Source organism: Mycobacterium heidelbergense, assembly GCF_050205645.1.
Classification (GTDB): Bacteria; Actinomycetota; Actinomycetes; order Mycobacteriales; family Mycobacteriaceae; genus Mycobacterium; species Mycobacterium heidelbergense_A.
This window is the reverse complement of sequence record NZ_JBNMQT010000009.1, coordinates 1-56,271: the sequence shown is the minus strand read 5'-3', so window position 1 is coordinate 56,271 and position 56,271 is coordinate 1. Positions and strand designations below refer to the sequence as shown.

General features: G+C 66.6%; 55 protein-coding genes, 1 tRNA gene and 2 pseudogenes (1 of these 58 only partly in view). 27 read left to right on the top strand and 31 right to left on the bottom strand.

Annotated elements, in window-relative coordinates; all coding sequences use genetic code 11:
- The 6 genes from rho to argS all read right to left on the bottom strand — a co-directional run.
- A protein-coding gene (gene rho / locus ACQI5H_RS12310) for a transcription termination factor Rho (RefSeq protein WP_427079649.1) crosses the window boundary here: on the bottom strand, positions 1-536 show its start. The gene continues 1,330 nt to the left of window position 1, outside the view; 536 of the gene's 1,866 nt are visible here — the first part of the coding sequence; it begins with the start codon at positions 534-536; its stop codon lies beyond the left edge, outside the window.
- Between the two features lie 267 nt (positions 537-803).
- Positions 804-1,751 (bottom strand): homoserine kinase, encoded by a 948-nt coding sequence (gene thrB / locus ACQI5H_RS12305; RefSeq protein WP_427079648.1) that lies wholly within the window; start codon positions 1,749-1,751, stop codon positions 804-806.
- A 13-nt stretch (positions 1,752-1,764) separates the two neighbouring features.
- The gene (gene thrC / locus ACQI5H_RS12300) at positions 1,765-2,856 is read right to left on the bottom strand and encodes a threonine synthase (protein ID WP_427079647.1); all 1,092 of its coding nucleotides are present in this window, start codon (positions 2,854-2,856) and stop codon (positions 1,765-1,767) included.
- Positions 2,853-4,178, bottom strand: coding sequence for a homoserine dehydrogenase (locus tag ACQI5H_RS12295; RefSeq protein ID WP_427079646.1), 1,326 nt, complete (start codon positions 4,176-4,178; stop codon positions 2,853-2,855). Before ACQI5H_RS12295 ends, thrC begins: the two co-directional genes overlap by 4 nt.
- 3 nt (positions 4,179-4,181) lie before the next feature.
- Positions 4,182-5,600 carry a diaminopimelate decarboxylase gene (lysA, locus tag ACQI5H_RS12290; protein WP_427079645.1) on the bottom strand — a complete coding sequence of 473 codons (1,419 nt, stop codon included), beginning with the start codon at positions 5,598-5,600 and terminating at the stop codon, positions 4,182-4,184.
- Positions 5,597-7,249 carry an arginine--tRNA ligase gene (argS, locus tag ACQI5H_RS12285; RefSeq protein WP_427079644.1) on the bottom strand — a complete coding sequence of 551 codons (1,653 nt, stop codon included), beginning with the start codon at positions 7,247-7,249 and terminating at the stop codon, positions 5,597-5,599. Before argS ends, lysA begins: the two co-directional genes overlap by 4 nt.
- Positions 7,250-7,363: 114 nt before the next feature.
- Here argS and ACQI5H_RS12280 point away from each other — a divergent pair.
- Both ACQI5H_RS12280 and ACQI5H_RS12275 read left to right on the top strand, forming a co-directional pair.
- A tRNA-Arg gene (locus ACQI5H_RS12280) sits at positions 7,364-7,436 on the top strand.
- A gap of 263 nt (positions 7,437-7,699) precedes the next feature.
- The gene (locus ACQI5H_RS12275) at positions 7,700-8,083 is read left to right on the top strand and encodes a hypothetical protein (protein WP_427079643.1); all 384 of its coding nucleotides are present in this window, start codon (positions 7,700-7,702) and stop codon (positions 8,081-8,083) included.
- A gap of 74 nt (positions 8,084-8,157) precedes the next feature.
- On the opposite strand, the gene ACQI5H_RS12270 is transcribed toward ACQI5H_RS12275, so the two are convergent.
- Positions 8,158-8,658, bottom strand: coding sequence for a hypothetical protein (locus ACQI5H_RS12270; RefSeq protein ID WP_427079642.1), 501 nt, complete (start codon positions 8,656-8,658; stop codon positions 8,158-8,160).
- Positions 8,659-8,744: 86 nt separating this feature from the next.
- On the opposite strand from ACQI5H_RS12270, the gene ACQI5H_RS12265 reads away from it, so the two are divergent.
- The 4 genes and pseudogenes from ACQI5H_RS12265 (at position 8,745) to ACQI5H_RS12250 (ending at position 10,819) form a co-directional block, all read left to right on the top strand.
- Positions 8,745-9,302, top strand: coding sequence for an aminotransferase class I/II-fold pyridoxal phosphate-dependent enzyme (locus ACQI5H_RS12265; protein WP_427079641.1), 558 nt, complete (start codon positions 8,745-8,747; stop codon positions 9,300-9,302).
- A 26-nt stretch (positions 9,303-9,328) separates the two neighbouring features.
- Complete coding sequence (locus ACQI5H_RS12260) at positions 9,329-10,009, top strand: thioesterase II family protein (protein WP_427079640.1); 681 nt, start codon at positions 9,329-9,331, stop codon at positions 10,007-10,009.
- A 90-nt stretch (positions 10,010-10,099) separates the two neighbouring features.
- Positions 10,100-10,488 (top strand): annotated as a pseudogene (locus tag ACQI5H_RS12255) (heme-binding protein).
- 28 nt (positions 10,489-10,516) lie between these two features.
- Positions 10,517-10,819 carry a hypothetical protein gene (locus ACQI5H_RS12250; protein WP_427079639.1) on the top strand — a complete coding sequence of 101 codons (303 nt, stop codon included), beginning with the start codon at positions 10,517-10,519 and terminating at the stop codon, positions 10,817-10,819.
- Here ACQI5H_RS12250 and ACQI5H_RS12245 read toward each other — a convergent pair.
- The 4 genes from ACQI5H_RS12245 to ACQI5H_RS12230 form a co-directional block, all read right to left on the bottom strand.
- Entirely contained in the window at positions 10,816-11,205 is a 390-nt protein-coding gene (locus tag ACQI5H_RS12245) for a DUF4189 domain-containing protein (RefSeq protein ID WP_427079804.1), read from the bottom strand. The genes ACQI5H_RS12250 and ACQI5H_RS12245 overlap by 4 nt on opposite strands.
- Before the next feature lie 49 nt (positions 11,206-11,254).
- Entirely contained in the window at positions 11,255-12,754 is a 1,500-nt protein-coding gene (locus ACQI5H_RS12240; RefSeq protein WP_427079638.1) for a DUF4185 domain-containing protein, read from the bottom strand.
- 179 nt (positions 12,755-12,933) lie between these two features.
- Positions 12,934-13,356: a hypothetical protein gene (locus tag ACQI5H_RS12235; protein ID WP_427079803.1), complete on the bottom strand. Its 423-nt coding sequence runs from the start codon at positions 13,354-13,356 to the stop codon at positions 12,934-12,936.
- A gap of 178 nt (positions 13,357-13,534) precedes the next feature.
- The gene (locus ACQI5H_RS12230) at positions 13,535-14,101 is read right to left on the bottom strand and encodes a carboxymuconolactone decarboxylase family protein (RefSeq protein ID WP_427079637.1); all 567 of its coding nucleotides are present in this window, start codon (positions 14,099-14,101) and stop codon (positions 13,535-13,537) included.
- A gap of 57 nt (positions 14,102-14,158) precedes the next feature.
- On the opposite strand from ACQI5H_RS12230, the gene ACQI5H_RS12225 reads away from it, so the two are divergent.
- Positions 14,159-14,947: an SDR family NAD(P)-dependent oxidoreductase gene (locus ACQI5H_RS12225; protein ID WP_427079636.1), complete on the top strand. Its 789-nt coding sequence runs from the start codon at positions 14,159-14,161 to the stop codon at positions 14,945-14,947.
- Here ACQI5H_RS12225 and ACQI5H_RS12220 read toward each other — a convergent pair.
- Positions 14,920-15,756 (bottom strand): SDR family NAD(P)-dependent oxidoreductase, encoded by an 837-nt coding sequence (locus ACQI5H_RS12220; protein WP_427079635.1) that lies wholly within the window; start codon positions 15,754-15,756, stop codon positions 14,920-14,922. The two genes, ACQI5H_RS12225 and ACQI5H_RS12220, sit on opposite strands and share 28 nt — an antisense overlap.
- A gap of 83 nt (positions 15,757-15,839) precedes the next feature.
- On the opposite strand from ACQI5H_RS12220, the gene ACQI5H_RS12215 reads away from it, so the two are divergent.
- Positions 15,840-16,829 carry an NAD-dependent epimerase/dehydratase family protein gene (locus ACQI5H_RS12215; RefSeq protein ID WP_427079634.1) on the top strand — a complete coding sequence of 330 codons (990 nt, stop codon included), beginning with the start codon at positions 15,840-15,842 and terminating at the stop codon, positions 16,827-16,829.
- A complete protein-coding gene (locus tag ACQI5H_RS12210; RefSeq protein ID WP_427079633.1) occupies positions 16,802-17,380 on the top strand; it encodes a TetR/AcrR family transcriptional regulator in 579 nt (192 codons plus the stop codon). The genes ACQI5H_RS12215 and ACQI5H_RS12210 overlap by 28 nt, the downstream gene beginning before the upstream one ends.
- Here ACQI5H_RS12210 and ACQI5H_RS12205 read toward each other — a convergent pair.
- The 3 genes from ACQI5H_RS12205 to ACQI5H_RS12195 form a co-directional block, all read right to left on the bottom strand.
- Complete coding sequence (locus ACQI5H_RS12205; RefSeq protein ID WP_427079632.1) at positions 17,368-17,898, bottom strand: pyridoxamine 5'-phosphate oxidase family protein; 531 nt, start codon at positions 17,896-17,898, stop codon at positions 17,368-17,370. The genes ACQI5H_RS12210 and ACQI5H_RS12205 overlap by 13 nt on opposite strands.
- A gap of 30 nt (positions 17,899-17,928) precedes the next feature.
- Positions 17,929-18,414, bottom strand: a complete 486-nt coding sequence (locus ACQI5H_RS12200; RefSeq protein ID WP_427079802.1) for an NUDIX domain-containing protein — start codon at positions 18,412-18,414, stop codon at positions 17,929-17,931.
- An 85-nt stretch (positions 18,415-18,499) separates the two neighbouring features.
- The gene (locus tag ACQI5H_RS12195; RefSeq protein WP_427079631.1) at positions 18,500-18,970 is read right to left on the bottom strand and encodes an SRPBCC family protein; all 471 of its coding nucleotides are present in this window, start codon (positions 18,968-18,970) and stop codon (positions 18,500-18,502) included.
- An 83-nt stretch (positions 18,971-19,053) separates the two neighbouring features.
- Here ACQI5H_RS12195 and ACQI5H_RS12190 point away from each other — a divergent pair, with 83 nt between their 5' ends.
- A complete protein-coding gene (locus ACQI5H_RS12190; protein ID WP_427079630.1) occupies positions 19,054-20,781 on the top strand; it encodes an NAD-binding protein in 1,728 nt (575 codons plus the stop codon).
- Here the strand turns inward: ACQI5H_RS12190 and ACQI5H_RS12185 are convergent.
- Entirely contained in the window at positions 20,778-21,656 is an 879-nt protein-coding gene (locus tag ACQI5H_RS12185) for an LLM class flavin-dependent oxidoreductase (RefSeq protein WP_427079801.1), read from the bottom strand. The two genes, ACQI5H_RS12190 and ACQI5H_RS12185, sit on opposite strands and share 4 nt — an antisense overlap.
- A gap of 38 nt (positions 21,657-21,694) precedes the next feature.
- Here ACQI5H_RS12185 and ACQI5H_RS12180 point away from each other — a divergent pair, with 38 nt between their 5' ends.
- The 3 genes from ACQI5H_RS12180 to ACQI5H_RS12170 are packed head-to-tail and all read left to right on the top strand — an operon-like array spanning position 21,695 to position 23,743.
- The gene (locus tag ACQI5H_RS12180) at positions 21,695-22,138 is read left to right on the top strand and encodes a VOC family protein (RefSeq protein ID WP_427079629.1); all 444 of its coding nucleotides are present in this window, start codon (positions 21,695-21,697) and stop codon (positions 22,136-22,138) included.
- A 2-nt stretch (positions 22,139-22,140) separates the two neighbouring features.
- Complete coding sequence (locus ACQI5H_RS12175) at positions 22,141-23,328, top strand: class I SAM-dependent methyltransferase (protein WP_427079628.1); 1,188 nt, start codon at positions 22,141-22,143, stop codon at positions 23,326-23,328.
- 25 nt (positions 23,329-23,353) lie between these two features.
- Complete coding sequence (locus tag ACQI5H_RS12170) at positions 23,354-23,743, top strand: VOC family protein (RefSeq protein WP_427079627.1); 390 nt, start codon at positions 23,354-23,356, stop codon at positions 23,741-23,743.
- Here ACQI5H_RS12170 and ACQI5H_RS12165 read toward each other — a convergent pair.
- The 3 genes and pseudogenes from ACQI5H_RS12165 to cysD form a co-directional block, all read right to left on the bottom strand.
- Positions 23,740-24,225 (bottom strand): Rrf2 family transcriptional regulator, encoded by a 486-nt coding sequence (locus ACQI5H_RS12165; protein ID WP_427079626.1) that lies wholly within the window; start codon positions 24,223-24,225, stop codon positions 23,740-23,742. The genes ACQI5H_RS12170 and ACQI5H_RS12165 overlap by 4 nt on opposite strands.
- A gap of 154 nt (positions 24,226-24,379) precedes the next feature.
- On the bottom strand, positions 24,380-26,233 hold the full coding sequence (gene cysC / locus ACQI5H_RS12160; RefSeq protein ID WP_427079625.1) for an adenylyl-sulfate kinase: 1,854 nt from the start codon (positions 26,231-26,233) through the stop codon (positions 24,380-24,382).
- Positions 26,233-27,217 (bottom strand): annotated as a pseudogene (cysD, locus tag ACQI5H_RS12155) (sulfate adenylyltransferase subunit CysD). Before cysD ends, cysC begins: the two are co-directional and overlap by 1 nt.
- A gap of 111 nt (positions 27,218-27,328) precedes the next feature.
- Between cysD and kasB the strand changes: the two are divergent.
- Positions 27,329-28,585 carry a 3-oxoacyl-ACP synthase KasB gene (gene kasB, locus ACQI5H_RS12150; RefSeq protein WP_427079624.1) on the top strand — a complete coding sequence of 419 codons (1,257 nt, stop codon included), beginning with the start codon at positions 27,329-27,331 and terminating at the stop codon, positions 28,583-28,585.
- 22 nt (positions 28,586-28,607) lie between these two features.
- Positions 28,608-29,030, top strand: coding sequence for a PaaI family thioesterase (locus ACQI5H_RS12145; RefSeq protein ID WP_427079623.1), 423 nt, complete (start codon positions 28,608-28,610; stop codon positions 29,028-29,030).
- A gap of 23 nt (positions 29,031-29,053) precedes the next feature.
- Here ACQI5H_RS12145 and ACQI5H_RS12140 read toward each other — a convergent pair whose 3' ends face one another.
- Entirely contained in the window at positions 29,054-29,545 is a 492-nt protein-coding gene (locus tag ACQI5H_RS12140; protein WP_427079622.1) for a beta-class carbonic anhydrase, read from the bottom strand.
- Positions 29,546-29,756: 211 nt separating this feature from the next.
- On the opposite strand from ACQI5H_RS12140, the gene ACQI5H_RS12135 reads away from it, so the two are divergent.
- Genes ACQI5H_RS12135 through ACQI5H_RS12120 form a run of 4 tightly spaced genes read left to right on the top strand, consistent with a single transcriptional unit; the run spans position 29,757 to position 35,143 of the window.
- A complete protein-coding gene (locus ACQI5H_RS12135; protein WP_427079621.1) occupies positions 29,757-30,731 on the top strand; it encodes an ABC transporter permease in 975 nt (324 codons plus the stop codon).
- Positions 30,732-30,778: 47 nt separating this feature from the next.
- The gene (locus ACQI5H_RS12130) at positions 30,779-31,654 is read left to right on the top strand and encodes an ABC transporter permease (RefSeq protein ID WP_427079800.1); all 876 of its coding nucleotides are present in this window, start codon (positions 30,779-30,781) and stop codon (positions 31,652-31,654) included.
- The gene (locus ACQI5H_RS12125) at positions 31,651-33,486 is read left to right on the top strand and encodes a dipeptide ABC transporter ATP-binding protein (protein WP_427079620.1); all 1,836 of its coding nucleotides are present in this window, start codon (positions 31,651-31,653) and stop codon (positions 33,484-33,486) included. The genes ACQI5H_RS12130 and ACQI5H_RS12125 overlap by 4 nt, the downstream gene beginning before the upstream one ends.
- The gene (locus ACQI5H_RS12120; RefSeq protein ID WP_427079619.1) at positions 33,479-35,143 is read left to right on the top strand and encodes an ABC transporter family substrate-binding protein; all 1,665 of its coding nucleotides are present in this window, start codon (positions 33,479-33,481) and stop codon (positions 35,141-35,143) included. The genes ACQI5H_RS12125 and ACQI5H_RS12120 overlap by 8 nt, the downstream gene beginning before the upstream one ends.
- On the opposite strand, the gene ACQI5H_RS12115 is transcribed toward ACQI5H_RS12120, so the two are convergent.
- From ACQI5H_RS12115 to ACQI5H_RS12100, 4 genes are read right to left on the bottom strand one after another with little or no spacing between them, the layout of a single operon-like run.
- Entirely contained in the window at positions 35,130-36,374 is a 1,245-nt protein-coding gene (locus ACQI5H_RS12115; RefSeq protein ID WP_427079618.1) for an alpha/beta hydrolase, read from the bottom strand. The genes ACQI5H_RS12120 and ACQI5H_RS12115 overlap by 14 nt on opposite strands.
- A gap of 55 nt (positions 36,375-36,429) precedes the next feature.
- Positions 36,430-38,031, bottom strand: coding sequence for a GMC family oxidoreductase (locus tag ACQI5H_RS12110; RefSeq protein WP_427079617.1), 1,602 nt, complete (start codon positions 38,029-38,031; stop codon positions 36,430-36,432).
- A 52-nt stretch (positions 38,032-38,083) separates the two neighbouring features.
- Positions 38,084-40,702, bottom strand: a complete 2,619-nt coding sequence (locus tag ACQI5H_RS12105; RefSeq protein ID WP_427079616.1) for an AAA family ATPase — start codon at positions 40,700-40,702, stop codon at positions 38,084-38,086.
- A complete protein-coding gene (locus ACQI5H_RS12100) occupies positions 40,699-41,841 on the bottom strand; it encodes a metallophosphoesterase family protein (protein ID WP_427079615.1) in 1,143 nt (380 codons plus the stop codon). The genes ACQI5H_RS12105 and ACQI5H_RS12100 overlap by 4 nt, the downstream gene beginning before the upstream one ends.
- Before the next feature lie 135 nt (positions 41,842-41,976).
- Here ACQI5H_RS12100 and ACQI5H_RS12095 point away from each other — a divergent pair, with 135 nt between their 5' ends.
- The gene (locus tag ACQI5H_RS12095; RefSeq protein ID WP_427079614.1) at positions 41,977-42,753 is read left to right on the top strand and encodes an AraC family transcriptional regulator; all 777 of its coding nucleotides are present in this window, start codon (positions 41,977-41,979) and stop codon (positions 42,751-42,753) included.
- A 10-nt stretch (positions 42,754-42,763) separates the two neighbouring features.
- On the top strand, positions 42,764-43,198 hold the full coding sequence (locus ACQI5H_RS12090) for an ester cyclase (RefSeq protein WP_427079613.1): 435 nt from the start codon (positions 42,764-42,766) through the stop codon (positions 43,196-43,198).
- Between the two features lie 69 nt (positions 43,199-43,267).
- Here the strand turns inward: ACQI5H_RS12090 and ACQI5H_RS12085 are convergent, their stop codons facing one another.
- From ACQI5H_RS12085 to ACQI5H_RS12065, 5 genes are all read right to left on the bottom strand, one after another.
- Entirely contained in the window at positions 43,268-43,609 is a 342-nt protein-coding gene (locus tag ACQI5H_RS12085; RefSeq protein ID WP_427079612.1) for a hypothetical protein, read from the bottom strand.
- 59 nt (positions 43,610-43,668) lie between these two features.
- Positions 43,669-44,139 (bottom strand): GreA/GreB family elongation factor, encoded by a 471-nt coding sequence (locus ACQI5H_RS12080; protein WP_427079611.1) that lies wholly within the window; start codon positions 44,137-44,139, stop codon positions 43,669-43,671.
- Positions 44,140-44,192: 53 nt separating this feature from the next.
- Positions 44,193-44,717: a GreA/GreB family elongation factor gene (locus ACQI5H_RS12075; protein ID WP_427079610.1), complete on the bottom strand. Its 525-nt coding sequence runs from the start codon at positions 44,715-44,717 to the stop codon at positions 44,193-44,195.
- Positions 44,718-44,993: 276 nt separating this feature from the next.
- Entirely contained in the window at positions 44,994-45,623 is a 630-nt protein-coding gene (locus ACQI5H_RS12070; protein ID WP_427079609.1) for an Rv1733c family protein, read from the bottom strand.
- A 172-nt stretch (positions 45,624-45,795) separates the two neighbouring features.
- A complete protein-coding gene (locus ACQI5H_RS12065; RefSeq protein ID WP_427079608.1) occupies positions 45,796-47,319 on the bottom strand; it encodes a PucR family transcriptional regulator in 1,524 nt (507 codons plus the stop codon).
- Between the two features lie 118 nt (positions 47,320-47,437).
- Here ACQI5H_RS12065 and ACQI5H_RS12060 point away from each other — a divergent pair, with 118 nt between their 5' ends.
- On the top strand, positions 47,438-47,941 hold the full coding sequence (locus tag ACQI5H_RS12060) for a SixA phosphatase family protein (RefSeq protein WP_427079607.1): 504 nt from the start codon (positions 47,438-47,440) through the stop codon (positions 47,939-47,941).
- A gap of 1 nt (position 47,942) precedes the next feature.
- Here ACQI5H_RS12060 and ACQI5H_RS12055 read toward each other — a convergent pair whose 3' ends face one another.
- The gene (locus ACQI5H_RS12055; RefSeq protein WP_427079606.1) at positions 47,943-48,485 is read right to left on the bottom strand and encodes a DUF3558 domain-containing protein; all 543 of its coding nucleotides are present in this window, start codon (positions 48,483-48,485) and stop codon (positions 47,943-47,945) included.
- Positions 48,482-49,030, bottom strand: a complete 549-nt coding sequence (locus ACQI5H_RS12050) for a DUF3558 domain-containing protein (protein ID WP_076059710.1) — start codon at positions 49,028-49,030, stop codon at positions 48,482-48,484. The genes ACQI5H_RS12055 and ACQI5H_RS12050 overlap by 4 nt, the downstream gene beginning before the upstream one ends.
- Positions 49,031-49,227: 197 nt before the next feature.
- On the opposite strand from ACQI5H_RS12050, the gene ACQI5H_RS12045 reads away from it, so the two are divergent.
- The 5 genes from ACQI5H_RS12045 to ACQI5H_RS12025 form a co-directional block, all read left to right on the top strand.
- A complete protein-coding gene (locus ACQI5H_RS12045) occupies positions 49,228-50,973 on the top strand; it encodes an ABC transporter ATP-binding protein (protein WP_427079605.1) in 1,746 nt (581 codons plus the stop codon).
- Entirely contained in the window at positions 50,970-52,919 is a 1,950-nt protein-coding gene (locus ACQI5H_RS12040; RefSeq protein WP_427079604.1) for an ABC transporter ATP-binding protein, read from the top strand. Before ACQI5H_RS12045 ends, ACQI5H_RS12040 begins: the two co-directional genes overlap by 4 nt.
- Positions 52,916-54,100, top strand: coding sequence for an ATPase/transcriptional regulator EmbR (gene embR, locus ACQI5H_RS12035; RefSeq protein ID WP_427079603.1), 1,185 nt, complete (start codon positions 52,916-52,918; stop codon positions 54,098-54,100). Before ACQI5H_RS12040 ends, embR begins: the two co-directional genes overlap by 4 nt.
- A gap of 259 nt (positions 54,101-54,359) precedes the next feature.
- The gene (locus tag ACQI5H_RS12030; RefSeq protein WP_427079602.1) at positions 54,360-56,120 is read left to right on the top strand and encodes a protein kinase domain-containing protein; all 1,761 of its coding nucleotides are present in this window, start codon (positions 54,360-54,362) and stop codon (positions 56,118-56,120) included.
- Between the two features lie 81 nt (positions 56,121-56,201).
- Positions 56,202-56,271 (top strand): hypothetical protein (locus tag ACQI5H_RS12025; RefSeq protein ID WP_427079799.1); only part of this gene is annotated, 70 nt, incomplete at its 3' end.

The window sequence follows — 56,271 nt, the reverse complement described above, 5'->3', positions numbered from 1 at the left end:
CCGCGCTCGTCGGTCTTGGTGTCCCGTTGGCCCCCTTGGCGCTTGTCGGCATCGCCAGACTTGTCAGACTTGTCCGTCTCGCCGGAGGTCTTGCTGTCGCGGGCGCCCTCGCGATCCGCCTCGTCGGCGGTGCGGGTGCCCGATCCTGCGTCACGGGTCGCGGCGCGCCGTTCCCGGCGTGCGCCCTCGTTCGCCGAATCGTTCTGTTCCCCTTGGGGTTCGCCTTGGGCGACAGGCGCTTCGGCGGTCGTCGTGTCGGATTTGTCGCCGGCGTCAGAAGAGGCAGTGGGGGCCGACGCACCGTTGGCCTGTCCCCTGATTTCCTGAATCGCTGCGATGAGTTCGTTTTTGCGCATGCCTGACGTCCCCTTGACGCCGGCACGATTAGCCAGCGCGCGCAGCTCGGGCAGCACCATGGTGGACAGGGAGCCAACCGAGACATCGCTTTTGGCGTCTGGCGTGTCTGTGTTCACGGAATTCGACGGCTGACTGCCATCGGTACTTTCGCTCGCCGTGAACAGGTCCGTATCGGTCACGGATTTCCTTTCTTCCCCCGTTGATCACGTGATACGGGGATTCGTTTGCATTCAGCCAAATTGCCGAGTGCGACCAATCATCGACTCTGCAACGGTGATCGCCTTGATCGGCGGAGTAAGCGGCGAACCTCGTTCACGAGAAGAATTGGTGTTGTCCTAGCGGCAAGGCAGTATGTATGCAGATGCAGATCCTGCGATTGCTGGACGGCTCCGAGGATAACCCGCATCCCTGCCGGAAGCAAGCAAACCCTCCGGCCACGCTGTGGATTAACTGGGAACCGTGACTCCCGGACTCCAGCGAACTGCTTCGCCAGCGGTCATCTCGGTGATGGTAAATCCGTTCGCGGCGCCGTACTCCAGCACTTCCGAGGGTAGTTCCGGCTCTGTGGTCAAAGCGATGAGCGACGGGCCAGCCCCCGAAAGTGTCGCTACCACGTTATTACGCCGCAGGAGTCGCAAATATTCCGACGAGGCGGGCATCGCCGGGGCGCGCTGGGGTTGATGGAGCACGTCCTCGGTGGCCGCCATCAACAGATCCGGCCGCTCGGTCAGCGCCACCACCAGCAACGCGGCGCGGCTGACATTGAACGTCGCGTCATCGTGGCTGACCTGGGCGGGCAACAGCACCCGGGTCTCGGCGGTCAACGAGCGGGCTTCGGGGATCGCACAGTACAGATGGATGCCGGGATGGAGTCGCAGCGGCACCGCCGAGTATTTGGCGTCGTCGCCGGTGCGGTCGGTCCACGACACCACCGCGCCACCCAGCACGGCGGCCGCGGCGTTGTCGGGATGACCTTCGAACTCGGAGGACAGCTGGATCAGCTCGGTGTCGGTCAGCGGAGTCGAATCCGTTTGTGCGACAAGGCCGTTCACCGCCGCAAGGCCGCCGACCACCGCCGCCGCGGAGGAGCCCAGGCCACACGAATGCGGGATGGCGTTGCGGCAGCGCACCACCAGGCCCTCGGCCTTGACTCCCACGGCGCGCAACCCGCATTCGACGGCGCGCACAACGAGGTGCTCGGGACCGAGCGGCACCTGCCCGGCCCCCTCCCCCTCGACTTCGACGGTCAGGCCGGAATCCGTTGTCTCCACGACGATCTCGTCGATGAGACTCAGGGCCAGGCCGATGCTGTCGAAACCCGGGCCGAGGTTCGCACTTGACGCCGACACCACAGCGCTCGCCACCAGCCCGGGTGGCAGTACCTGGCTCACCAAAAGGCCTTAACCACTAGGCCAGCCCCAACTTCTCGACGACGAGCACGGGATCGACGGGCAACGCAGACACGCTCGGCATGTCCCGCAGCGCGGTGTCGGGATCCTTGAGGCCATTGCCGGTCACCGTACACACCACCGTCGACCCGCGGGCGATCCAACCGTCGTCGATGGCCTTGAGCAGCCCCGCGATGCTGGCGGCGGAGGCCGGCTCGACGAAGACACCTTCGCAGCTGGCGACCAGGTGATATGCCGCGAGAATCTCCTCGTCGGTGGCGGCCAGGAAGCGCCCGTTGGATTGCTGCTGCGCCGCAACCGCGGCCGTCCAGGACGCCGGTGCGCCGATGCGGATTGCGGTGGCGATGGTTTCGGGGTGGCTGACCGGTTCACCCAATACCAACGGCGCCGCGCCGGCGGCCTGGGTGCCCAGCATGCGGGGCAGCTTGTCGATCACCCCCGCTTGGTGATACTCCGTATAGCCCTTCCAGTACGCGGTGATGTTGCCGGCGTTGCCGACGGGAAGAGCGTGTACGTCGGGTGCGGCGCCCAGCGCGTCGACGATCTCGAAGGCCGCCGTCTTCTGGCCTTCGATGCGCACCGGGTTGACCGAGTTGACCAACGAGATTGTCGGGAAGTCGGCGGCCATCTTGCGGGCCAGTTCCAGGCAGTCGTCGAAATTGCCGTCGATCTGGATGATCTTGGCGCCGTGCATGACCGCCTGCGCCAGCTTGCCCATCGCGATCTTGCCCTGCGGTATCAGCACCGCGCAGGTGATCCCGGCGCGTGCGGCATATGCGGCCGCCGACGCCGAGGTGTTTCCCGTCGACGCGCACAACACCGCCTGCTGGCCGCGGGCCAACGCATCGGTGACGGCCATCGTCATGCCCCGGTCCTTGAAGGAGCCGGTGGGATTGAGGCCCTCGACCTTGAGATGGACCGTGCAGCCGGTCTTTTCCGACAGCCGGGTCGCGGCGATCAGCGGGGTGCCGCCCTCGAGCAGCGTGACCGGCGTCCAATCGTCGCCGACCGGTAACCGGTCGCGGTATGCCGCGATCACACCCGGCCACGGTTGGTGCGTGGCCGTCGGGGTCGCCCGGGGGGCGCTCATAGGCTGGTTCCTTCCAGTCGCAGCACGCTCGCCACGCCGTGAACGGAATCCAAATCGGCGAGGGCATCGACGGTTTCGGAGAGCGCGGCGTCGGTGGCGGTGTGGGTGACCACCACGATGCGGGCTCCCACCCGTCGCCCACCGTCGTCGACCACACCTTCCTGGCGGACCTCGGCGATGCTCACCTCGCGCTTGGCGAATTCCGCTGCCACCGAGGACAAGACGCCGGGCTTGTCGGCGACGTTCATGCTGACGTAATAACGGGTGTTGATGAAACCCATTGGTGCGATGGGCAGTTGGGCATACCTCGACTCCCTCGGGCCACGGCTGCCCAGCACCCGGTTGCGGGCGGCCATCACCAGGTCGCCGGTCACCGCCGACGCCGTGGGCGCTCCCCCTGCCCCCTGGCCGTAGAACATCAGCCGGCCCGCGGCCTCGGCCTCGACGACAACGGCGTTGAATGCCCCGTTGACCGTGGCCAGCGGATGCGACATGGGCACCAGCGCCGGGTAGACGCGGGCCGAAACCCGTTGCTGGCCATCGTCGCCCGTGATGCGTTCGCAGATGGACAGCAGCTTGATGTTGCAGCCCAGGGCCCGTGCGGACACGAAGTCGGCCGGGGTGATCTCTGTGATGCCTTCGCGGTAGACGTCGTCGGCGGTCACCCGGGTGTGGAAGGCGATCGATGCCAGAATCGCGGCCTTGGCCGCGGCGTCGTAGCCCTCGACGTCGGCGGTGGGGTCGGCCTCGGCGTAGCCCAGCGCGCTCGCATCGGCCAGCGCGCTCTCGTAGTCGGCACCCGTGCTGTCCATTTCCGAGAGGATGTAGTTCGTGGTGCCGTTGACGATGCCGGCCACCCGGTGCACGGTGTCACCGGCCAGTGATTGGGTGAGCGGGCGGATGACCGGGATAGCGCCCGCGACCGCCGCCTCGAAATACAGGTCGACGTGCGCGCTTTCCGCGGCCTGCGCCAATTCCCCGGTGGAGGTGGACAACAACGCCTTGTTCGCCGTGACGACGGACTTGCCGTGCTCGAGGGCGCACAGGATCGCCTTGCGCGACGGCTCCACCGGCCCCATCAATTCCACGACGATGTCGACGTCCTTGCGCGAGACGAGCTCTTCGACGTTGTCGGTCAGCAGCTCGATCGGAACGCCGCGATCGTCGGCGACGCGGCGCACTCCGACGCCGCGGAGCACCACGGGTGCGCCGACGCGAGCGGCGAGGTCCTGCGCGCTGTCCTCGATGATCCGGACAACCTCGCTGCCGACGTTGCCCAAACCCAGTACCGCTACGCCGACCGGCTTTTCGTCACCGGGCACAGTTCACCTCACTTCCAGACTCAGCAGATCGTCGACCGTCTCGCGGCGCAGGATCAGGCGGGACCGCCCCGCACGCACGGCGACCACGGCGGGCCGGCCGATCATGTTGTAACGACTCGAGAGCGAATAGCAGTAGGCGCCGGTAGCCGCCACTCCCAGCAAGTCGCCGGGTCGCAGGTCGCCGGGCACCCACGCGTCGCGCACGACGATATCACCGGTCTCGCAGTGCTTTCCGACGATGCGCGCCAGCGCCGCCGGCGTATCGCTGACTCGGGAGACCAGCCGGACGTCGTATTGCGCGTCATAGAGCGCCGTGCGGATGTTGTCGCTCATGCCGCCGTCGACGCTGACGTAGCGCCGGTTCGCCGTGGCGCTCACGTCGACGTCCTTGACGGTGCCGACCTCATACAAGGTGACGGTGCCCGGTCCGGCGATGGCGCGGCCGGGCTCGACGACCAGCCTGGGGGCGGGCAGCCCGACGGCCGCCGACTCGTTGCTGACGACGGCGCTCAACTTGGCCGCGAGCTCGGCCATCGGCGGCGGATCGTCGGAGGCTAGGTACGAAATACCCAGGCCGCCACCAAGATCCACCGTCGAGATCTGTGCGGTCTTGTCGACGCCGAACTGGTCGACGATCTCGTGCAGCAGGCCGATGACGCGGTGCGCGGCCAGTTCGAAGCCGGCGACGTCGAAGATCTGCGAACCGATGTGGCTGTGCAACCCGACCAGTCGCAGGTGCTCGGTGTCGAATACGCGGCCCACCGCCGCCAGCGCCGCGCCGCTTGCCACCGACAGGCCGAACTTCTGGTCCTCGTGCGCGGTGGAGATGAACTCGTGGGTGTGGGCTTCGACGCCGACGGTGAGACGAACGAAGACGTCCTGGACGACACCTGCCTCGGCCGCGATCGTCTCCAGGCGCTCGATCTCGGTCATCGAGTCCAAAACGACATGGCCCACACCGGCTTTCACCGCGGCGGTCAGCTCCGCGACCGATTTGTTGTTGCCGTGGAAGGTGATCCGCTCCGGCGGGAAGTCGGCGTGCAGCGCAACCGCCAGTTCGCCGCCGGTGCACACGTCGAGCGACAGGCCTTCCTCGTCGATCCAGCGGGCGACCTCGCTGCACAAGAAAGCCTTCGCGGCGTAGTGCACGTTGTGGCCGCCACCGAAGGCCGAGGCGATCTCTGCACAGCGCGAGCGGAAGTCGTCCTCGTCGATGACGAACAGCGGAGTGCCATACTCCTGGGCGAGGTCGGTCAGCGGAACGCCGGCGATGCTGGCGATGCCGGCGTCGTCGCGAGCTATGTTGCGCGGCCATACATTCGGCGCCAACCGGAGCAGCTCGTCGGCGGATTGTGGCCGCGGCGGGCTCTCGGTGTGCCGGGTCTCTTCGGCGTGCCGGGGACCGGCGGGATGGACGTTCACATTCGCTCCGGGGCGGTGACTCCGAGGATCGCCAGCCCGTTGGCGATGACCTGGCGAGCGGCCTGGCATAGCGCCAGCCGCGCGGTGTGCAGGTCGGTGGGCTGCTCGTCGCCCTGCGGCAACACTCGGCACGAGTCGTAGAACCGGTGGTAGTCGCCGGCAAGGTCTTCCAGGTAACGGCATACCCGGTGTGGTTCGCGCAGGGAGGCCGCCGTGTTGAGCACACGCGGGAATTCGCCGATGGTGCGCAGCAGCGCGCCCTCCTTGTCGTGGCTGAGCAGCTCGAGGTGCGCGGTGTCGGGGATGAGACCCAGTTCGGCGGCGTTGCGGGCCAGCGCGGAAAGCCGAGCGTGCGCGTATTGCACGTAATAGACCGGGTTTTCATTCGACGCCGAGGACCACAGGGCCAAGTCGATGTCGATCGGCGTGTCCACCGACGAGCGAATCAGGCTGTAGCGCGCGGCGTCGACCCCGATGGCCTCGACCAGGTCGTCGAGCGTGATCACTGTTCCGGCCCGCTTGCTCATGCGGATCGGCTGGCCGTCGCGGACCAGGTTGACCATCTGCCCGATGAGCACCTCGACGGTGGCCGGGTCGTCGCCGAAAGCGGCGGCCACTGCCTTGAGCCGGGCGATGTATCCGTGATGGTCGGCGCCGAGCATGTAGATGCACAGGTCGAAGCCGCGCCGCCTCTTGTCCAAGTAGTAGGCGATGTCGCCGGCGATATAGGCCGGCTTGCCGTCGCTCTTGATCACGACCCTGTCCTTGTCATCACCAAAAGCGCTGGTGCGCAACCAGGTTGCGCCGTCCTTCTCGTAGATGTTGCCGGTTTCCCGCAGCCTGGCGATGGCCTGGTCGACTCGGCCGCTGGTGTGCATCGAGTCTTCGTGGGTGTAGACGTCGAAGTCGGTCCCGAACTCGTGCAACGACTTTTTGATGTGGGTGAACATCAGGTCGACGCCGATTGCGCGGAAGGTCTCGCGCATGTCCGGTTGGGGCAGGCTCAGCGCGTCGGGTGCCTGCTGCACTACCTGAGCGGCGATGTCGGTGATATAGGTCCCCGCGTAGCCGTCGGCCGGGGCCGGTTCGCCTTTGGCCGCGGCGATCAGCGAGCTGGCGAAGCGGTCGATCTGGGCGCCGTGGTCGTTGAAATAGTATTCGCGCACCACGTCGGCGCCCTGTGTGGACAGCAGGCGGCCCAGCGCGTCGCCGACGGCGGCCCAGCGGGTACCGCCGATGTGGATCGGTCCGGTCGGGTTGGCCGAGACGAATTCCAGGTTGACCTTGTGGGTGGCCTGCGTGCCGGAATGGCCGTAGCTGTCCCCAGCGTCGATCACATCGTTGACGACCTTGGCCTGGGCCGACGCCTCGAGGCGCAGGTTGATGAAGCCCGGCCCGGCGACCTCGGCCGAGGCGATGCCGTTGGCCTGGGCCAGCGCTTCGGCGAGCCATCCGGCCAGCTCACGCGGATTCGCGCCGACTTTCTTGCCCAGCTGCATGGCCAGGTTGCTGGCGTAGTCACCGTGCTCGGGGTTGCGCGGCCGCTCGACCGTGACCGGCTGCGTTAAAACGGCAGCATCCAGCCCGTGCTCGGCAAGCACCGCAACAGCGGTGGTTTTGAGCAGCTCAGCCAGGTCAGCGGGGGTCACGAACGTCCATCCTATGGGCTTCAGTCCCTACGCCCGAATCCATTACGGTGGCGGCGCGACCACCGCGATGCGTTAGTCTGTCGGGGCCCAATGGCGCAATGACTATGTTGTCGCGCCCCCGTAGCTCAGGGGATAGAGCGTCTGCCTCCGGAGCAGAAGGCCGCAGGTTCGAATCCTGCCGGGGGCACACGGAATTTATGCAGCTCAGACGGACTTTTTAGTGGAGCCGCGCAACGACATGCCTTCTCGGTGCATTCATTCTGCGGTCGCCGGTCAAGCCGGTTCAAAGCGAGTAGCGTCCACCATCCGCCCCGATTACGGCCGGGGACAGTCGCCCGACCGCCGGTTCCCAAAGTTCTCCGGAAAAAACTGTCCGCGTTAGCCGAGTCGGACGCTCCTACATGTGAGCGCGGTCCACCCGGGTCCGCCCACGAAAGTACGGAGCACAGCGTGAACATCAACCCCTGCCTGGACATGATCGGGCCCGCGGCGGCGATACGTAGAGCCACTGGGCGCCGGGCACTACTCGAACACCAACTCCGGCGGCGCCAGAATGCCGCGCTTTTCCTGAGCCTGGCGCACGAAGCCGGCATCGCAACCGCGGAGCGCGCCGACAGCCCCATGATCCCGTGCATCGTCGGCAGCTCGATCAAGGCGCTACGCCTGTCGGGCGCCCTGATACGGCGCGGCATCAATGCCTACCCGATCCTTTTTGCGCCGGAAGACAAAGCGGGCCTGCAGTTTTTTGTCGCCAGCTGCTACTCGGAAGACCAGATCCGGTTCATGGTCAACGCATTGGCCGAGGAGCTGGAGCTGCTGAACACGCGCAGGTAGGTCCGCAAAATTTCCAAACATCCCCCAATTAGCTTGCCGCACAGCGATTTCGGCAAGCCGAGCCACTTCTACTTTCACACGCGCTGAGCAGTCATGTTGATGTCGAGTGTCCCCTGGCACGGGCCGCTGAGGATATCGGTGTGGATGGTGCCCGCCAGCGTCCCGTCGGGTTGGGGCGTGTAGCGGGTTGTGCCGTGCGCCGGACTCCATTGGATGGAGGTGTCGGGCATCATGCAATCCCATTGGAAATCGCTGACTTGCGTCCATGACGACCCGTCCCAGGTGAATTGGACCGGTTGCGGAACCGTCGGGTTTCTCGGCGGCGGGCCGCCGACGATCGTGGCGACACACTTGCCGCTCGCACAGCTCGAATGGAACGTGTAGGTATCGGTGTACTGCACCTCAGGCTGACTGGCCGCCACGCTGGTCCCGTCCTTGGGACCGACAATGAACGTGATCGCGTACTCACCGTTCCAGGACGGAGGATCGCCGGAGGCAACTGAGGGAAGCGACAGCGCTATCGCGAGCGAAGCGGCGCCCAAACCTATGCGACTAGTCAGACCGTGTGGGGTCATCGGTTTCTCCTCCGGGTCCGAACCCCCGTCTCCATACTGTTCCTCCGCCGCCGGTACAGAAAGTCCTTCGGAAAAAACTGTCCACGTTGGCCAAGCAAGACGCTCCTACCTGTGAGCGCGGCCCACCCGGGTCCCGCCCCACGAAAAGTACGGAGCACAGCATGAACACCAACACTTGCCTCGACGCGATCGCGCCTGCGGCGGCAAAACGGAGAGCCACCGGGCGCTGGACGCTACTCGAACACCTGCGCCGGCGGCGCGCGAATGAAGCGCTCTTCATGAGCCTGGCCCGAGAAGCCGACATCGATACCGGCGACAGAGCCTGCGCCCCGATGATCCCGGTGGTCGTCGGCAGCTCGACCAAGGCGCTGCAACTCTCGTATGCCCTGCAGCAGCGCGGCATCAATGCCGACCCGATCATTTTTCCGGCCGTGCCGGAAGAAGAAGCGCGGCTTCGATTCTTTGTCACCAGCTGCCACTCATCCGAACAGATCCACTTCATGGTCTCGGCGCTGGCCGACGAGCTGAAGCTGGTGAACGCCGGCCAGGTCGGCATGGCGCCGAAAACTCGCCGCCGACGCCCGCGACCGCAGCATTTCCTGATGCATCCCCTCAAAGCGCTTGCCGGATCGCGAATTCGGTAAGCCTCGACGAGAAAGCGACTGACACCGTGAAGTTGTTCTGCTTTCACCACGCCGGGGGCGGCGGGTTGGCATTCAACGCCTGGGGTAAGGCGCTGAGGCCGGCGATCGACGTGATTCCGGTCGAGGTCGCCGACCGGCAGCGCTTCAGCACGCTGCGGCAGCTCGTCGACGAGGTGAACGATCAGCTGCGCTCCGATCTTGACGAACCGCACATGTTCTTCGGCCACAGTTTCGGCGCCCTGCAGGCATACCGGTTGGCGTGCGTGCGCGCCGCGCAGGGATCGCCGCTGCCGCGGGCGGTCTTCCTGTCGGCCTATGGCCCACCGCACCTTCCGCCGCCACTGCAGGTCGTGGATCTCCTCGACGACGACCAGCTCGCGACGCTCCTGTCCGAGTTGGGCGGGTTGCCTCCGCAGCTGACGCGATGGCCGACACTGCACGAGCGCGCCGTCACCACCACTCGACACGACTTGCGGCTGTGCATGACCGACGAGGAAGACGACACAGGGCGGCTGCCGTGCCCGATTCATGTGTTCGGGGGCAGCGAGGATCCGCTCGTGAGTGAGTCCGACTTGCGCGAATGGCGTTCGCGGACAACGGCGGACTTCTCCGTGCAGATCCTCCGGGGTGGCCACTTCTATCTGCGTGATCGGCAGCCGCTGTTCAAGACGCTACGTCCGCTGATGTCGACGATCGCGGCGGCGTAGCCGTATCGCAGTAGGCCGTTGTTGGTATCTACTTAGCTTGAGGCGGCTATCGGGTGCGGCCGGATTGTTTACCGGAGTAAGGAGCCAGACATGTTCCTCTCAGAAATCGTTTCGCGCCGAGTGGTTGTCGGCACAATCGGCGCCGCCGCGGCCACCGGCGCGCTGTGGTGCGCCACCGCGGGGTCCGCCGCGGCTGATCCGCCACCCCGCCCGCCCAACTGCACGGCCGCGGACGTGGCCAGTGTCGCGGCCGGTGTCGCCACGGCGCTCTCGACCTACCTATTACTCACCCCGATGTCAACGGCTTCTACACCGGCCTTCAGGATCAGCCCAAGGATCAGATCCAAGGCGACGTGCAGAACTACTTCAGCGCCAACCCACAAGAGCAAGCCGACCTTGAGGGCATCCGACAGCCGTTGACTGACATCAGGCAGCGTTGCCAGTGGACCCCGCTACTTGGGCAGGGCGCCACTCCCTAAGGCGATCGGAGACGGAAAGGAGATCGCGATGAATCTGTTGGGCCGGTCTTGGATCGCCGCGGGGATAACGGTGTTGGCTCTTACATCGATCCCTGAGATTTATGCCGTCGTGCAGCCCTCCGGCGTGGCCAACGCCGACGTGTGCGCGAGCGTCGGCAGGCGTGTTTCAGTCAGCGGGTGCACGAACGTCGCCGACACGGTCAATACCTACGTCCCGCCGCCGGCCGACTATGCGCCACTGCCGCAGGACTTTCCGCCGCCACCACCCCCGCCGCCGGTGAACGTCTGCGTCGGAGCCGGGCGGCGAATCCACATCAGCGGGTGCACCTAACCCCCGCCGGCGCCCCCTTCGCCTTGACAGTGGCCGTGCCCGGCTTGGACCGTTCCGCCGCCGGCGATCCCTAGTGCCGCCGCCTCGGCTTCTTCGCGGGTCGGGCCCCAGCCGCCGAAGTACTTGGTTTTCGCGCTGTTCAAGACGAGCGCGATGCACCCACCCTGCCCGCTGGCCAGCAGGCGACAGTCGCTGATGGCCTTGCGACACGTCTCCATCGCCTTCTGCTCGGCGGCACCTTGACTGGTCCCACCGTCAACGAACTTGATCTGCCCGGTGGAATCCGACATCGCCATCGCGATCCAGTTGTTGTCGGCATGCGCGACCGGCGGTGCCACGAACGCGGCGCCGATAGCGATCGCCACTGCTGCTTGTCTCTTCATCAGGCAAACACTATTGCACAAACGCGGCATCACCGCAGGTCAAGCCGAAAGGCTAGGGCAGCACGGTGTGCATCAACATCACGTCGTATGCCGACCACAGCGACAGGTTGAAGTACAGGTCCCGGCCCGACGACCAGGGATGAATCATCGGCGCATAGATGCCGCCGGGCATCTGGAACGACGACACCAGCGGCTGCTCGGGACTCCACGGTCCCTGGGGAGCGGGCGCCGTCCTGGCCACGACGTCGTTGCTGCCGCCGTTGGTGTACAGCACCAAGTACTGCTTCAGATAACTGTTGTACTGGGACGACATTTCGCCCACCGGGCCCGGGAAAACCGGTGTCGCCGCGCCCGGATTGTTCGGGACCCAGCGTCCGCCGTTGTCGCCGTTCCAGTATTGGTACTTGGTCAGGTCGGGCAACGCGTTCGGCGGAACTCGCGACAGGTACGCCGCGCCGCCGCGTCCCGACGGCGTCCCGAACGAGTAGAGGTAACCGTCGTTACCCCGCATGAACGAGCCCATCTGGAAATTCTCATTGCCCGGGGTGAACCCGACGCCGGGGACCGCGTCGGCCGAGGCCGTGCGGATGGAGCCGGGGTAGATCCCCCAGTTCTGGCCGTTGTCAAGGGATCTCGCGATCGCCGAGTAGTTCGTCGTCCATTCACCGTCGCGGCCCCAATGCTGGATGGACATGTAGTTCATGTATTGGGTTCGCCCGATCGAGATGGCCGAGGTCGGAATGATTCCCGTTTCGTGCGCTGCCTTGTGGATGGAGTTGACCACCTGCTTGGAGAGGCCGTTGTTCCACACCGGTGAGCCCGAATAGTTGTTGTTGGGCACACCGTCCGCGACGTGGATTCCTTTAGACAGGTCACGGTCGTTACTGCGGAACAGGACGTTGTACCGCCATTCTTGGCCGCGGACCTTGCAGTAGCCGAAGGTGTCACCGAACGCCATCAGGGCCTGCCGGTTGGCGGGATCGCCGTTGTCCCAAATGATCCCGAGGTCGGTTCCGGAGATGCCGAATCGCTGCAGCGTTTTGTTGGGGCCGTTGGGTCCGGTCACCCAGTCGACGAGCGACGTCGGCGCCCCCGCGATATTGGCGGGGGGCGGCGGGGGCGCGGGCTGCGGCGCCGGTTGCGGCGCGGGCGGATTCGGGGCGGCATTCGGCTGCAGCTGGGTCGCATTCGGCGTCTGCGGGAAGCCCGGCGTCGGTGGATTGGGTCCGGGCGGTGGTACCACCCCCGCCTGGGGTTGCATTGGTGCCGAGTATCGCTGACCGGGAGCAGTCGGCCTGAGGAAAGACTGGATCAGCGGGCCCAACTTGGGTAGCGGTGCCTGGTCATTCGTATGAGTGGGTCGGCGCCCCGTCGGTGGCACCACGACCGGCTGCGGCGCGGGCATCTCCTGCCGCGGGGGTGGTTCCACGTTCGCCTCGGGCGCGCCGCAAGGGGTGGCATTCGCCGACGGCGCCGGACCCAACGCAACGATGAATGCGATAGCGGCCGTCGATACCACCCATAGCGAAGTGCCTCGAAGAATCGCCGACAAAAGTCACACCTTTCGGGGGGCGAGACGTCGCATTGACGTCTGCGGCTGGCTTATGTGACGATAGTGACTACTGGGGCCTTTGTGACCAGTGAGCTGTGAATGGGTATGCATCCGTGACCGTGTCGCAACAGGCTGCAGCGGGTTTGCTGGCGCAGGCCGGTGTATACGGACGGCGAACGTCACCCGGGCCGCACCGCAAACGCCGCCACCGGCATTTCCACGCTTCCGCCGCACGGCCCGCCGGCGATGTCGGTGTGCCAGGTGCCGCGCAGCGAACCGTCGGGTTGGGGCGCGTAGAACGCCCACGACCTCGCCGGTGACCAGACTTTCGGGATCCCGTCCCCCATGTAGCAGTCCCATTGGAAGTCGAAGTGCTCAACCCACCGCGTCCCGTCCCACGTGTAGTGCGACGGTTGCGGCAACGTCGGGTTCTTGGGCACGGGCCCATCGGTGGCGGTGGCAACGCATGTGCCCGACGCGCACGACGTCACGAAGACGTAATCGGCACTGAAGGTCGGTTCGGCCTGGCCGGCGGCGGCGCTAGTACCCGTCTTGCTGACGGCGTATCTCACCAGCGAGTATTTGCCGTTCCACGCCGGCATCGCCGCGTGCGCCACAACGACCGTGGTCCCGAGGATCGCCAGTGCGATACCGCCGAGCACCGCAACCCGTCGCACCACCCTCGACCGCATCGCCTACATGGTGCGGGGTCGACGACACGACGAGATATCGGCACGGACACAGCTGAAACTCTTTGACGCCGAACGGTTCCGAGCTCCGTCACTCCGGCTTCGTGCTGTCGACCTGATCCCGGTCGTAGCCGATGACGGGCGGTGAATCGCCGTAGACATCGAGGGTATGGATGAAGCGATGCACCCCCATCACGCCGGCGCAGGTGAACCCCAACTCGATGATCTGCGCGGCGGTGAAATGCTCCCCCAGGCGCTTGTAGAAATCGTCGTCCATGGCGTGGTGGTCGGCGGAAAGCAGGTCGAGGAATTCGACGGCCATTTGCTCCTGCGGGGTCAGCGAGCCGTGGCCCGGCGCGAGGAGGCATGCCACATCCTCGTCGGTGATCGAGTCATGCTTGCGTGATTGACTGCAGGGTTCGCACTCGCCGAGTTGGGCGCTGCGGATGCGCAGCAACTCCAGGATCCGGCCGCCGAGCAGGGTGCCGGCACCCAGGTGGTGTCTGGCCATGTCGACCTGTTCGAGTTGTGCGCTGCGATACGCGAATATCTGCAGGGGCACCGGAGTCGCGTAGAGCCCGGCGGCAACGCCGGCCTCCACGATCTCGCGGGAGCGCGAGCTCAGCTCTTCCATTGGGATTGGCGCGATACGCGGCATAAATCAGGCTAACTTTCTTGTGCGTGGCCGAAAAGCCCCGATGATTGGGAGAACTCGATGTCCAAACTTGCCGGAAAGGTCGCGATAGTCACTGGAGGTGCGGGCGGAATCGGTGCGGCGACGGCGCACGAATTGGCCCGCGAGGGAGCCGCCGTCGCCGTGGTCGACGTCGACGAGGCGAAGGCCGCCGGGGTCGCCGACGAGATTCGGCGAGCCGGGGCGCGGGCGATCGCGCTCGGCGGCGATCTCGCGGAGGAGCAGACGTCGCGGGATGTCGTGGAATCGACGGTTTCGGAGTTCGGCCGCGTCGACGTGCTGCACAACAACGCGGCCCTGACCGCCAGCGACTTCTTGTCGCGGGACACCACGGTCACCGACATGTCGTTGGATGTGTGGCAGCGGTCCGTTCAGGTCAACCTCGGCAGCCAGCTGCTGATGTGCAAGTACGCGGTCCCCGAAATGCGAAGGGGTGGAGGGGGATCCATCGTCAACATGTCGTCGGGGGCCGCACTCAAAGGCGACCGCACCCGCCTGGCCTACGGCGTCTCGAAGGCCGGGGTGCACACGCTGACGATGTACGTCGCGACCAGCGAGGGAAAGGCCGGCGTGCGGGCCAACACGATCGTGCCCGGATTGATCCTCACCGATGCCGTGCGCGCGCACCTGTCCGAGGAGATCATCGGTCGCCTCGGCCGCGCCACGTTGACGCCGTACCTCGGAGAGCCGCGCGACGTCGCCGATCTCGTCGTGTTCCTGGCTTCGGACGCGTCGCGCTACATCACCGGGCAGATGATTGCGATCGACGGCGGGATGTCCGCTCATGTCGGCCTCGACACCGGCGATTGACCGCTCGTCGGGCCGAGCGCGTACGCGCCGGTCTCCGGGTGGTGATACCAGCCGCTGGCGGCATGGGTGCCGCCGTCGACGTGAATCGTCTGACCGGTGATGTAGCTTGACATGTCGGACGCGAGAAACACTGCCGCGCCGGCCATTTCGTCGACGTGACCCGCGCGTCCCATCGGAACGGTGAGACCAAATCGCTGCTCGGAGCCCGGCGGCGCGATCTGCCTGATGCCTTCGGTCAGCGTGATGTCGGGCGCCAGCGCGTTGACCCGGATGCCGTGCGGGGCGAGCTCGAGTGCGGCGGTCTTCGTGTAGTTGATGACGCCGGCCTTGGCCGCCGCGTAGGTCGCATAACCGGGCGCGGCGCGCACCCCCTCGATCGAGGTCACGCTGATGATGCTGCCCGGCAGTTTCTGCTCGACGAGGATGCGCGCCACCCGCTGCGTGCACAGGTAGATGTGCCGCAGGTTCGACTTGTACAGCGCGTCCCAACCGTTCTCGCTCGTGTCGAGGATCCCCGACCAGAAAACCCCGCCGGCGTTGTTGACCAGGATCGTCACCGTCCCCAGTTGCTCGGAGGTCTGCGCCAGCGCGGCGTCGACCGCGGCGCTGTCCCGGACGTCGACGGTCAAACCCAGCGCGCCGATCTCCTCGGCCGCCGACGCACACGAGTCGGGGTTGCGTTCCCAGATCGCGACGCGCGCGCCGAACGCCTTCAGGCCGGCCGCGATGCCGCGGCCGATGCCGGCACCTCCGCCGGTGACGACCGCGACGCGGTCGGTCAGGTGGACGCTGGAGGGATCGAGTGTCATGGAGATGAATATAGAACAATCCCACTTCAAGGTTTACAGTCATCACTAAATCTGTTCGATATGTAACAACGCGGGAGGCCGCCATGGCCAGCACGATCTTCGTCACCGGCGCGACCGGGCAGACCGGCGGCAACGTCTGTGAGCAATTGATCGAGCGGGGCGACCACGTCCGCGCCCTGGTCCGCAATCCCGACGACGCCGCGGCGCTGGCCGGGGTCGGCGTCGAGCTGGTCAAGGGCGACATCAGGGACGCCGACGACGTGCTGCACGCGGCGAAGGGCGCCGAGGCGGCCATCCACTGCGCCGCGCTGCTGGGCGGCGCGAGTCAGGACCTGGAGGACTTCAAGGCCGTCAACACGGTCGGCACCACCAACGTCCTGGATGCGGCCAAGGCCCACGGCATGCGCCGGGTGGTTGCCCTGAGCACCGCGACGTTCCTCGACCTGGGCACGGGCGTCGACTTCGAGGAGGCCCCCGTCCTGAAGAACCCGCCCGGTGACCCCTACACCGTCACCAAGCTGGCCGCCTTCCTGGAGGCGCACCGGCGTGCCGCCGCGGGCGACGACGTCCTGACGTGTCATCCCGGCGCGATCTTCGGGCCCGGCCTGGTCGTGGAACGCGCGTTGCACCGCACCAGCTTCAACCGGGTGCTGCTGGCGGGCATGCGCGGAAAGATCAAGCGCTATCTGGCTTTTCCGGTGACGTGGGTCGCCGGGGCGGATGTCGCGAAGGGCGCGATCGCCGCGCTGGACAAGGGGATGGCAGGTGAGCGATACCTGTTGATCGGCCGGCCCGACGACACGTTCAGCACGGCCGGCGGCATCAACCGCGCGTGCGTGATCGCCGGAATCGACCATCGCGTCGAGGATCTCGACTACCGCACCGATCCCGAGGCGCTGACCGCCGAATTCGGGCCCACCCTGATGGCGATCGCAGAGGCCGCGGCAAAGAGCAACCGCCGGCCCAGAGCAACCGACAACCTGACCACCCGGCGGCTCGGGTATGAGCCCATGTCCTTCGACGACGGCCTGCGACGGCTGATCTCGTGGCTGCGCAAACTCGGCAAGCTGTAGACGCTGCCGCCGCGTCGATCGCCGATCGGATACTCGACGCGGCGCAGCGGCTCGCGTTCCGGACCGGCGCCCGCAAGTTATCGCTGACGGACGTAGCGACGCTGGCCGGGGTGTCCCGGCCGACCATTTACCGCTACTTCGTGTCCAAGGAAGAGCTCATCGATGCGCTGGGAAAACGCGAGCGCCGGCGCTTCACCGCCGCATTGGACGAAGCGACGTCGGGGGTCGTCGGGGTCGCACGACTGGAAGCCGCGGTCGACGTCGTGGCGAGCTTCGTCGAGGCCCAGCCGCCCGGGCGGCTGCTCGATCTCGAACCTGGCTTCGCGCATGAACAGATGGCGCAGGCGTTACCCATGCTCGCCGAAGGCCTCGTGGCCGTTTTACAACGCTGCGCCCGCGAGGGCGCCTTCCTCACACCGGTCGACCCTCGCGCCCTCGCTGGCGCCATCGCACGAACCGCGTTGAGCCACTACATATTTCCCGCCGCCGAACGCGGCGCCGCGCGCCAGGAGATCTGCGCCGCGGCCGGTCTTTCCGCTCAGTCCAGCTGAAACTTGGTGGCGCCGTATGGTTCCGACGTGCCGAGCGCGAATACGGTCGCGGGCTGCACGCGATAGAGATGCCACGGCGCCGGGCCCGCGGAGGGGGCGCTGAACTCCGCCGTCAGCGCGTCGCCCTCGACCCGGCATGGCCATCCGCCGCGAGCGAAAACCTCTGCAACGGAGGCCAATTCGCCAGCATCGGTGACCCGCTGGGCGAGCCCTTCGACGACGAGGTCGAACGGATCGGTGGCGACGGACAGTACGCATCGCGGATCGCGGGCCAAGTTACGCGACTTCCTGGTCGCCAGGCCGGAGGTGAAGTACCAGCTGACGTCCCACGGCAGCACCCCGAGCGGCATCACATGCGGGCTGCCGTCGGGGTTGATCGTGGTGAGCCACACCGTGTGGCGTTGCGGGCCGCCGGTTTCCGGCGCCTGGGTCAGCTGACTGTCCAGCACGGCTTTGACCCGAGCCCACTCAATGGCCGGCGCCCCGTAGCCGTCGAGATTGCGTTGTGTGATCGTCATATCGGTGTTGACCGACGCCGGACCCAGAACTCATCGCTCCCGCAGCAGGAACAGGCCGTACGCGGCGATCGACTGCGAATCCGTGATCACACCCGAACGGATCATCCGCTCGACGTCGTCGCGCGAGAACCATTGGCTGTGCATATCCTGCTCCTCGTGCTCGCGGCGGGATTCGCCCTCGGAGATCCCGGTGGCCAGGAACACCCAGCCGCGCTGACTGCTCAGTCCCGGCGCCACGTCGAGCTGGCCGAGCGCCTCGAAGGATGCCGCACGTAGCCCGGTTTCCTCGCGCAGCTCGCGCGCCGCCAGCTCGGACGGCTCGCTTTCCGCCAGGTCCGGGGCCGTGCCCTGCGGAAACTCCCAGCGCCGCGCCCCGAGGGGATACCGGAACTGTTCGACCAAGGAGAAGCGCTGCCCGTCGTAGGGCAGCACGAGCGCATAGGTCGGCTTGTCCACCACGGCAAAGATGCCCGGGCTGCCGTCGGCGCGGCGGATATCGTCCTCTCGAAGCACCATCCACTGGTTCCGATAGATTTCGCGGGATGCGACGCGTTCGATGAAAGGCACGCCGCCAGTATCGCGGTCAACGCAATTCCGGCACCTATGAAGCGGGTGTTTCGGCGGCCCGTTTGATCCGACGCAGTGTCTCCTCGATTCCCTGGTTGACCTGACGTCCCCGCGGCATCAGCGCTTCAGCGAGTCGGGTGGGCGCCGAACACCAGACGAACTGAAAGGACTCGGTGAGCGACGTGCCGGACGACGACGGCTCCATCGTGAAGAGCCAACGTGTTTCTTCACGCCCAGTGCCGTCGTTGACGGTGGTGAAGCTGAATTCACGGCCCCGGTCGGCGGAAACGACCACCGCCGTCCTTTCCCACCGCAGCAGACCGCGCCGGTTGTACCCGCGAAACCGCGCCCCAGGGGCCGCCGCAGTTGTCCCATCCAGCCATTCGCACCGGTAACATTCGGGGCTCCACTCGCCCATCCGGGTGACGTCGGCGATGAGGTCGTACACGAGATCGGGAGGCGCGACGATCTCGATGCTGCTGCGCCCGCGCTGGGCTGTGGGCATGCTGCGACTCTACTTGTGGCACAACGACGTCGTGCGAAGCAGCACTTTTGCTGGGACAAATCCGCACGGTAGCGTGGGTGAGCATGCGTCGGCACATCATCGTCAGCGGTGACGACGCACTGGCGACCACGATCGTCGAGGAGCTCAATAGCGCCGGTGTGCATATCGTCAAAGTCACCACCGCCGCCGAGCTCGCCGACGCCGGGGTAGTCCGCGCGCTCGCCGTCGTCTGCGCCGGAGACGATGATGCCACCAATCTCGAAATCGCCTTGCTGGCAAGGAAAGCCAACCCCAACGTACGGGTGGTGGCGCGGCTGGCCAACGACGTCCTGCGGACGGCTCTGACTGCCGACAAGCGGCCGGGCGCGATTCTGGACGTGGCGGAGCTCGCTGCGCCGTCGGTCGTCGAGGCATGTCTGGCGCATACCGCGCACCCGTTCGAGGCCGCGGGCATCAAATTCGTTGTCTCGGGCGCCGAGGCGCCGCGGGACGCGACGCTGCGCGAGATCTACGGCGACCTCGCGCCGGTGGCCGTGATTCACGGCGAGAACGCCTCCGCCCCGGGCGAGGTGGAGGCGTGCCCGGGCCGGGATCTGCCGGTGCACACCGGCGACTGGACCGCGATGATCGGTACCGCCGACGAGCTCGCCACCCGCGGCATCAAGGTCCCGCGGTCCACCGCGAGGCGCTCACGACGGCCCCTGCTGCGGCGGGCGCTCGATGCCGGGCGCGGCTTGCGGGACGACCTGAACCCGATGTTCCCGCGGGCGCTGTTGGCGGCGGCCGCCCTGCTGCTCGGATCAACGATCGTGTTGCGCCTGTTCTATCAGCCGCATCCGAAAATGTCGTGGCTCGACGCGTTGTACTTCAGCACCGAGACGATGGCGACGGTTGGTTACGGCGACTTCAGCTTCCTGCAGCAGCCCACGTGGCTGCGGCTGTTCAGCATCATGTTGATGTTCGCCGGCGTGACCACCACCGCATTGCTCGTCGCGTTCATCGCCGATCTGCTGCTCTCGCGGCGTTTCGTCCACTCGGCCGGCCGACGCCGGGCCCGCCACCTACGCAATCACGTCATCGTGGTCGGGCTGGGTTCGTTCGGCATCCGCGTCGTCAGCGACTTGACCGCCGCCGGATACGACGTCGCGGTCGTCGAGCGCGACGAGAACAACCGCTTCTTGTCGACGGCGGCCGACCTCGACGTGCCGGTGATTTTCGGGGACGCGACGCTGCGTCAGACGCTGGAATCGGCCGGTGTCGCGCGGGCTCGGGCGGTGGCGGTGCTGACCCAGGACGACATGGTCAACATCGAGACCGGAATCGTGCTGCGCGAGATGCTCGGGCCCAGGGTGATGCCCGACATCGTCCGGACCGACGTTCCGCTCGTGCTGCGCGTGTACGACCGCGCGCTGGGGAACGCGGTGGCGCAGCGGTTCGGATTCGAAAACGTCCGGTCGACTGTCGAACTGGCCGCGCCGTGGTTCATCGGCGCCGCGATGGGCCTGCAAGTCCTGGGGACGTTTTCCGTCGGGCAACGCTCCTTCATGGTCGGCGGAATGCACGTGGCGGCCGGCAGCGAACTCGACGGGCTGAAAATGTTCGAGTTGTCCACCCAGACCCGCGTCATCGCGATCACCCGCCAGGACGCGCCCGTGGCGCTCCACCCGCGGCGCGACGCGTGGCTTCGTGGCGGCGACACCGTCTACCTCGTCGGCCCGTACCGCGAGCTGCTGGCGACGCTGCGCAAGGGGCAGCCTCCGCAGGAACCGGCCGCCGGCCCCGATACCGGGAATGAGCGCGCGTCCGCCTAAATCTGCCTCGCCACGTCGGCCGCACGGCGCAGCTGGTCGAGATCCAAACTGGTGAGAATCAGCTGGACCTCGTCGGCGCCGATCGCTTCGAACTTTCCCAGGACCGCCAGCAACTCGTCTTCGCTGCCGGCCCAGCCGGTCATCGGTGCCATCGCATCGACGTACTCCGGCGGTATCCAGTTCATGTAGCGGCGCAGGTGACGGTGCACCTGGGCGCGGGCGCCCTCGGGCGACCCGAACGCGAACCAAAACGACGTCACCAGGTGGGGTTTCGGCTTGCCGGCCTGCGCCCACGCCGCCCGCGCCACGTCGAACAACTCGTCCTGCTTGGCGGCGTCCAGATCCAGGGTGGTGCCGGCCAGGCCGTCGGCCCAGTCCGCGGCGCTGCGGATGGCCTTGGGTCCCATGCTGCCGACCAGCAGCGGCGGACCCCCGGCCTGGACCGGCAGCGGACCCACCGGCAGCACCGACTCGGTGATCTTTTCGCCGGCCCACACCCGCTTCATCACCGCCACCCGGTCAGCCAACGCGCGCCTGGTCTGGGTCGCCGGATCGGCGCCGACGGCGTGGTAGTCCTCGTGCCTGCCGCCCACGCCGACCCCCACGGTCAGGCGCCCGCCGCAGAGCACATCGCCGGTCGCCAGGGCCTTCGCCAGCAGCACCGAGTCATGCAGCTGCGGCACAATCACCGTGCTCACCAGCCGTACGCGGCTGGTCCACGCGGCCAGCGCCCCGAGCAGCGTCAGGTGGTCCGGATTGTCGAAAGCGATGCGCTCGCCCCAGCACAGCGACGAGAACGGTCCTTCGTCGATGGCGCGGGCCCAGCTCTCCAAAATTCCCGCATCCAGACCCGGCTCCATCACCGGCATCGTCATGGCTATTCGCACGACGGCGATTCTGGCATGCCTTCAATATGCAGATCCTCAAGTGGCAGCATGGTCACGTGGGCGTCAACTGTTCTTCGATCGCGCATGTCCGCCTCACGGTCAGCGACATCGAGCGATCCCGGCAGTTCTACGAAAGCGTCTTCGATTGGCCGGTGTTGCTCGAGGTTCCGGAGAATGCCGACGAAGCAACCCGCGATCAGTTGAGCTTCCTTTTCGGCGGCGTGATCTACGACCTGGGCGGGACGCTGCTCGGGTTACGGCCGGTCGCCAACGACCGATTCCACGAGGACCGCGCAGGCCTCGACCACATCGCGTTCCGGCTGAACAATAGGGCCGAATTGGATTCCGCGGCTACACATCTCGATGAAATCGGCGTCGAGCACGAGCCGGTCAAGGACATCGGACCGTCCTACATCCTGGAATTCCGCGACCCCGACAACATCGCCCTTGAGCTGACGGCGCCGAAGTAGCCGTGAACGACGATCCGCGCGCCGACGTCGTGTCTCGGCAATACGACCGGTGGCGCTATCCGCCCCCGATCCAGGACCTCGAGGTCTACGCCAAAACCAACTGGGAGTGGTTCGACCCGTTTCGATCCCACCGGATCTTGTGGCCCGACCGGGAATACCGACCCGACCTCGACATCCTGATAGCAGGATGCGGCGCGAATCAGGCGGCGGCGTTCGCCTTCAGCAACCGGGCCGCAAAGGTGGTGGCGGTCGACGTCAGCCAGTCGGCGCTGGATCATCAGCAATACCTGAAGGACAAGCACGGGCTGCACAACCTCGAACTGCACAAGCTGGCGATCGAAGAGTTGTCAACGCTGCAACGAGACTTCGACCTGATCGTGTCCACCGGCGTGCTGCATCACATGGCGGATCCCCTGACCGGCATGACAGCACTCGGCGGCTGCCTGCGGCGCGAGGGCACGATCGGCGTCATGCTCTATGCGAAATACGGCCGGATCGGGGTCGAGTTGCTCGAATCGGTCTTCCGGGACCTGGGGCTGTCCCAGGATGATGCGTCGGTGCAGCTGGTCAAGGACGCGATCCCGACGCTGCCCGCGGAGCATCCCGTCCGGAATTACCTCAAAGTCGCTCGCGACCTGCACGACGACGGCGCCGTCGTCGACACCTTCTTACACGGCCGCCAGCGAAGCTACAGCGTCCGGGAGTGCCTAGAGCTCGTCGCCTCCGCGGGGCTCGAATTCCAGGGCTGGTTTCACAAGACGCCGTACTATCCGCACGAAATTCTGATGCCGTCGAGCAGATTTCACGCCGCCTTGGCGACACTGCCCGACATCAAACTCTGGTCGGTGATGGAGCGGATACAAACTCTGAATGCGACACACTTCTTCATGGCGTGTCGCCCGGACCGTCCGAAGGAGCAGTACACGATCGACTTCTCGACGGCCGAATCTCTGGACTATGTTCCGGAATTGCGCACCGCGTGCGTCGTGTCCGAAGCCGAACTCATCTGGCCCGGGGGCGCCAGGCTGACGCTCAGCCCCGATCGGCTGCGCTTCGTGCAACTCGTCGACGGACGCCGCACCATCCGCGAGATTGCCACGAGGGTCGCGCAGCCCACTCAGCTGGCTCGCGAGCTCTTTCAGGCGCTGTGGCGTCTCGACTTCCTCGCCGTGGCCCTCGCCACGAGCTGATGTCGAGGGAATACTGGAAAGAACTATGTCCATCAGTTTCAACCACACCATCGTCGCCTCGCGCGACAAGCAGCAGTCCGCGGAATTTCTCGCCGACCTGTTCGGCCTACCCAGCCCGAAGCCGCTCGGCCACTTCATGGTTCTCTCGCTCGACCACGGCGCCAGCCTCGACTACGCGGACGCGCCCGACGGCGAGGACATCCGGCGGCAGCACTACGCCTTCCTCGTCTCCGAGCAGGAGTTCGACGCGATCTACGGCAAGATCAAATCGCGCGGCATGGAGCATTGGGCGGATCCCCGTCAACAGCGGCCCGGTGAGATCAACCAGCGCGACGGCGGGCGCGGGGTGTACTTCCTGGATCCCTCCGGGCATGCCATGGAGATCCTCACCCGTCCCTACGGCTCGGGCGGCTAGTCGCTTCTGCGCGGTGAGCCGTGCCGGACGCTCTCCTGCGCCCGATAGTCATTGGCGAGCTGCGCGACATGCTTGGGCAGGGCGCCGGCGGCGACATCCGCCAACGTCGTTTCCTCCAGCACCGACCGCATGCTGGCGCGCAGCGCCCGCCAGACATCGGTCAGCGCCGTCGTCGGGCCCGAGTACGGCAGGTCGCCGAGCCCGATGTCGCGGACGCTGGCCAGCGGCCCATCGATACAGCGCAGCACGTCGGCGATGCTGATCTCATTTCCCGGGCGGGCCAGCTCGTAGCCGCCTTCGCGGCCGCGGTGACTTCGCACTAGGCGGTCAGTGCGCAGGTTGGTCAAGATGTCGACAAGAAATTGCGGCGGTATGCCCTGAGCGTGCGCCAGGTCATCCGTCTTGACCAGCGAGCCAGCGCTGGCCGTGGCAAGCTGCACCATCGCCCGCACCGCATACTCCGCCTTGGCTGACATGCGCACCCTGAGGATTGTGCCATCCGCCCATAGCGGCGATGCGGTCCGCGCTAGTTCGATGGTGGCGACCCGCTGCGCCCGGCTACGCCGCGCTTGCGATCGCCACGCCTGCGATGGTGGCGACCCGCTGCGCCCGGCTACGCCGCGCTTGCGATCGCCACTACGGCCGAGACTCCAGCAGCTCGATGACGCTCTCCGCCAGCTCATCGAGCGGACGATCCGAGGTGAGCCGCAAGTCGGGATTCTTCGGCCGCTGATACGGGCTGTCGACGCCGGTGAAATGCGTGATCTCGCCCGCACGAGCTTTGGCGTACAGCCCCTTGGGATCACGCCGCTCGCACTCCGAGAGCGGGGTGTCACAGAAGACCTCGACGAAGTCGAAGCCGGCGTCGGCGTGCACTCGACGAGCCATCTCCCGGTGTTCGGCCATCGGACTGATCGCGGGCACCAGCACGATTTGGCCGGAGTCGGCGAGCAGCGTCGCCACATGGGCCAGCCGGCGCAGGTTCTCCGCGCGGTCGGCCATGCTGAACCCGAGATCGGCGTTCAGCCCATGACGTAGGTTGTCGCCGTCGAGAACGTATGCGGGAATACCCTTTTCGATCAGCTTCCGCTCGACGAGCATGGCCACCGACGACTTTCCGGCGCCCGACAGGCCGGTCAGCCACACCGTCCTGCCGCGGACCGCCCTGTCCGCGGCGGTGACCAGCGACGCGTGCCGCACGGTGTTGGGGCTCGCCGACTGCGCCGAGACATCGCGCAACACCATGCCCGCCGCCACCGTGCCGTTCGTGTCGGTGTCGATGAGGATGAACGAACCGGTGCTGGCGTTGCGGGTGTACTCGTCGAGCAGTAGTGGCACCCGGGTGCGCAGCGAGATGCGTCCAAGTTCGTTGAGCTTCAACGCCGTTGCGGACTTGTCGCGGTGCAGGGTGTTGACATCGAGCCGGTACTCCAGCGCGGTGACTCGCGCCCGCGTGGTCCGGGTGGTGTGCTTGATGACATATTCGCGGCCGGGCTCCAGCGCCGAACCGTCGGCCATCCAGCAGACGGTCGCATCGAATTCCTGCGCGACCCGCGGGTGGTTGTTGGTGCGGGCGATCATGTCGCCGCGTGAGATGTCGATGTCGTCGGCGAGACTCACCGAGACGGCCATCGGCGGAAACGCTTCTGCCACAGGGCCGGTCGGCCCGTCGATCGAGGTGATGCGTGTGCTCTTGCCGGTCGGCAACACGACCACCTCGTCACCGGGGCGCATGACCCCGCTAGCCACCGTTCCCGCATAGCTGCGGTGGTCTTGATGCTCGTGGGTCTGTGGCCGAATGACGTATTGCACGGGGAATCGCACGTCGACCAAGTTGCGGTCACCTGCGATGTAGACCTCCTCGAGGTGCGACAGCAGCGCGGGCCCCTCATACCAAGGCGTCCGGTCCGACTTGGTCACCACGTTGTCGCCGTGCAGCGCCGAAATCGGTATGGTCGCCACGTCCTGCACATCCAGACGTGCGGCGAAGGCGTGGAACTCGTCGCGGATCGCCTCGAATTTCTCTCTGTCCCAGTCGATCAGGTCCATCTTGTTGACCGCGAGCACGATGTGCTGGATTCCCAACAGCGAGGCCAGGAAGGCGTGCCGGCGCGATTGTTCGAGCAGGCCCTGCCGCGCATCGACGAGCACGATGACCAGTTGGGCGGTCGACGCACCGGTCACCATGTTGCGGGTGTACTGGATGTGCCCCGGGGTATCGGCGATGATGAATTTCCGCTTGGGCGTTGCGAAGTACCGGTACGCGACGTCGATCGTGATGCCCTGCTCGCGTTCGGCGCGCAGGCCGTCGGTGACCAGTGCCAGGTCGGTGTACTCGTGGCCGCGCTCCTTGGACGTCCGCTCCACCGACGCCCACTGGTCTTCCATTACGGCCTTGGAGTCGTAGAGCAGCCGCCCGATCAGCGTGGACTTGCCGTCGTCGACGGAGCCGGCGGTTGCGATGCGAAGCAGCGTGGCGGGTGCGGCCATCAGAAGTAACCCTGTCGCTTGCGGTCTTCCATTCCGGCTTCCGAAATCCGATCGTCGGCGCGGGTCGCGCCCCGCTCGGTCAACCGGGACACCGCGGTCTCGGCGATCACCTCCGACACGGTGGCGGCCGCCGATTCCACACATCCCGTGCAGGTGACATCCCCGACCGTGCGGAACCGCACCGTCGCCTCGAATACCGGCTCGTCGGCGCGCGGCTGCATGTGCCGGTGTACCGCCAGCAGCATTCCGTCGCGGCTGAACACCTTGCGCCTGTGCGCGAAATAGATCGACGGCAACTTGATCTTCTCGGCGCCGATGTAGGACCAAATGTCGAACTCGGTCCAGTTGGACAGCGGGAAGACGCGGATGTGCTCGCCCTTGTGGTGCCGCCCGTTGTAAAGGTTCCACAGCTCCGGCCGCTGGGCTTTCGGGTCCCACTGACCGAACTCGTCGCGGAAGCTGAACACTCGCTCCTTGGCGCGCGCCTTCTCCTCGTCGCGCCGAGCTCCCCCGAACGCCGCGTCGAACTTGTTTTCCCGGATGGCGCGCAGCAGCGTCACGGTCTGGATCGGGTTTCGCGAGGGGATGGTCTCGACGACCCGGCCGGCATCGATGTCTTCCTGCACCGACGCGACCACCAGGCGCACCCCGGCCTCAGCAACCAATTCGTCGCGGGTCTCGATCACCTCGTCGAAATTGTGGCCGGTGTCGACATGCATCACCGGGAACGGCAACCGCCCCGGCCGGAAAGCCTTGAGGGCCAGGTGCAGCATGACGATGGAGTCCTTGCCGCCCGAGAACAGCAGCACCGGCCGCTCGAACTCCGCGGCCACCTCCCGAATGATGTGGATCGCCTCGGCTTCCAGCGAGCGCAGATGGCTCAGCTCGTACTGCCCGGCCGCCGGGGCGGCTTTCACATCGCTGGTCATAGGCCCCTCGAAGAATCCCAATAAACTTGGTAGAACTGACCATGTTTGCGGTCATTGCCGTATATGAAACCAGCCTCCCCCGTCGATGTCAATGACAGCCCGCGTGGCGTACCTTGGGGCACGTCTCCGCGATCTGCAGCAAGAACAGGAAGGTTTTGCGAACCTGATGGCACCGCTGGCTACGGGCAACGGTTTGCCGAACGTCGTCGTCACCGGCATAGCCATGACGACCGCACTGGCAACTGACACCGAAAACACCTGGAAGTTGTTGCTGGACGGGCAAAGCGGCATCCGAACCCTCGACGATTCGTTTATCGAGCACTACGACCTGCCGGTGCGCATCGGCGGGCACCTGCTGGAGGATTTCGACGACGGATTGACGCGCGCCGAGCGGCACCGGATGGGCTACCTGGCACAGATGTCCACCGTTCTGGGCCGCCGGGTGTGGGAAAACGCCGGCTCGCCCGAGGTCGACGGCAACCGGCTGATGATATCCATCGGCACCGGCCTGGGCTCGGCCGAGCAGATCGTGTTCAGCTACGAAGACTTGCGCGCTCGTGGGAAGAACGCCGTCTCGCCGCTCGCGGTGCAGAAATACATGCCCAACTCCGCTGCGGCGGCGGTCGGCCTGGAACGGCACGCCAGGGCCGGGGTGATAGCGCCGGTGTCGGCGTGCGCATCCGGTTCGGAAGGCATCGCCCAGGCGTGGCGCAACATCGTGTTGGGTGAGGCGGACATCGCCATCTGCGGCGGCGTCGAGGTCAGGATCGAGGCGGTCGCGATCGCGGCGTTCGCCCAGATGCGCATCGTGATGTCCACGAAAAACGACGACCCGGCGGGTGCCTGTCGCCCGTTCGACAAGGACCGCACCGGATTCGTCTTCGGCGAGGCCGGCGCCCTGATGGTGATCGAGACCGAGGAGCACGCCAAGGCGCGTGGTGCCCCAATCCTGGCCCGGATCATGGGCGCCAGCATCACGTCGGACGGCTTCCACATGGTGGCGCCGGACCCCAACGGGGTGCGCGCCGGGCACGCGATGACCCGGGCGATCCAGCTCGCCGGCATCACCCCCCACGAGATCGACCACGTCAACGCCCACGCCACCGGCACCTCGGTCGGCGACGTCGCCGAGGGCAAGGCCATCAACAACGCGCTGGGCACTAACAAGGCTGCGGTCTACGCACCCAAAGCCGCGTTGGGCCACTCGGTCGGGGCGGTGGGTGCGGTGGAGTCGATCCTGACCGTGCTCGCGCTGCGCGACCAGGTCATCCCGCCGACCCTGAATCTGGTCAACCTGGATCCCGAGATCGACCTAGACGTGGTGGCCGGCAAGCCGCGGCGCGGCAATTATCGGTATGCCATCAACAACTCGTTCGGATTCGGTGGGCATAACGTCGCGATAGCCTTCGGCCGGTACCCCTAGCCCGGACCCCTAGCCTGGACGGATGACTAACCCCTCCGCGGCGAGTGGCCGCGACGTCATCGCGCAGTTTCTGCCGCAATCGCCGTTCGTCGCCAAACTGGGAATCGTCGCCGACCAGCTCAGCGATGACGAAGTGCGGCTGCGGCTGCCGTGGGATCCCTCCAATGTGACCGTCGGCGAGATGGTCCATGGCGGGGCCATCGCCACCCTCGCCGATGTCACCGTCATGGCGGCGGCCTGGTGCGGCGCCGCGGCGCCCCCCGATCTGCGCGGCGTGACGGTGTCGATGACGCTGGACTTCATGGCGCCGGCCCGCGCCACCGACGTGATTGGCGTGGGCCGGGTGCTACGCCGGGGCCGCTCGCTGACCAACTGCGAGGCCGAGATCCTCGACACGCAGGGCACGCTGGTCGCCAAAGCGCTCGCCACCTACAAGGTGGGGTGAATCGTCGCCGAAGGCGGCTCGGGCTAGAGGGTCACTTCCTCGAGCTTGCCGGTGGCGACATCGAAAACGAACCCGCGCAACGAGACGTGCTTGGTCACGAACGGACTGTTTTCGATGCGGCGCAACGATTGCCGGACATCCTCCGCGGCATCCGGGAAGGCCTCGGCGGCCCACGGCGGCTTGACCCCGGTCTCCTCCTGAATGCCGCGCTTGAAGTCGTCGTCGGTGAACGTGAGCATCCCGCAGTCGGTGTGGTGAATCAGGATGATCTCCCGCGTGCCGAGCAGTCGCTGGCTGATAGCCAGCGAGCGGATGGCATCGTCGGTGACGACGCCCCCGGCGTTGCGGATGACATGGGCCTCCCCTTCGCCCAGACCCAGGATGCGGTAGACGTCGAGCCGGGCGTCCATGCATGCGAGGACCGCGACGTGTTTGCTCGGCGGCATGGGTAGCGGTCCATTGAAACCGCCCGCGTACTGTGCGTTGTTGGCCAGGTAGTCATCGGTGACCGTCATAGCAGCCTCCTGGATCGGTCGGTGCCGCGGAGGATCGTAACAACTGGCCAGCGGGAGTTCACGGGTAAAAATCAGGGGTAAATTTCGGGAGCGGGCGTCCCCTTTTGTCCACCTCCGAGCGACAATCCGCGGCGATGCGGGACGCGCACCCTGCCGGGCAACCGTCGGCTCGTTAACCTGTCCCAATGCGGCACGGGCGGCGCGGTCGGGCATGATTCGCTTCCTGGCGCGCCGATTGCTCAACTATCTCGTGCTGCTAGCGCTGGCATCGTTTCTGACCTACGGCCTGACGTCGCTGGCCTTCTCGCCGCTGGACAGCCTGTTGCAGCGCAATCCCCGCCCCCCGCAGGCCGTCATCGACGCCAAGGCCCACGCGCTTGGTCTGGACAAACCCATACCGCTGCGCTACGGCCACTGGGCCTCGCACGTCGTGCGCGGCGACTTCGGCACGACCATCACCGGCCAGCCCGTTGCCGCCACGCTGTGGCGCCGCGTCGGAGTGAGTCTGCGATTGCTGGTGATCGGCTCGGTGGCGGGCACCTTGCTGGGCATCGCGGCGGGGGCGTGGGGCGCGATCCGCCAGTACCGACTCAGCGACCGTGTCGTCACCATGCTGGCGCTGCTGGTGCTGAGCACGCCGTCGTTCGTCATCGCCAGCCTGTTGATTCTCGGTGCCCTGCGGGTGAATTGGGCCGTCGGCGTGCATCTCTTCGACTACACCGGGGAGACATCGCCCGGTGTGACGGGTGCCGGGCACGAATTGCTCGACCGGTTGCGGCATTTGATCTTGCCCACGCTGACGCTGACGCTGATGGCCGCCGCGGGATACAGCCGATATCAGCGCAACGCGATGCTCGACGTCCTCGGCCAGGATTTCATTCGCACCGCCCGCGCCAAGGGTCTCACCCGCCGGCGCGCGCTGCTGAAACATGGGCTGCGCACCGCACTGATCCCGCTCGCGACGCTGTTCGCCTACGGGGTGGCCGGGCTGGTCGTGGGAGCCGTGTTCGTCGAGAAGATCTACGGCTGGCACGGCATGGGCGAGTGGCTGGTGCAGGGCATTTCGACCCAGGACACCAACATCATCGCCGCGATCACCCTGTTCTCCGGCACGGTGGTGCTGCTCGCCGGCCTGCTGTCCGACGTCATCTACGCGGCGCTTGATCCGAGGGTTCGGGTGTCATGACATCTAGCTCGCAAACCGCTGCGGCCCAGGGGGTTTCGGTTCCGGAAGTGGCAGGTTTCGCCTCGCGGCGCACCCTGGTGCTACGCCGGTTCGCCCGCAACCGGCTCGCGGTGGCGTCGCTGACGCTGTTGGCGCTGCTGTTCGTCGGGTGCTACACGCTGCCTTCACTGCTGCCCTACTCCTACGACGACCTGGACTTCAACGCGCTGCTGCAGCCGCCGAGCACCCGCCACTGGCTGGGCACCAACGCGCTGGGCCAGGACTTGTTGGCGCAAATCCTTCGGGGAATGCAGAAGTCGATGCTGATCGGCGTCTGCGTGGCGTTCATCTCCACCGGCATCGCCGCCACCGTCGGATCCATCGCCGGCTATTTCGGCGCGTGGCGGGACCGGGTGCTGATGTGGGTGGTCGACCTGCTGTTGGTGGTGCCCAGCTTCATCCTGATCGCCATTCTCACGCCCCGGGTCAAGAAGTCGTCCAGCATCCTGCTGCTGGTGCTGCTGCTGGCGGGCTTCGGCTGGATGATCAGCTCGCGCATGGTCCGCGGCATGACCATGAGCCTGCGGGAACGCGAATTCATCCGCGCCGCACGGTATATGGGAGTCTCCAGCCGCCGGATCATCGTCGGTCATGTGGTGCCCAACGTGGCGTCCATCCTGATCATCGATGCCGCGCTCAACGTCGCCGCGGCCATCCTCGCCGAAACCGGCTTGAGCTTCCTCGGTTTCGGCATCCAGCCGCCCGACGTGTCGCTGGGCACGCTGATCGCCAACGGCACCCAGTCCGCGACCACCTTCCCCTGGGTGTTCTTGTTTCCCGCCGGCGTCTTGGTGCTGATCCTGGTGTGCGCCAACATGACCGGCGACGGCCTGCGCGACGCACTCGACCCCGGCAGCGGGATGCTGGGCGGTGGCGCACGATGAGCCTCCTGGAGGTGACGGACCTGGCCGTCAGCTTTCCGACCGGCGGCCAACCGGTCACCGCGGTGCGCGGCATCGGTTACCACATCGAGCCCGGCGAAGTCGTGGCAATGGTCGGCGAATCGGGATCGGGTAAGTCGGTGTCGGCGATGGCAGTGGTCGGGCTGCTGCCCGAGCACGCGCGGGTACGCGGTTCGGTGCGATTGCACGACACCGAACTGCTGGGGCTTGGCGACCAGGCAATGTCGCGATTCCGCGGCAAGACGGTCGGCATGGTGTTCCAGGATCCGATGTCGGCGCTGACGCCGGTCTACAGCGTCGGCGACCAGATCGCCGAGGCGATCGAAGTCCACCAGCCTCGCGTGGGCCGCAGGGCGGCCCGCCGGCGCGCGGTCGAACTGCTTGAGCTGGTGGGGATTTCGCAGCCGGAGCGGCGCGCGCGGGCGTTTCCGCACGAGCTGTCCGGCGGCGAGCGGCAACGGGTCGTCATCGCGATCGCGATCGCCAACGATCCCGACCTGTTGATCTGCGACGAACCCACCACCGCCCTGGATGTCACCGTGCAGGCGCAGATCCTCGAGGTGCTCAAGACCGCGCGCGACGTCACCGGCGCCGGGGTGCTCATCATCACGCACGACCTCGGCGTGGTCGCCGAGTTCGCCGACCGGGCACTGGTCATGTATGCGGGACGGATCGTCGAGTTCGCCGGCGTGGCCGATCTCTACCGCGGCCGGCAGATGCCCTACACCGTGGGACTGTTGGGATCGGTTCCCCGGCTGGACGCCGCGCAGGGTACCCGGCTGGTGCCCATCCCCGGTGCGCCCCCGTCGCTGGCCGGCCTCGAGCCCGGCTGCCCCTTCGCGCCGCGCTGCCCGCTGGTCGTCGACGAATGCCGCTCCGCGGAACCGGAATTGGTCGAGGTGGGCGTGAATCACCGCGCGGCCTGCATCCGTACCGATCAGGTCGGCGACCGCAGCGCCGCGGACATCTACGGGGTCAACACCTCCGCCCCTGCCGCGGCCGCCGGCGACTCACCCGTCGTCGTGCGGGTGCGTGATCTCGTCAAGACCTACCGGCTGACCAAAGGCGTGGTGTTGCGCCGCGCGGTCGGGGAGGTCCGCGCCGTCGACCGCATCAGCTTCGAGTTGCGGCAGGGCCGCACCCTGGGCATCGTCGGCGAGTCCGGCTCGGGCAAGTCCACGACGCTGCACGAGATCCTGGAACTCGTTGCGCCGCAATCGGGATCGATCGAGGTGCTCGGCGCGGATGTCGCCGCCATGAGCCCGGCGAGCCGGCGGGCGCTGCGACGCGACATCCAGGTCGTCTTCCAAGACCCCGTCGCCTCGCTGGACCCACGGTTGCCCGTCTTCGAGCTGCTCGCCGAACCATTGCGGGCCAATGGGTTCGGCAGGAGCGACACCAACGAGCGGGTTGCCGAGCTACTCGACATCGTGGGGTTGCGCCGAGCGGACGCGGCCCGCTACCCCGCCGAGTTCTCCGGTGGGCAGAAGCAGCGCATCGGTATCGCACGGGCGCTGGCGTTGCAGCCCAAGATCCTGGCCCTCGACGAACCGGTATCCGCCCTCGACGTCTCCATCCAGGCGGGGATCATCAACCTGCTGCTCGACTTGCAAGAGCGGTTCGGCCTGTCGTATCTCTTTGTTTCCCACGATCTTTCGGTGGTCAAACACCTCGCCCACGACGTGGCAGTGATGTATGCCGGCGCCATCGTAGAACAGGGCGGCAGCGACGAGCTATTCAGCAATCCACAGCACGACTACACGCAGCGGCTACTGGGCGCGGTGCCCCAACCCGATCCGGGGCGCTATGTCTAGACGGCTCCTGGCGCTGTTCCTCGTTGCGCTCGTGGTGTCCGGGTGCTCGCCGGCCATCAACATCACGCCCTCGACGGGCGATGTCGCGTCGGTCGGCACGACCAGCGACCTCAACCCGCGAGACCCGGCCACGCTGCAAGACGGCGGGGACCTGCGGCTGGCGCTCAGCGACTTTCCGCCGAACTTCAACATCCTGAACATCGACGGCAACTCGGCCGAGGTCGCCGCGATGATGAAGGCCACCCTGCCGCGGGCGTTCATCATCGGGCCGGACGGCTCGACGACCGTCGACACCGACTACTTCACCAGCGTCGAGCTCACCGGGACCAACCCACAGGTGGTCACCTACACCATCAATCCCAAGGCCGTGTGGTCGGACGGCACGCCGATCACCTGGCGCGATATCGCCAGCCAAATCCACGCCCTCAGCGGCGCCGACAAGAACTTCGCGATCGCCGCACCCGGCGGCGCCGACCGCGTCGCGTCGGTGACCCGCGGGGTGGACGACCGGCAGGCCGTTATGACCTTCGCCAAGCCTTACGCCGAGTGGCGCGGCATGTTTGCCGGCAACGGCATGCTGTTACCGGAAAGCATGACCGCAACGGCCGAGGCGTTCAACAACGGGCAGCTCGGCGGTCCCGGTCCGTCCGCCGGTCCGTTCATTGTGTCGTCCCTGGACCGGACCACGCAGCGGATCGTGTTGACCCGCAACCCGAAATGGTGGGGACCGCGGCCGCGCCTGAACACCATCACCTTCCTGGTGCTCGACGACGCCGCCCGGCTGCCCGCGCTGCAAAACAACACGATCGACGCGACCGGGGTCGGCACACTGGACCAGCTGACCATCGCGCAGCGGACCAAAGGCATCTCCATCCGGCGCGCCCCCGCTCCGAGTTGGTCGCATTTCACGTTCAACGGCGCCCCCGGGGCGATCCTGGAGGACAAGGCTTTACGGGTCGCGGTTGCCAAGGGCATCGACCGCCAAACCATCGCCAGGGTCGTCCAGTACGGCCTGACCAGTCACCCGGTGGCATTGGACAACCACATCTACGTCGCCGGCCAGGAGGGCTACCAGGACAACAGCGCCGCCGTCCCATACGACCCCGCCGAAGCGAGACGAGAGCTCGACGCGTTGGGCTGGAAGCTCAACGGCCAGTTCCGGGAAAAGGACGGTCGCGAGCTCGTCATCCGCGATCTGTTCTACGACGCGCAGGGCAGCAAGGTGTTCGCCCAGATCGCCCAGCACGACCTCGCCCAGATCGGGGTCAAACTCGAACTGGTCGCCCGGTCCGGCAGCGGGTTCTTCACCAACTACATCAACGTCGGGGCTTTCGACATGGCCCAATTCGGCTGGCTCGGCGACGCGTTCCCGCTGTCCGCGCTGACCCAGATCTACCAGTCCGACGGGGCCAGCAACTTCGGCAAGATCGGCAGCCCGGAGATCGACGCCGCGATCGAGCGCACGCTCGAAGAGCTCGATCCCGGGAAGGCCAGGGGGCTGGCCAACGACCTCGACAAGCTCATCTGGGCCGAGGGTTTCAGCCTCCCGCTGACCCAGTCCCCGGGCGACGTCGCGGTGCGCGGCACACTGGCCAATTTCGGCGCGCCCGGACTCGCCGACCTGGACTACACCGCGATCGGCTTCATGCGGACCTGAGCCGTCGTCGCATTGACGGCATGGTGGGCACCGTGCTCTCCGCGATGGCGGCCGCCGCAATCGCCTTCCACAGCAAGCGGACTGGGGCGCGCGGGGGGATCTCGTCGAGAGCCGGCGCTTGGGCAACCAGCCCGTCGAGATCGCCGCGGAACACCGCGCCCGCGATCGCCAGCGCCGCGGGCTCACGAAAGTCCAGCGCGCTGTGGGCCATGTTGGGCAGTTTCAACAGCACGGCGTTCGGCAGCAGCGACGCGACCCGCTCGGCCACCGTGGGCGGAGTGATCAGGTCGCGGCCGCCGGAAACCACGACGGTCGGCCAGCCGAAGTTCGGCATCTCGGCCGGCAGGTCGTAGGGCTCGTCGTCGAAACTCACCTTCTGCGTGCGGGTTTCGCGCTCGGCCACGGCCGGGTCGAGCGGCAGGCCGTCGGGTTCGGCGGCGTAGTCGAGCTCGCGGAACGCGATGCGGCTCACCAGGTCTTCCTCGTAACGGAACGGCAGGTTGGACAGAGTGGTGAATCGGGATAGCGCCCACCACAACATCTTTCGCCCGTCTAGCAACAGATCCAGTTGACGATCCAGCAGGCCGGCGCCGCCGTGGCCGTAGATCGTCGCGACGATCTGCGTCGCCGATGCGGTCATCACCCCCGCGTCGACGAGCTTGCGGATCTTTGGTGCCAGCGCCGCGGTTTCGGGGCTGTCTCCCTTGAGCAGCAGGCGGCGAATTGCGCGGCGCACGATCACGATGTCGTGGCGTGACAACAGCGGCGAATCGAGGACCATCGCCCGCACCCGGCCCGGATGGCGCACGCCGACGCCGGACCCGATATAGGTGCCGTACGAGGTGCCATAGATGACGGCCGAATCCGCGCGGGCGTCGTCGAGCACCGCGGCCACGTCGTCGACGACCTGGTTCACGGTGAGCGCGCCGGGCGGCAGGTCGGCGCCCGAATCGTCGTGGCGCGACATCCCCACCCCGCGGTGCTCGATCATGATCACGTCGAGACCGGCGGCGGCGGCCCGCCGCCGTAGCCCCTTGTACATCTGCACCGACGCCACCCCCGGGCCGCCGGGGATGATCACCACCGGGTGGGTGGACCGCCGGCCGGTGCGCACGTAGAACAGGTCGAACTCATCCGCGCTGCCCGGCGAGACGGGCCGGCGCACGCGGCGCACGCCGGGCAACCTCGCCAGCTTTTCGTGCGCCCGGCGCCGCTTCGCGTCCATCGTCATCGGTGTCGGCCCGCCATGGTCCCATTCTGCCGACACTCCGCTTTGACCACGCGCGTCAGCCGCGGATCAGGTCGGCCGCCTTCTCGCCGATCAGCACCGACGGCGCGTGCGTGTGCCCGCGGACGGTGCTGGGCATCACCGACGCGTCGGCCACCCGCAGCCCGAACACCCCCCGGACCCGCAACTGCGGATCCACCACGCTTGATTCGTCGCTGCCCATGCGGCAGGTGCCGAGCGGGTGATACAGGGTGTGGGAGTTGGTGGCGAGCGCGACCTCGAGGGTGGCCTCGTTCAGCTCGGTGCAACCGCGCGGCCGGGCGATGGGCCCGAGCAGGTCCTTCAAGGCGGGAGCCTCGGCGAACCGGGCGCATATCCGCAGGCCTTCCATCATCGCGGCACGGTCGACGCCGCCGGGATCCGACAGGTAGCGCGGGTCGATGACCGGCTTGTCCCGCGGATCGGCCGAGCGCAGCGTGATCTGGCCGCGGCTTTCCGGGGCGACCAGGATCGGCCCGAACACCACCCCGTGCCCCGGTGCCTCGACCAGCAGGCCCTCGTCGTAGAAGGGCGCCGGAGCAAAGATCAGCTCGAGGTCGGGAAGGTCCAGCTCGGGGCGGCTGCGGACAAATCCGTAGGCCTCGCCGACATTGGAAGTGAGCATGCCGCGACGCCGCAGCAGGTACTGGAGCAACTGTCCTGGCTTTTGCGCGTCGGCAAGGCTGTCGTCGGCGACGTCGAAGCCCAGCGGCGTGACCAGGTGGTCGAGCAGGTTCTGTCCGACCTCGGGTGAGTGGGCGACGGTGTCGATGCCGAGATCGGCGAGTTGGTCACGATCGCCGACACCGGAAAGCATCAGCAGCTGGGGGCTGTTGATGGCACCGCCGCAGAGCACCACTTCGCGGCGGGCGTGAGCGACGCATGGTTGATCGTGTTGCCGGCCGCCTCGTCGGAATTCGACGCCGACCGCGCGGGGTCCGTCGAACAGCACTCGGGTAGCGGTGGCACCGGTGAGCACGGTGAGGTTCTTGCGGCGCATGGCCGGCTTCAGGTAGGCGTCGGCGATGCTGAACCGGGTACCGCGGTGCTGGGTGACCACCGTTTCGCAAAAGCCTTCCGGCCGAGGCGAATTCGGTTGGGCCGGGGGAAATCCGCACTCACGGGTCGCGGCCAGCCAGGCGGCGGTCGCGGGCCGCGGGCTGCGTTGGCGGGAAATCTGCAGCGGCCCGGTGACCCCGCTGTCGTCGCCGCTGACGAAATGCCACGCAGCGGTGACGTCCTCGATACGACGGAAGTATCCGAGCACGTCGGCGAAGGACCATTGCGGCCCGGCTCGCACCGCCCACTCGTCGTAGTCGGCGGCGAATCCGCGCACCCACATCATGGCGTTCATCGCCGACGAACCGCCGAGCACTTTCCCTCGGGGCCAATAGATCTCGCGACCGTCGAGCTCCGGCTGCGGTTCGGTCAGGTAATCCCAGTCGATTTCGCTGCGGAACAGCTTGGAGAACGCGGCCGGGATCGGAATGAAGCGGTTCTTGTCCGGCGGCCCCGCCTCAAGCGCGACCACCGTGGTGGCCGGATCGCTGCTGAGCCGATTCGCGACGACCGCGCCGGCTGATCCGGTACCGACCACCAGGTAGTCACACTGAATGTCCATGGTGCACTCCCGTTTCGGGGTGAGTGTAAGACGCTCCCGACTGCCGACGGTGCTAAACGTTCAGATCGATGCGCTGCGCGCCCGTGACACCGTCGTAGCGGTCGGGACTGCATGTCAGCACGATCACCTGACCGTGGGCGCCCACGGTGTCGAATACCTGCCCCATCTTGGCCAGCCGATCCGGGTCGGTGAACCCCAGCGCGTCGTCGACGACTACCGGGACGGAGTCCTCCTTGGCGACCAGAGCCGCGCCGGCCAGTCGCGCCAGGATGCCGAGTTGCTCCTTGGCCCCGCCGGACAGGGATTCGTAGGGCACCGTGACGCCGTCCAGCGTTCGGCTGCGGATGCACAGATCGCTGTCGATGTCGACCTCGAATGTCGGGCCGAACACCGGACGGCCGAGCCGCTGCAGTTCCGTGCGGTAGGGCTCGACATAGCGCAGGCGGGTGGTGTCGCGGTGGCGCCCCATCACCGACCGCAGTAGCTCCGCGGCCCGGGCCCGCTGGCCGATCCGGGCGTGCTCGCTGGTGGCGTGTTCGAGTTCCGTCTCCGCCGCGTCGAGCTTGCCGTGGCGCCCCTCGCTGCCGATGACGGACAGTTCAATGCTGATCTCGCGCAGCGCGCCGGCGATGTCTTCATAGCGATCGTCCAGAGACTCCGCCGCCCGTTTGGCGTCGGCCAATTCCGCGGCCACTGCGTCGGGTGCCGCGGCGGCCAGTTCCTCGGCCAGCTGGGCGGCCTGCTGCTGCGCGGTGGTGGCGGCCCGCTGGGTCGACTCCGCCGACGCCGACAGATCCTCATCGCTCACCGACGCGCGCTCCTGGGCCAGCTGGTTGGTTGCCCTTTCGAGCTCGGCGCGTTGAGTTGCCGCCTTATCGATCAGAACCGTCGCGCGGGTGGATGTCTCGGCCAGCCGCGCCGAGGCCGCCACCGCGGCACGGCGACTGGTCTCGCAGTCTGCCTCCGTGGCCGCCCGCGCGGCCTCTGCCGCGTCGAGTTCACCGCGCGCGGCGGTGATGTCCACGGGTTGGGCCGGTTGGTCGGCACGCAATTGCGCCAGCCGCGAGCGCAGCTGGTCTACGTCTTCGTCGCCGCACAGGCCGGACAGCGTTGCGTTCAGCTGGTCGCGGCTGCTTAGCAATTCGCGGCGCCGTTGGTCGGCGGTTCGTGCGGCCGTGAGGTCGGCGACGCCCGCGGCGGCGAGCGCGGCGACCAGCTCCTGTTGTGCCGCAGCATGTTTGGCCTGAACATCGAGTGCGGTCGCGCCGGGCGTGATCCGCACGGTCAGGACCCCGGGAATGTCGACTTCGGTTGGGCCGGTGGCGGTGGTGGACCAGGTTTGACCCGCGGGCAACGTTATCCGTTGGTCGCCGAGGGCGAGCTCGAGGTCGGCGGCGGCGGTGAACTCGACCGCCGCCGAGATCGCGTCCAGCTGGTCGGCGCCGCGATCGACTGCGGCCGCGGCGCTTTCGATGCGATGCAGCAGCTCCTCGGTCATGACGACCGTGGCAAGCTCTTCGCAGACCCGATCGCGGTCACGCTGGATCTCGTCGATCCTGGCCATCCGGGTGCTCAACCGGTCGGCCTCCTCGAGGTCGGCGAACCGGTCGACGGCACGCCTCGCGGATTCGACGCGGCGTTGCAGCTCCGCCAGGGCCTGGTCGGCCTTCTCGGCCGCCGCCGCGGAAGCCCCGGCGTCGGCGCGTGCCGTCGACTCCGCATCGGCGGCTTCCTGCGCCTCGGCCTCGACGGCGGCAACAGCCGCGGTGCGGGTTTGGATTTCGGTGAGCAGCCGCGACCGTCCGCTGTGCGCGGCGGACGCCGCGGCGCAGGTCGCCGCCGCGGCCTCGGCGACGAGCTTGGCTTCACGCGCCTGGCGGGTGAGTTCCGCGATCTTGTCGGCGGCGGCCTGCGCGGCGGCCAACCGCGGGCCGGCGGTCAGGCGCAGCTGCGACAGCTCGGCCACTTCCTCAGTCAGAACGGCATGGCGCCGGACCCGCTCGTCGACCTCGGCGACCGCCGCCACGCATTCGGCGACCGCGGCCTCGGCGTCGGCCAGCCTGGAAATCGCGTTGGCCCACTCCCCGGTGGGCCGGCCGGTGGGGGTGAAGTAGCGCGCGTACTCGGTGTCGATCCGCTCGATGAGCAACGGCTCGGTGCCAGACAGCGCCGCGTCGGTGTCGGATTGCGCGGCCGCCACGTCGAGCGCGCGCGACAGCGCGTCGCAACCGGAGAGGTCCACCGCGGCGGTCGACGCGGCCTGCAGCACCCGCTGGGCGTGCCACAGGTCGTTGTCCACCGTCTCGGCAAGCATCGCCCGAACGCGTTCGTGCGCCTCGTCGCCGGTCAGCTGTTCGCGACGCGGCGCCAGCACCGTCAATTCCGTTTCGCACTTCTTGTGGAACCGTTTGTGGTAGACGAAACGATAAGCACCGCAGCTGATTTCGGCAGTAACCTCGGAGCCGACGTCGCTGTTGGTCGGCTTGACCTGCTTGACTTCCTTCTTCGTCGAACGGTCCCTGGATTCCAGCAGCAGATCCAGCGCTTCGATCATCGAGGACTTGCCGATCTCGTTGGCGCCGCTGACCACGACCACGCCGTGGTCGGGAAACTCGATCTCGCGGTGTGCGATGCCACGGTAGTTGGTCAGGACCAACCGATGCAGCTTCACGCGACGCCCCGATCGGTGAGCCGCAGCAATAGTGCCAGCGCCGCCTGCGCGTCGACCGCCGATTCGGCGTCACCCCCGCGCGCCGTGGCCACCAGCTCCTCGACGGCCGCGGCGGCGAACCCGCCGATGCCGAGGTCGGTGAATTCGCCGTCGGCGGGTATCACGGCCAGATCCGTGTGGCTGTCCCAGGTGCGCAGGTGGGCGAATAGCCGCGCGTATCGGTCCAGGCAGGCGTCCAGCGCGGCGCGGTCGGTGACGTTCAGCGAACCCGTCAGCGCCAGCCGCACCACGGTCCGGTCCTTGTCGGTCAACTGGTCGAGGTTCATGTCGAGGTCGGCGATGTCGCGGCTGGTGTCGACCTGGCGCTGCAACGTGACGAACCGCCAACGGCCGACGTGCCGGGACGTTACCGATACCTTGTGGTTTTCATCGATGTCGACGACCAGCACATGGCCGGGGTCGGATTCGACGTCGTCGAAGTTGGTGACTTCCGGCGATCCGGAATACCAGACTCGGCCGCTGTCGCCGACCTGGGTGAGCGAATGCTTGTCCCCCAGCGCCACATAGTGCAGCGCCCCGCGGGCCAGCGCGTCGTCAAGCCGTGCGAGCCGAATCAGCGAGGGCTTGTCTCGATCGGGGTCCAGCACGTCGACGCCGCCGTGGGCGACGAGGATGCGGGTGGCCGGGGCCGGGGTTAAGCCTTCGAGGACTTCGGCGACCAGGTCGGTGGTCGGGGCCTTGGACCGCCACGGCGCGGCCACGATCTCCACGCCGGGCCGCACCTGATGGATGCCGGATTCCTGGAGCACCACGACGTTGCCGGGGCGTTCGGCGGTGAACAGCGCGCTGGTGTAGACGGATGACGCGTCGAGCGGATCGTGATTGCCCGGCAGCAGATAGACCGGAATGCCTATGGCGCGCATGGCTTCCAGGGACTGGCCGATCACCTGCGGGGCAAGCTGATTGTGCTCGAAGACGTCACCGGCCACCACGACGAATTCGGCGCCCACCTCGGCCGCCAACGCCCCCAGGCCGGCCACCGCGTCGCGGCGGGCCGCGGAATACCGCGGCTGGGCGTCGCCGGCAAGGAAGTGCCTGGTCATGCCCAGCTGCCAATCGGCGGTGTGCAGGAATCGCATCCCGGCGGCCCCCTTTCCGAATTGCGTGGCTATCGAGGCACCGCGAGTTTAGGTCCGCACACCGACAAGTCGGGGGATGTGCACCGGCATGCCTCCGGGTGTGTGTTTTGATACCAGGCAGACGACTCTCAGCATGTGGTGATCGCTATGTACCAGGAGTTTCTCCCTGATCGGCGGCTTACGCCGTGGGTGGAATGCGGTTGGACGCGGTCCGGCTCGGCGCCTCGGTCCGTTCGGGTGATCCCGGACGGCTGCGTTGACGTGTTCGTCGGTCCGCGCGGCGACGTCACGATCGCCGGGCCCAGCACAGTCTTCTATGACCTGGCTGCCGACGAAGCATGCGTGCTGGCCGGTATTCGATTGCGGCCGGGCGCGGCGACGGCGGTCCTGGGACGGCCCGTCTCCGAGTTCACCAATCAGCATGTCATTCTCGATTCGGTTTTCGGTGTCCGCGGTAACCTGATCGCCGAGAAGGTGCTTGCCGCAACGACTCCCAGTCAGCGCGTGGCGGCCCTGCAAAACGTGTTAACCGGGTACTTCTCCGGCGCCGACCCTCTGATCGACACTGAGATCACCGGTGCGATAGCGATGATGCGGCGACACCCAGGCCGACCGGTGTCGAGCGTGGCCACTGCCGTCGAGCTCAGCGAACGACAGCTGCGCCGCCGGTTTGAAGCCGCTGTCGGCTACGGGCCGAAACGGTTTGGCCGGATCCTTCGATTCCAGCATCTGCTCGATTTGATCCACGGTCGTGGTGCGCGAATTCGCTGGCCGGAGCTGGCGGTTGAGGCGCACTACGCCGACCAGGCGCACATGATCAATGAGTGCCGGGCACTGGCGGGGATGTTGCCCACCGCGCTTCCCCGGGGCGTGTCCGTTTCGTCCAATACCAGCGCGCGTGGAACGTCTTAGCCTCTGGGACATGACGGACCCGAAAGCCATTGCGGTCGAGTCTTTCCGGCTGATCGAGACCGGCGAGGCGCAGCTGGCACAACGAATCATCGCATCCGACTATGTGAATCAGGAAGCCGATGACGACTCCGGCGACGTCGGTCGGCAGCTTCCCGGTCCCGCGGGATTTCTGGCTACCAGCCGATGGCTGCGCGACGCGTTCTCCGGTCTGCGTTTCGAACTGCGCGAGACCGTGGCCGAGAAAGGGGTGGTGATAGTCGCGGCCACAATGACCGGCAAACATACCGGAACGTTCAACGGCATCGAACCCACCCGCAAGGAGATCAGCCACGAACAGGTGCATATCTTCACGATCACCGGTGGCCGGATCACACATCATCGTGCAGTCCGTGACGACCTGGGCCTGCTGCTCCAACTCGGCTGGCGCCCCAGCGGCGCGCGCTGATCCTCGGTGTCATTTTCTGCCCGCGTCTGCACGGCGATCGCGCAGCACGGTCCCTTTGATCTCGACGCCTCAAACTAGTTGTGTCACTTCGGTTTCCGTAGTCCGACACACGGCCTTTCCCTCGCCGGCGAACCGATCGCGTATTCGACTACGCCGAGTGAAGCTCCCACGCGTGTCGTGCTCGGGCGGTATGAAACCCCCCTCGCCTTCCCACCGGTGGATCTGCTTGGCCGGAATGTCCGATAATTCATGATGCATGAGTACCGCACCGCTCACCTCGACGATGGTGACCTCTTGCTGGAAATGGGTGTGCAGCGACATGCCAGCGTGATCGGCTACCAAGGAACAATCGCGTGCAAGCCATTGTGTGTCGCGGTCGATGTCGCGATACTCGCTGATAGTCGACATCATGGCGGAATCCTCCTAATTGTTTTGTGCTCGTGCCCATCCGGGTTCCTTAGGACGAGCGGTTACTTCGCTTCAGCCGTGTGAACGCCGTAGGGAACGGCTTCCAGGAGTGTGACGGTGAGGGCCGCGCCGTTGGGCAGGGTGTAGGTGCGACGCTCACCGGCGCGTGCGCCTTCGATGGCGGCGCCGAGCGGGGACTGGTTGGAGTAGACGTCCATGTCACCGTGTTCGGCGCCGCGCACACTCAGCAGGAAAGTTTCGGTCTCGCCGGTGTCGTCGTAGCGGATGGTCAAAACCATGCCGGGTTCGGCAATCCCGTCATCGGGTGGATCCACACCGACGACGGCGTTGTTCATCACATCATGGATCCGTTGAATACGTGCCTGCCACGCTCGTTGCACGGCCACATTGTTTTCATCGATGTCACCGTCAGCGGCTGCGGCGCAACATAGCTCACGAAGGGTGGTCAGTTCCCTTTGGAGCCGCTCGTAGCCTTGCGGCGAAATCCACACGCGCGTTTGAGGGTTGGTCATGCCTGTTCCTTTCGTCGCGCGATAATGATGGTCATGGGTTGGCCCGAAGGGCGTTAGGTCCCCATTGAGCAGTCGCTATATATCCGTGGGATAGGCTGTGGCCCATGCCGTTTCGCCACATACATCCCACAGGGCACCGCCTTGAGCAGTGTCACGGGCCGCCCAGTCTCACCGGGAATTGCGTAGACGCGCTGATCGCCGGGACGCGCGCCTGCAATCATGCGGCCCAGCGGCGATGCCATCGAGTAGACCTTGATGCCGGCGGTGTCCACGTCAGGCCTGCCGAGCAGAAATGTTTCGGTGTCGCCGGTGTCGTCGTAGCGGACGGTCAACACCATGCCCGGTTCGGCGACGGGGTCGAAGACGGCGTCCGCACCTACGACCACCGCGTTGGTCAGTAAATCCTCGATCTCGCGGATGCGTGCTTGTCGCGCAGAGTGGCGCGCGAGGCGATTCGCGTCGTAATCCATGACGTCGTCGGGAACCTCGATGCCGCGGCGCGAGCGCTGCGCGGCAAGTTCGTCGTGCAGTCGGGTGTAGTCGTGGTGCGTCATTCGGATGCGTTGGATGGTGGTCATTGGATTGATGTCCTTTCGTATCGAGGGCGTCGCCAGGGGCGGGCCGCATGGGGCACCGCCCCTGACCACTCGGGGCACGTCATGGGCGAAATATTCGCTGCGGTCTTTGGCCCGCGTGAGTCGAAAAGTGCCGGCGGCCGCCTGATTCCATGGTGGATCGCGCAGGCGCCGCGCCGCTTGCTAGAAACCAACAACGGCGACGTCGCGCATTGTTGTGGCCCGACAAAGCTGTTGCCGCAGTGCCCGATAGCGACCACCGCGTGCGCGCGTCCTGACCTATCGTCGCTCGACGAGGCGGTCGAAGCTCTGTTGCCATTGGTCGTAGCGGAGCCGGTCAAGGGTAATTCTGGCGCGGGCGAATAAAGCGACCGCCATGAGGCTCATGGCCCACCAGGTCGCGGCTGCAAAGGCCACCGCCTCGGTGCGGGCAGTGTTGACCGGTCGGGCCACCGGATGGCCTTCACCATCTACCCAAATCTCAATGTTGTCGCCAATCTTGGCCGTCAGCGGTGCTATGACGTCGCCGGTGCGTTCGGCCCCGGAAGCAATCCATCGGGCGGGAACCGTCACGGTTGGGCTTTCAAGGTCCCGGCGAGGATGACTGTCCCCCGTGACAGTCGCGGTCACCGGGCTGCGAGTTTGGACCTGCTCGGCGTAGGTGCGGCTTCGAGAATCATGGACAGCGGTGCCCACGGCGGCACTGATAGGCACAGCAATCAGCGACACGATGACGACCAACACCAACATCAGTCCCTCCACCCGATCCGTGACGCGCACCAACGGGTTACGACCAAACAGCCGCACAAACAGCGTCCGCGGCAAGGGCACGGTGAAGGTCTCCATCGCGCCGTCATCGTCGGGTCGGCGATCGCCGATCCGCCGATGACCGGGATCTGAGGTGGACATCGAACGTTCCCATCGAAGAGCGGCTTTTGAGCTAGTGCGAGGCGGCCGAATACGAGCCGTCACTCGAACCTGACTTGGCAACACCCATGATGGTGTGAATCGCTGCCGCAAGCTTTGCCGCAGGCAGACAACCACGCTGCCGCGCTTTGTCAAGCTACGACAGCGCACTTGGTCAATCGGTGTCGATGGCCGCGAGTTCTATCATCATCGCCAGCCGCTTCCTGGCGTTGTCTAACGGCAGATCGGTGATCTCGGCCATCTTGCGCAACCGATAACGCACGGTGTTTTCGTGCACTCCCAGACGTTCACCAGCAGCGGTCGGGTCGCCCTGGGCCTCCAGCCATGCTCGCAGCGTGGCCAGGTAGTCGGTCCCGTTGGCTCGGTCATGGCGGCCTAGCTCGGCCACCGGCCCGCGCGATGGGGACCGGCCCGAGCGCGCCGCGGTGCGCAATCGCTGCAGCAGGATGTCAGCCCACGACTCGTCATAGACCGGAGGCGCCGCGCGGGGCGAAATCTCGTGCAGCGCCAAACATTCCTCGGCCTCATCGCGCGCGGCGGCGAGTTCGGTCACCTCAGCCACCCCGCTGATACCGGCCAACACCGTGGCCCGTTCGGGGAGGGCCGCCCCCAGACCGCTCACCCAGCGCCGCGCCGTCGTTGCCTCGTCCCCGGGAAGCACGGTGTAAACGGTGTTGCCTGCCAACGCGCTGCGGCCCGGACGTGACCAGCCGAAACCCATGGTCGCGCGCTCGAACGCGAGCAGCAGAGCAGCATCGCGGTCCGCGCCGACGAACGCTCGGAGTGCAATCACGCGCAATGAGCTGTGCGGCAAACCCAGCCGGCTGGCCACGGTGGCGGCATCGGCGGTGCCCTCCAGTAGACGGATCACCAGCTCGGATTCGACATGACGCTCCAGGTCCGCGCTGGCTCGTGAGCGAAGCAGATGCAGGGCCACTGTGCGCGCGCCGTCGGCCAGGGCGCTTAGAGCGCCGCCTTCCAGCGGCGCCGAGCACGCGACCCAAACCGACCCGATAAGTTCTCGTCCTGAGCGCACCGCCACCACCATCCGGCCAGACATGCCGCGCTCGTTGTCCTCCGCGACAAACAGCGGATCGTCGGAGTCCGCCAGATGCGCGAATACTCCACGGGCCTCGAACAATGCGCGCAGCCGCTCCGGTGTCTGTCGCTCGAGGATTGTCGCCACCCGCGCGGCGTCGGCATGCCGCTGCTGCCTCGAATACGCCAACACCCGCAACAGCCGATCGTGGATTACAACGGCACCGCCGATGACATCCGCCAGACTGTCCGCCAGCGCGAACAAATCGGTGGGACCGCGGCCGGACTCCGTCTCACGGCCCTCCATTACGAGTCCGTAGACAACCGCCGCGACTTCGCTCCAGGCCATCTCCTCGTCGAGAACCATGATCGCGAGAGCCGCGGACGCACCGTCGAAAGTGACCTGTTGGCCGTCGTCGCGCACCAGCACCACGACGGATCCAGCAGAGGCTGCCCACTGCACAGCTTGGGCCACCGTGTCGGCACCGATGGCCAACAAGACGTCGCCGACCACGGTGTGGTCACCCGCGGTCTCGTGGATAACCACGCTGCGTAATTCGGTCGATCGCGGCACAGACGACCACTTCAGGCGGACGCCGTAATCGCCCAGCACATTCACTAAGCGGTCCAACGTAATCACGAGCCGCTCCCCATACCATCGACCACAGCGACGTTGCCGTGACCGTTAACGAACTCTAGACACGACGCGTCATCGGCGACAGCTCTCAGGTTGGACTTCGAGCACTAACGTGGGTCGGGTGAATGGCCAACGCACCCTGCTGTTGATGCGGCACGCGAAGTCGTCGTACCCGGATGGCGTCGTCGATCACGACCGGCCGTTGGCGCCGCGGGGCATCCGCGAGGCCGGGCTCGCCGGCGACTGGTTGCGCGCCAACGTGCCCGCCATCGATGCCGTGCTGTGTTCGACGGCCACACGCGCCCGGCAGACGTTGGACAGGACGGGCATCGACGCCATGGTGCGATACAGCGAGCGACTCTACGGCGCCACCCCCGGCACGATGATCGACGAAATCAACGGGGTCGCCGACAGCGTCGACACCCTGCTCGTCGTCGGGCACGAACCGACCACGTCCAACGTGGCGATCGGCCTAGCGGGCGCCGAGGGCACCGATACGGCAGCGGTGCAACGCATTTCGGAGAAATTCCCGACGTCGGCGATCGCGGTGCTGACCGTGGCGGGCGACTGGAAACGCCTGGAACTCAACCGGGCCGCGCTGGTCGCCTTCGAGATACCGCGCTGACCTACGAGTTGGTGGCCAGCGTCAGCTCCATGAGCTTGATGGCCTGCCCACAGGCGTCGATGCCGGGCGCCTGGGGATTGACCCACCAGCCGACCACCCCCGCCGCATCGCTGGCCACTCCGCACGCGCCGTTGGGATCGTCGGGGCGCATCACAATCGAGTTGATGCCCGCGATCTGACGGCTCTCGACCTTGTACCTCAGGAAGTCAGCAACCTTGCGCTCGTTGCCGAGGCTGCCCTGTTCGAACCAGAACCGGGTGATGTCGATCAGTCCGGCGGGGTTGGCGGCCTGCCACCGGCAGATCGCGCCGACGAAGGTGCTCTGGATGTCAAGCGGATCGGCACCCACGGTCTTGGCCAGGATGTCGGAGGTCAGGACCTCGCATTCCTTCAGCAGGTTGGGGTACTGCTGCTGGGAGTTGTTGTTGGGGGACGGCCCGCCCGCCTTGATGGCTTTACCGCCGACCGACCGTGAACAACCAGTGGCCACCATCAGCGCGATGATCAACACGGCTACACCGCCGCGCACGCCTCTTCTGCTCATTTCGCGTTCGCAATCGACTGACGGGCCAGTTCTTTGGCTATGTCACACGGCGGCGGGAACGGTTTCTGACTGAAGCTGATCGACCATTCGATGAAGTCGTCCTGGAATTGGATGCCGACCTCGCACAGCGAGTCGCCCAGGTTCGGTTCGTTGCCGACGGCGATGAAACCGCCGTGGCCGTTGATGTTGATGTCATCGACGCTCGCCCGCGACAGCTCCTCGGTCTTGCGTTCGCGACCGATCGGGCTGCCGCGGTACCAGGAGAAGGAGAAGTGCGGGCCGAGAATGCCGCCGCCCGCCAGCCACTGGCACCCAACGGAGTTCCGGGCGGTATTGATCAGCCCGTTGACCTTGGTCAGTTCGGCCACCGTCTGATCGCCGACGCCGCCGCATTGCGGGAACATCGGCCCGTGGTGACCGTCCCCACTCCCAGGTTCCGTCGATGAAGTCGCGCCTGGTTTGTTGTCGCCGGAACTCGAGCACCCCGCAGAAATCAGGATCGTGGCCGACGCCGCGATGGCGAGCGCTGTCAGGTTACGCCGCACCGATACTCTGCTTCTTCTCAGCCTGCTGCTGGTCCACACGATGCCCCACACGATGCACTGTAGCGGCAGCCCCGCGGGTCAACCACCGACGCGCCCGCTGAGCTGGCAATTCAATGCCTTTGCCGGATGCGGCGCGAGCGCGCAACCCTCCGGCGGTGCTCGGGACCGGGACCCCTGCCATATGCGACAGTTACCAAATGCTCCTGGCACTGCTGCGCCAGTACATCCGGCCGTACCGTCGGCTGGTTGCGGTGCTGACGGTGCTCCAGATAGTCAGCACCCTGGCGACGCTTTACCTGCCGACGGTCAACGCGGCGATCATCGACGACGGCGTCGCCAAGGGCGATACCGCCGCCATCCTCAGCCTCGGCACGCTGATGCTCGCGGTCACGGGTGTGCAGCTGTTGTGTTCGGTCGGGGCGCTCTACGTCGGCTCGCGGACGGGGATGGGCTTCGGCCGCGACCTGCGCTGGGCGATGTTCGAACACGTCACTACGTTCTCCGAGCGCGACACCGCACGGTTCGGCGCACCGACGCTGCTGACCCGCAGCACCAATGACGTCCGGCAGATCCAATACCTGGTGCAGATGGGGGCGACGGTTCTGGTCACCGCGCCGATCATGTGTGTCGGCGGCATCTTCATGGCGATCCATCAGGAGGCCGCGTTGACGTGGCTGCTGCTGGTCAGCGTTCCGATCCTGGCCATAACCAATTACTGGATCATGTCGCACATGCTGCCGCTGTTCCGCAGGATGCAGAGCCTGATCGACGGCATCAACCGGGTGATGCGCGACCAACTTGCCGGGGTCCGCGTAGTGCGCGCGTTCACCCGCGAACGCTTCGAGCGCGACCGGTTTGCCCGAGCTAATGCGGCACTGTCGAATGCCTCGCTGAACGCCGGTAACTGGCAGGCGTTGATGCTGCCCGTGACCACGCTGACCATCAACGTGTCCAGCGTCGCACTGATCTGGTTCGGCGGGTTGCGCATCGATCGCGGCCAGATGCAGGTCGGCTCGCTGACCGCGTTTCTGGCCTACTTCACCCAGATCCTGATGGCGGTGCTGATGGCGACGATGACGCTGGTCATCTTGCCCCGGGCGTCCGTGTGCGCCGAACGGATCACCGAGGTGCTGTCCACCCGCCCGGCGATCGGCGATCCGCCGAGCCCCAAATTCCCGCGCGGCGGGATCACCGGAGACGTGCGCGTGCAGAACGCCACCTTCACCTATCCGGGCGCGGATCGCCCCGTGCTGCAAGACATCTCGTTCACAGCCTCCCCCGGCACCACCACGGTTATCGTCGGGAGCACCGGCTCGGGAAAGTCGACGCTGGTATCGCTGATTGCCCGGCTCTACGACGTGACGGCCGGCGCCGTCCTGGTCGACGACGTCGACGTCCGCGACTACCACACCGAGCGACTCTGGTCCGCGATCGGGCTGGTTCCCCAGCGCGGCTACCTCTTCTCCGGCACCGTCGAGGAAAACCTGCGTTACGGCAAGGCTGACGCGTCAGACGAGGAGATGTGGGAAGCGCTGCGAATGGCGGCCGCCGACGGATTCGTGCGGGCGCACGACGACGGACTGCGCATGCGCGTCGCCCAGGGTGGAATCAACTTCTCCGGTGGGCAACGCCAGCGGCTTGCCATCGCCCGCGCGGTCATCCGCCGCCCGGCCATCTATCTGGTCGACGACGCGTTCTCCGCGCTCGACGTGCACACCGACGCAAGGGTGCGCGACTCGCTGCGCTCGGTGTCTGCGAGCGCCACCATCATCGCTGTCACGCAACGAATTTCGACCGCCGCCCAGGCCGATCAGGTGGTCGTCGTCGACAACGGGATCATGGTCGGTTCGGGCACTCATGAATCGCTGCTGACCGACTGCCCCACCTACGCGGAATTCGCGGACTCGCAGTCCGTCGGCGCCGGGGTCGGGGACGCACAATGACGGCGGTCACCAATAGGCCCACCCGGGGTGTCGCGGCGGCGCCGGCCGCCCGGTCCCGCGATTTCTGGGGTTCGGCGACCCGGCTGGTGAAACAGCTTGCGCCGCAACGACGGCTGGCCACCGCGGTGATCTTCCTCGGCATCACCGGCACGGCGATCGGCGTCGTCGTTCCGCGAATCCTCGGCCATGCCACCGATCTGCTGTTCAACGGCGTGATCGGCCGCGGTCTTCCGGCCGGCATCACCAAAGCACAGGCCGTCGCGGCGGCCCGCAGCCGCGGCGACACGGGCTTCGCCGATCTGCTGTCGGGGATGAACGTGGTGCCGGGCAAAGGGGTCGACTTCGGCGCGGTCGCCCGTACGCTGACGGTGGCGTTGGCGCTGTATCTGGTTGCGGCGCTGCTGATTTGGGTACAAGCGCGGCTGCTGAACCTCACGCTGCAGCGCACCATGGTGGCGCTGCGTTCCCAGGTCGAGGACAAGGTGCACCGACTGCCGCTGGCCTACTTCGACGGACGGCAGCGCGGTGAGCTGCTCAGCCGGGTCACCAACGATATCGACAACCTGCAATCTTCGCTGTCGATGACGATCAGTCAGCTGCTGACGTCGATCCTGACCATCGTGGCGGTGCTGGCGATGATGGTGTCGATCTCGCCGCTGTTGGCGCTGATCACATTGCTCACGGTGCCGGTCTCGTTGCTGGCCACGCGCGCGATCGCGCGCCGTTCGCAACGGCTGTTCGCGGCCCAGTGGAAGAGCATCGGACGGCTCAACGCGCACATCGAGGAGACCTACAGCGGGTTCACGATCGTCAAGACGTTCGGCCACCAGGCGGCAGCGCGCGAGCGGTACCGCCGGTTCAACGACGACGTCTACCACGCCAGCTTCGGTTCCCAATTCTTCTCCGGCCTGGTGGCACCGGCGACGACGTTTGTCGGCAACCTGGGATACGTCGCGGTCGCCGTGATGGGCGGGCTGCAGGTGGCCACCGGACAAATCACCCTCGGCAGCATCCAGGCGTTCATCCAATACGTGCGGCAGTTCAACACTCCGCTGAGCCAGGTCGCCGGGATGTACAACACCCTGCAATCCGGAGTCGCCAGCGCCGAGCGGGTGTTCGAGCTGCTCGACGAGCCGGAGGAGACGGGGGCCCCCGAGCCAGTTCCCGAGCCGGCCGGGCCACGCGCCCACTCAGGCCCGAGCGGGCGGGTCGAGTTCGAGCGCATCAGCTTTGCCTACCGTCCGGGCACCCCGGTCATCGAGGACCTGTCGCTGGTCGCCGAGCCCGGCAGCACGGTGGCGATCGTCGGACCGACCGGCGCCGGCAAAACCACCCTGGTGAACCTGCTCATGCGGTTCTACGACGTCGATTCCGGCCGGATCCTCGTCGACGGTGTCGACATCACCACGATGAGCAGGCAAACACTGCGATCGCGCATCGGCATGGTGCTGCAGGACACCTGGCTCTTCGACGGGACGATCGCGGAGAATATCGCCTACGGGCGGCCCGAGGCCGGCGAGGACGAGATAGTGGAAGCCGCCAAGGCGGCCTACGTCGACCGTTTCGTGCACACGCTGCCCGCCGGCTACCAGACCCGGGTCGGCTGGGACGGCGGCAACCTCAGCGCCGGCGAGAAGCAGCTCATCACCATCGCCCGCGCGTTCCTTGTCCGCCCACAGCTGTTGATTCTGGACGAGGCGACCAGCTCGGTCGACACCCGCACCGAGGCGCTCATTCAGCGCGCCATGTGTGAGCTTCGCCAGGATCGGACGAGTTTCATTATCGCGCACCGTCTTTCGACAATCCGCGACGCCGATCGCATTCTGGTGGTGCAGTCCGGCCGGATCGTCGAACAAGGCAATCACGCCGAGCTGCTGGCCCGCCGGGGCGCCTACTACGCGATGACCCAGGCCTTTTCCGAATCCACGAACTGCGCATCAGAATGACGGAAGGACCGGTAAGCGCGATGGCGGACAAACGTCTCGAATTCGGCCTGCTCGGGCCGTTGGAGATGAGCGTTGACGGCGCATTGGTGCCGTTGGGCACGCCCAAGCAGCGAGCGGTGCTGGCCATGCTGCTGATCAATCGCAACAGTCCGGTGGGCGTCGACCGGCTCATCACCGCCTTGTGGGAGGAGCGGCCCCCGTCGGGCGCACGGGCAAGCATCCACTCCTACGTGTCCAACCTGCGCAAGCTGCTCAGCGGCGCCGGGATCGATCCGCGAGCGGTGTTGGCGGCGGCGCCCCCGGGTTACCGGCTCAGCATCACCGAGGACGCCTGCGATCTCGGACGGTTCATCACCGAGAAAACCGCGGGCGTGCACGCCGCCGCCGCCGGCCGCTTCGAACAGGCCAGCCGGCACCTGACGGATGCGTTGGGTCAATGGCGTGGACCGGTACTCGACGACTTGCGCGACTTCCAGTTCGTCGGCACCTACGCCACCTCGCTGTCCGAGGAAAAGATGCTCGCCCACACCGCGAAGGCCGAAGCCGAGCTGGCTTGCGGACGGGCGGCGAACATCATCGCCGAGCTCGAGGCGCTGACCGCCGAACACCCCTACCGCGAGCAGCTGTGGGCCCAGTTGATCACCGCCTACTACCTCACGGACCGCCAATCCGACGCGTTGGCCGCCTTTCGCCGCGTGAAAACAACGCTTGCCGATGACCTCGGCATCGACCCCGGCCAAACCCTCCGCGATCTCAACGAGCTCATCCTGCGCCAGGATCCGTTGGACGCCAAGAAATCGGCCAAAACCACCGCCGTCGGCACGGTCACCGTGCTCGACCAGCGCACCCAGGTGCCGGGCCAGAAAGCCGTCGCGTATCTCGATGAAGCGTCGGGACGCCGCTACCCGCTGCTGGCGGCGGCGACCCGGATTGGGCGGCAAAGCGACAACGACATAGTCCTCGATGGCGCCAACGTCAGCCGGCACCACGCCGTCATCGTCGACACGGGCACCAGCTACATCCTCAACGACCTCCGGTCGTCGAACGGCGTGCACCTGGGGCACCAGCGGATCCGCGCGGCCGCCACCCTCAACGACGGGGACCACATCCGCATCTGCGATCACGAATTCACGTTTCGGATCGGCGGGGGCGACAAAACCGGCCAGACCACCCAGGTCTAGGCGCGACGCCGAATATCGCCGAATATGCTTGCCGCACACGGTTTTTCTCTCGCGGCCCAAATATTTAGGCGGCGCGGTGCCGCTTTGCGGCCAGGCCGCTGACAACCACCACACGGCTTTTCGGGCGTGCGGCGCTTTCGCCCGTGTCCGGCCGTATGGTCGCCGGGCCGTAGGCCGGCTGTTATAGGTGGATCTGGGCGATTCTGGGCAAACTTGTTGGTATGGTCGGCGGGTCTGGGGTTGGTTTGGAGGATCTGGGATGAGTGAGGGTCAGGCCTCGCGGGTGGGGTCGATGTTTGGTCCTTATCACCTCAAGCGGCTGTTGGGCCGTGGTGGCATGGGTGAGGTGTATGAGGCCGAGCACACCGTCAAGGAGTGGACGGTGGCCGTGAAGTTGATGTCGGACACCTTTAGCCGCGATCCGGTGTTTCGTGAGCGGATGAAGCGTGAGGCCCGTATTGCCGGGCGTTTGCAGGAGCCCCATGTGGTGCCCATTCATGATTACGGCGAGATCGATGGGCAGATGTTCATGGAGATGCGCCTGATCGAGGGCACCGATCTCGATAGTGTGCTCAAGCGGTTTGGTCCGTTGACCCCGCCGCGGGCGGTGGCCATTATCGCCCAGATCGCCTCGGCGCTGGATGCCGCTCATGCCGCGGGGGTAATGCATCGAGACGTCAAGCCGCCCAACATCTTGGTCACGCGTGACGATTTTGCCTATCTGGTCGATTTCGGGATCGCCAGTGCGACCACCGATGAGAAGCTGACCCAGTTGGGCACGGCGGTGGGTACGTGGAAATACATGGCGCCGGAACGGTTTTCCAACGATGAGGTCACCTATCGCGCCGATATCTATGCGCTGGCGTGTGTGCTGTATGAGTGCTTGACCGGTTCTCCGCCGTATCGGGCCGACAGTGCCTCCACGTTGGTCACCGCGCATCTGATGCAGCCCATCCCCCAGCCCAGCAGCGCACGCTCGGGCATCCCCAAGGCCCTCGACGGCGTGATCGCGCGGGGCATGGCCAAAAAACCCGAAGACCGCTTCGCCAGCGCCGGCGATCTGGCCCTAGCCGCCCACGAAGCCCTCTCCGACCCCGACCAAGACCACGCCGACAACATCCTGCGCCGCAGCCAAGAAGCCACCCTGCCCGGCACACCGTCGCCTGCCGCGACATCCCCGAACCCGCCGGCGCAAGACGCGCCTCCGCCGAATGCGGGCGCCGCCGGGCCCCCTTCCGGTGCGACGCCGCCCGCACAACCCGGGCAGGCCTGGGGGCCACCCAGTGGCCCGGTGCCCGCGGCCGGCCAGCCCGCCGCAGCGCCGTTTTACCAAGCCGCCGGTCCGAACTGGGGCACTCCCACGCCCCAACAACCCTGGAACCAACCACCCAAACCGAAACGCAACCCCTGGCCCCTCGTCGCCGCCGCGGCGGCGCTGGTGGTCGTCCTCGTCGGCGCCGCCATCGGCATCGCGATAGTCATGGGCGGCAACGACGACAACAACCCGCAGGCGCACAGCACCACGACGACGGCGCCCACCACCACCACGAGGACGTCGCGGTCCACCACCACCACGACCCCGGGCGGCGATCCCCAGGGCAAGCTGCTCAGTCAGCTGCCCGTCGGCTACGCCAGCGGCACCTGTACCCCGACCACGCCGAAGCCGAACAGCATCTGGGTGAACGCAGTGGCCATGGTCGATTGCGGGCAGAACACCAACCCGGGCGGCCCGTCTCGCGCGGTGTACGGACTGTTCGCCAACGCCGATGTCCTGAAGAAGGCGTTCAACGACGACATCGCCGCCGGGCAGCTGATGAACTGCCCCGGCGGCGGACCGTCGCCTGATAGCTGGCACTACGACAAGAGCCCGACGGTGACCGCCGGCATGGTCGCGTGCGCAACCTACAAGGGTCACCCGAACGTGGTGTGGACCAACGACGCCAAACTAATGCTCTGTGACGTCTTCGGGGATCCCCCGACAATCGAGGACCTGCACGGGTGGTGGGAGAAGTACGGCTGACCCATTGCGCGGCAACGGATACCGGCACTCGGCTACGGGCGGTATGGTCGGCGGGTCTGGGGTTGGTTTGGAGGATCTGGGATGAGTGAGGGTCAGGCCTCGCGGGTGGGGTCGATGTTTGGTCCTTATCACCTCAAGCGGCTGTTGGGCC

What these genes read in the sequence shown, in the direction of transcription:
- ACQI5H_RS12185 (WP_427079801.1), bottom strand. Translation starts at nt 21,656, where the DNA reads ATGACGATGCCGGTGATGGAGCCGGGTCTGGATGCGGGAATTTTGGAG.
- ACQI5H_RS12180 (WP_427079629.1), top strand. Translation starts at nt 21,695, where the DNA reads ATGCAGATCCTCAAGTGGCAGCATGGTCACGTGGGCGTCAACTGTTCT.
- ACQI5H_RS12125 (WP_427079620.1), top strand. Translation starts at nt 31,651, where the DNA reads ATGAGCCTCCTGGAGGTGACGGACCTGGCCGTCAGCTTTCCGACCGGC.
- ACQI5H_RS12135 (WP_427079621.1), top strand. Translation starts at nt 29,757, where the DNA reads ATGATTCGCTTCCTGGCGCGCCGATTGCTCAACTATCTCGTGCTGCTA.
- ACQI5H_RS12140 (WP_427079622.1), bottom strand. Translation starts at nt 29,545, where the DNA reads ATGACGGTCACCGATGACTACCTGGCCAACAACGCACAGTACGCGGGC.
- ACQI5H_RS12115 (WP_427079618.1), bottom strand. Translation starts at nt 36,374, where the DNA reads ATGACGATGGACGCGAAGCGGCGCCGGGCGCACGAAAAGCTGGCGAGG.
- ACQI5H_RS12235 (WP_427079803.1), bottom strand. Translation starts at nt 13,356, where the DNA reads ATGCCGGCGTGGAACGGCAAATACTCGCTGGTGAGATACGCCGTCAGC.
- ACQI5H_RS12045 (WP_427079605.1), top strand. Translation starts at nt 49,228, where the DNA reads ATGCTCCTGGCACTGCTGCGCCAGTACATCCGGCCGTACCGTCGGCTG.
- ACQI5H_RS12120 (WP_427079619.1), top strand. Translation starts at nt 33,479, where the DNA reads ATGTCTAGACGGCTCCTGGCGCTGTTCCTCGTTGCGCTCGTGGTGTCC.
- ACQI5H_RS12215 (WP_427079634.1), top strand. Translation starts at nt 15,840, where the DNA reads ATGGCCAGCACGATCTTCGTCACCGGCGCGACCGGGCAGACCGGCGGC.
- ACQI5H_RS12250 (WP_427079639.1), top strand. Translation starts at nt 10,517, where the DNA reads ATGAATCTGTTGGGCCGGTCTTGGATCGCCGCGGGGATAACGGTGTTG.
- ACQI5H_RS12090 (WP_427079613.1), top strand. Translation starts at nt 42,764, where the DNA reads ATGACGGACCCGAAAGCCATTGCGGTCGAGTCTTTCCGGCTGATCGAG.
- ACQI5H_RS12200 (WP_427079802.1), bottom strand. Translation starts at nt 18,414, where the DNA reads ATGGTGCTTCGAGAGGACGATATCCGCCGCGCCGACGGCAGCCCGGGC.
- embR (WP_427079603.1), top strand. Translation starts at nt 52,916, where the DNA reads ATGACGGAAGGACCGGTAAGCGCGATGGCGGACAAACGTCTCGAATTC.
- ACQI5H_RS12270 (WP_427079642.1), bottom strand. Translation starts at nt 8,658, where the DNA reads ATGACCCCACACGGTCTGACTAGTCGCATAGGTTTGGGCGCCGCTTCG.
- ACQI5H_RS12110 (WP_427079617.1), bottom strand. Translation starts at nt 38,031, where the DNA reads ATGGACATTCAGTGTGACTACCTGGTGGTCGGTACCGGATCAGCCGGC.
- ACQI5H_RS12230 (WP_427079637.1), bottom strand. Translation starts at nt 14,101, where the DNA reads ATGCCGCGTATCGCGCCAATCCCAATGGAAGAGCTGAGCTCGCGCTCC.
- ACQI5H_RS12220 (WP_427079635.1), bottom strand. Translation starts at nt 15,756, where the DNA reads ATGACACTCGATCCCTCCAGCGTCCACCTGACCGACCGCGTCGCGGTC.
- cysC (WP_427079625.1), bottom strand. Translation starts at nt 26,233, where the DNA reads ATGGCCGCACCCGCCACGCTGCTTCGCATCGCAACCGCCGGCTCCGTC.
- ACQI5H_RS12070 (WP_427079609.1), bottom strand. Translation starts at nt 45,623, where the DNA reads ATGTCCACCTCAGATCCCGGTCATCGGCGGATCGGCGATCGCCGACCC.
- ACQI5H_RS12055 (WP_427079606.1), bottom strand. Translation starts at nt 48,485, where the DNA reads ATGAGCAGAAGAGGCGTGCGCGGCGGTGTAGCCGTGTTGATCATCGCG.
- ACQI5H_RS12100 (WP_427079615.1), bottom strand. Translation starts at nt 41,841, where the DNA reads ATGCGATTCCTGCACACCGCCGATTGGCAGCTGGGCATGACCAGGCAC.
- ACQI5H_RS12085 (WP_427079612.1), bottom strand. Translation starts at nt 43,609, where the DNA reads ATGATGTCGACTATCAGCGAGTATCGCGACATCGACCGCGACACACAA.
- ACQI5H_RS12145 (WP_427079623.1), top strand. Translation starts at nt 28,608, where the DNA reads ATGACTAACCCCTCCGCGGCGAGTGGCCGCGACGTCATCGCGCAGTTT.
- ACQI5H_RS12040 (WP_427079604.1), top strand. Translation starts at nt 50,970, where the DNA reads ATGACGGCGGTCACCAATAGGCCCACCCGGGGTGTCGCGGCGGCGCCG.
- ACQI5H_RS12195 (WP_427079631.1), bottom strand. Translation starts at nt 18,970, where the DNA reads ATGCCCACAGCCCAGCGCGGGCGCAGCAGCATCGAGATCGTCGCGCCT.
- ACQI5H_RS12075 (WP_427079610.1), bottom strand. Translation starts at nt 44,717, where the DNA reads ATGACCACCATCCAACGCATCCGAATGACGCACCACGACTACACCCGA.
- ACQI5H_RS12225 (WP_427079636.1), top strand. Translation starts at nt 14,159, where the DNA reads ATGTCCAAACTTGCCGGAAAGGTCGCGATAGTCACTGGAGGTGCGGGC.
- ACQI5H_RS12080 (WP_427079611.1), bottom strand. Translation starts at nt 44,139, where the DNA reads ATGACCAACCCTCAAACGCGCGTGTGGATTTCGCCGCAAGGCTACGAG.
- ACQI5H_RS12170 (WP_427079627.1), top strand. Translation starts at nt 23,354, where the DNA reads ATGTCCATCAGTTTCAACCACACCATCGTCGCCTCGCGCGACAAGCAG.
- thrC (WP_427079647.1), bottom strand. Translation starts at nt 2,856, where the DNA reads ATGAGCGCCCCCCGGGCGACCCCGACGGCCACGCACCAACCGTGGCCG.
- ACQI5H_RS12030 (WP_427079602.1), top strand. Translation starts at nt 54,360, where the DNA reads ATGAGTGAGGGTCAGGCCTCGCGGGTGGGGTCGATGTTTGGTCCTTAT.
- ACQI5H_RS12190 (WP_427079630.1), top strand. Translation starts at nt 19,054, where the DNA reads ATGCGTCGGCACATCATCGTCAGCGGTGACGACGCACTGGCGACCACG.
- ACQI5H_RS12205 (WP_427079632.1), bottom strand. Translation starts at nt 17,898, where the DNA reads ATGACGATCACACAACGCAATCTCGACGGCTACGGGGCGCCGGCCATT.
- kasB (WP_427079624.1), top strand. Translation starts at nt 27,329, where the DNA reads ATGGCACCGCTGGCTACGGGCAACGGTTTGCCGAACGTCGTCGTCACC.